Below are 55,451 nucleotides of genomic sequence, written 5' to 3' on the forward strand. Positions count from 1 at the left end.
TGATGCCGATTGAGAATCTGATCCGGTAATCGGGCTCGTAGGGGCGAGGCCTGCCTCGCCCGCTGCCTCTCGCAACACCAAAGCTCGTCGAAGCGGGCCGGGCATGTCGCCGCGTGATGGCCTTCGGCCATCCGGGCGAGGCCTGCCTCGCCCCTACGGGAACTTCGATCGCGAATACCGAAGCAGATCGTCAATCAGCATAAACCCGGGGCTACGACAGCGCAAAGTCCGCCTGCGCGGACTCCCACGCAGCGTTCCGCGCGAATCCCGATCTCCCCCTCATTCCGACGGTCCCGCCGGGCGAGGCAGGCCTCGCCCCTACGGGGCGCGTTCCCGCACCGAGCCGCAGAGTACCCTCTCCCGAAGTTGGGAGAGGGTGGCGACGCGGTAGCGGCGCCGGGTGAGGGCCCCCGCCGCCGCGACGATCCCGCCGAAGCACACCAGACCTCCCGCACTTCGCACTTCGCACTTCGGACTTCGCACTTCGCCACCCCACCCGGGCCCACCTCTTGCACCCGCGCGCAACCCGTCGCGAGACCATCAAACCGTCAGACGCGAGGTTCGGAACGTGGCGGAGATCGCGCATCGGCTGCAGGCCACGCTGGGCGGCGGCGGCGAGGTGAACGTGGGGAGGAGCGAGCGCATCGCCTCGGTGCTGGGCGGGGCCGCGCTGGCGGGGTTCGGCGCCCGGCGGCGCGGCCTGGGCGGCGCGCTGCTGGGGCTCGCGGGGGCGGCGCTCGTGCACCGCGGCCTCACCGGGCACTCGTTCCTCTACGGCGCGCTCGGGATGGACACCGCGGGCGAGGGGCTGCGCGGCCGGCTCGCGGAAGACGAGGAGGCGGCCGTGAGCGTGACGGCCTCCGTCACCGTCAACCGCCCGGCCGACGAGCTCTACGCCTTCTGGCGAGACTTCCGCAACGCCCCCCGCTACATGGACCGCATCTCCCGCGTGGAGGTCCTGGGCGAGGCGCGCTCGCGCTGGACCGCCACGGGGCCGATGGGGCGCTCGTGGGAGTGGGAGAGCGAGGTCACCGAAGACCGCCCGGGCGAGCTGATCGCCTGGGAGTCGCTCCCCGGCTCGGATCTGCCCAACCGCGGCTGGGTGCAGTTCCTCCCCGCCGGCGACGGGCGGACCGAGGTGCGCCACTTCGTGGAGTTCGATCCCCCCGCCGGCGTGGTGGGCCAGGCGGTCGCCCGCGTCTTCCACCAGGCGCCGGCCGAGATGGTGCGCGGCGACCTGCGGCGCTTCCGCGCGCTGATGGAGGCGGGCGAGATCGCCACCACCAGCGGCCAGCCCTCGGCGCGCGAGGAGTGGGAGGACGATGCCGGGCGGTGACCGGCACCTGCGCGTCGTCCGCCGCGGCCCCCCGCCCGGGCCCCTGGGCGAAGCGCCGCGCCGCGACTTCTCGCGCGCCGAGACGGTGGCCCTCCTCCAGGGCGGCTACTACGCGGCCACCGGCGTCTGGCCCTACCTCTCGCTCGAGTCGTTCGAGGCCGTCACCGGTCCCAAGGCCGAGGGGTGGCTGGTGAAGACCGTGGGCGGGCTGGTGGGGGTGATCGGCGGGGTGCTGGCGGCGGCCGGGGCGCGGCGGCGGGTGACGCCCGAGATCGCCTGGCTGGGCGCGGGGAGCGCGGCGGTGCTGGCCGGGATCGACGTGTGGTACGTGGCCCGGCGGCGCATCCCCCCCGTGTACCTGCTGGACGCCGCGGCCGAGGCGCTGCTCTCCGCCGGGTGGGCCAGCGCCGCGCGGGAACTGGAGGAAGACGGCGAGCCGGACGAGGCGGACGACGGGTGGCCGGCCGGGCCGCGGGGGCGCTCCGCGCGGGGGAGGAGGAGGGGAGGATGAAGGCGGTCTGCTGGCACGGGGTCGACGACGTGCGCGTCGACGACGTCCCCGACCCCGAGATCCTGAACCCGCGCGACGCCGTCGTCCGCGTCACCACCACCTGCATCTGCGGCTCGGACCTGCACCTGGTGGACGGCTACGTCCCCTCCATGCGCGACGGCGACATCCTCGGCCACGAGTTCATGGGCGAGGTGATGGAGGTGGGCTCGGAGGTGAAGAACGTCTCCGTCGGCGACCGGGTGGTGGTCCCCTTCAACATCGCCTGCGGGCGCTGCTGGTTCTGCGAGCAGGACCTCTGGTCGCTCTGCGACAACTCCAACCCGAACGCGGCGGCGCTGGAGAAGATGTACGGCTACGCGGGCGCCGGGCTCTTCGGCTACTCGCACCTGTACGGCGGCTACGCGGGCGGCCAGGCCGAGTACGCGCGCGTCCCCTTCGCCGACGTGGGGCCGCTCGTCATTCCCGAGCACCTGCCCGACGAGAAGGTGATCTTCCTCACCGACATCTTCCCCACCGGCTACATGGCGGCCGAGAACTGCGGGATCCGCGAGGGCGACACGATCGCGGTGTGGGGGTGCGGGCCGGTGGGGCAGTTCGCCATCCGCAGCGCCTTCCTGCTGGGCGCGGGGCGGGTGATCGCCATCGACCGCGAGGAGGCGCGGCTGAGGATGGCGCAGGCGGGCGGCGCCGAGGTGCTGAACTACGAGGAGGTGGGCGGGCTGCTCGACGTGACCGACGCCGTGCGCGACCTCACCGGCGGGCGCGGCCCCGACGCGTGCATCGACGCGGTGGGGATGGAGGCGCACGGGAAGGGGCTGGAGTGGTGGTACGACCGGGCCAGGCAGGCGCTGCGCCTGGAGACCGACCGCCCGATCGCGCTGCGCCAGGCGATCCAGGCGTGCCGCAAGGGCGGGACGGTGTCGATCCCGGGCGTCTACGGCGGCCTGCTCGACAAGGTGAACTTCGGCGCCGCGTTCGCGAAGGGGCTCACCTTCCGCATGGGCCAGACGCACGTGCACCGTTACCTGCGCCGGCTGCTGGAGCACGTGGAGCAGGGCGACATCGACCCCTCCCTCGTGATCACCCACTCGATGGGCCTGGACGACGCGCCGCACGGCTACAAGATCTTCAAGGAGAAGCAGGACGAGTGCGTGAAGGTGGTGCTGACGCCGTGAGGGAAGTGCCCAGTGCCCAGTGCCCAGGTGTCGCGGGCGGCTGAAGCCGCGGCAACAAAGGCAGCAAGCCTCGCAAACCCCGCGAGGCTTCAACGGCAAGACAACAGCGCGGCGGACCGAGCCTGGTTCGCCGCGCTTCGTACCGTTCTGTTGGGGCGAGGCCCTGCCTCGCCCGTGCCCGGCTCCACACCGATCCTCGCCGAAACGCGCGGGACCTCGCCCCCGCAGCCTCGCGCGGTTTGCGAGGCTTCCTGCTGTTGTTGCCGCGGCTTGAGCCGCCCGGACCAGACCAAAACCCTGGCGCGGCGCGTTAGATTGGAGTCCCGCGCCGAAGCCCGGCGGCGGACAACGCACTAACGCACTAACGCACTAACGCACTAACGCACTAACGCACTAACGCACTAACGCACTAACGCACTAACGCACTAACGCACTGAACGATGGCCGAATACACGTTCGTCGCCGACAAGACCGGCGAGCTGCGCATGGACGCGGCCGCCAAGGAGGAGCGCTACGGCGAGGTCGCGGCGCAGGTGGAGGCGTGCCTGGCCGGAGAGCCGGACCTGCTGGCGGCCATGGCGACGGTGGCGTGCCTCCTCCACAACGCCTTCCCGTACTACTTCTGGACCGGGTTCTACCGCCGCGTGGGACCCACGCGCCTGCTGGTGGGGCCGTACCAGGGGACGATGGGGTGCCTGGACATCGACTTCTCGCGCGGCGTCTGCGGCGCGGCGGCCACCCGGCGCGAGACGGTGGTGGTCGACGACGTCGCCGCCTTCCCCGGCCACATCGCCTGCGACGCGGCGTCGGCGTCGGAGATCGTCGTCCCCGTCTTCGACGCGGCCGGCGAGCTCGTGGCCGTGCTGGACGTGGACAGCACCCTCCCGGCGGCGTTCGACGAGGTGGACCGGCGCTGGCTGGAGCGGATCGTGGCGCTGCTCGCGAACAAGGAGCCGCGGCCGGTGGTCGGCGCGGGCTAGACGGTCAGCACCGTGAGGAGCAGGGTGGCCGCGACCCCGAAGATCACCACGAAGAAGTAGACGGAGAGGAGCGCCAGGTACTTCAGGCCGGTCAGGAGGTAGCCCTGGCCGTAGTTCTTCTTCATCGCCAGGAACAGGTAGACCAAGACCCAGGCGAAGAAGAGGCCGCCCAGCACCCTGCTCCTGAGGAGGAGCGCCGCCGCGAAGAGCAGGAAGGCGAAGGCGTGCACGTGCAGCGAGAAGACGAAGTGCTCCACGTACATCCGCCGCCTGCGCGCGTACAGCAGCCAGAGCATCGCCGCGAAGACGGGGAGCAGCGCGAACACCACCTTGGGCGCCGTCCGCAGCATGCCGGACGACAGCAGCCGGATCGACTCGCGCGGGGTGAGCGAGTTGATCCGGTCCGCCTGCTGCTGGAGGCGCCTCGCCAGCGGCTTCCACAGCCGGTTGGCCTTCACGGTGTCGAAGCTGAAGTTCACGTTCTCGTACCTGGGCGGCGCCGACGGGTCGGTCTGCAGGACGCGCAGCGAGTCCGCCGGCACCCTCGTCTCCATCTCCCGGATCATCGCGTCCGGGTCGGTCACGAACGAGAGGCCGATGAAGAAGAGGAGGCTGGCGATCAGGTAGAGGCGGAAGGGCGGGATGTAGCGCGCGATGCGCCCGGTCACGTACTCGCGGGTGAGATGCCCTGGGCGGAGGAAGAGCGCGCGGAGGGTGCGGGGGAGCGCGGCGTTGAGCGAGAACTGGTCCTCGACCGCCTCGGCCAGCAGGCGCCGGAGCGACACCACCCGCGGCGCGTTGCGCTGGCCGCAGTGCGGGCAGTAGTGGTCGCTCACCGGCGTGCCGCAGTTGGCGCACGCGCCGGGGGACGGCGCCGGGCGCCGCCAGCGCGGAAGGCTCCAGCTTCGGGGTGGCGCCTGCTCGGTCATCGGCCGGTGTGCCGGGCTTCAGCCGCGAGGTCCGCTTCCGCCTGCAAGGTGGCGTCGCGGCTCCCTACAGGCAATCATCCTGCCGCGACCCGCTGTCGGACGGGCGGGACCGCCTCCCGGTTCGTTGTCCTCCCTCTCCCCGCGCGCGTATCTTCCCCGCCGTCCCCTCCTCCCTCCCGACGCCGGCGCGCATGGCCACGGACCCCGAGCACGACGCCGAACCCTCTCCGCCCGGCGGGCCGCCGAAGCGCCTGCCGCGGCTGGTGCGGGCGGCGCTGCGCGTGCCGCTCTTCTACAAGATCCTGATCGCCAACGCGGTGCTGGTGCTGGTGGGGACCATCTTCGGCAGCACCGTGACGGCGGCGTACGTGCGCCGCTCGCCCGACCGCTCCACGCTGGACCTGGTGGGCGCGCTGGCGCTGGCGGGGATCGCGGTGACCCTGGCGGTGAACGCGCTGATCCTGCGGCTGGCGCTCCGGCCGCTCGACACGCTGGAGGGCACCGCCGCGCGGGTGCAGAAGGGCGAGCTGGACTGCCGCGCCCCCGAGAGTGCCGTGGCCGACCGCGAGCTGCTCCGGCTCACGCGCACCTTCAACGGCATGCTGGACGCCGTGGCCCGCTACCGCGAGCGGCTGCGCGACGTGGCGGCGCGCGCGCTGGGCGCGGCCGAGGAGGAGCGCAAGCGCATCGCCCGCGAGCTGCACGACGAGACGGCGCAGATGCTGGCCGCGCTGCTGATCCGCATCCGCGTGGTGCGCGCGGCGAAGGACCCCGAGGCGGTGGGCGCGCTGCTGGACGAGATGCGCGCCGAGGTGGGCGGCGCGCTGGAGGGGATCCGCCGCTTCGCGCGGGGGCTGCGCCCGCCCGCGCTCGACGAGCTGGGGCTGGTGCCCGCCATCGAGGGGCACGCGCGCACCCTGCGGGAGATCTCCGGCCTGCACATCACCGTGCACGCCGACGGCGAGGTGGACAGCGGCCTGCGCCCCGAGGCCGAGCTGGCCACCTACCGCATCGTGCAGGAGGCGCTCAGCAACGTGGTGCGCCACGCCCGCGCCACCCGCGCGGCCGTGCGCATCACGCGCGAGCCGGAGCGCCTGGTGGTGACGGTGGACGACGACGGCCGCGGCTTCGACCCCGAGAACGTGATGTCGACCGACGGCGGGGGCCTGGGCCTCTTCGGAATGAACGAGCGCGCCGCCTACCTGGGCGGCCGCGTGCGCGTGGAGAGCACCCCCGGCACCGGCACCCGGGTGCGCGCGGAGATCCCGCTGGGCCAGCCGGCCGAGGAGTAGCCGCACACGTTCGGGCGCGACACCCGGGCGGCGCCCCGACGACGATCCTTCCAGCGCGGGAGTCCCCGGCAGATTAGCCGCCGGGGACAAGCACGCCGTCGAGCGTCCGCGCGGGATGTGCCGGCCGCCGGTCGGGCCACGGCTCGTCGGCCCGGAGCACGTGGACCCCCACGGCGTACCGTCCCGCGGGAACGTCGCGGATCACGGCCTCGAAGCGGTGTGGAAGGAGGACGGTGCTGCCGCGGGACGCGGCTTCGGCGAGAAGGTACAGCACGACGTCTCCGGACCCGCGGAGTTCCGCCCGACCGACCCAGGCATACACACCGGGGCTCTCCGGTGCCGGCAGGACTCCGGTGACGCGGATTTCGCCTGGTCCCGCGAACGCCCGCAGCGACGTGTCCGGAGTGGGCTGGTCACCGTACAGCGGGACGGCCGCGAACTCCACAGGCAGCAGCCTTCCGCCGCCGGGCTGGCCCGCCTGCGCGGCGGTGTAGCGCTCCACCAGCGGAGGCACGTCGGTGGCGACCACCTCGGAGATGTTCCGGGCGAACCGCGCAGGGATCGCGTGTGCCGGTACGCTGGGATGGAGGCGCCACGCCAGGCGTACCACGCAAGGCACCACGCCGTCCTCGGGGAGGATGTAGTAGCCCGAGAGCGCAAAGCGGAGCCGGTACCCTCCGGCGCTGTCCGTCCGGGTGTGGTTCACCATGTATCCGGGCGGGCACTCGGCCACCACTTCGCCACCCCGCACCGGCACGCCGTCGGCCCAGGAGGCGGTACCGCGCAGGAGCGCGTACCCGGAGGCGCCCACCCCTAGCGGCGGCACCGGCCACGCGGTGTCCTGGACGGCCTCGCCTCGCGGCGAGGGCGAACGGTCCACTCGCGGGCCGGCGCAGGCTGCAGCGGTGCCGAGCGACACCGCTCCCAGGAGCCATTTCGCTGCTTGCATCCGGGCGGGCACCTCAGCAGGTGATCTGCGTCCCGCAGGTTGGATCGGTCGGCTCATCCGGCGGTATGGCGGGATCCTCCTCGGGCTGGAGATTCCGGAAAGTCGGAACTCCCCCCACGCCGTCCCGCTTCCGGTAGAGGTTGAACAGCCACAGCCGACGGAAGTTGTCGCTGAACGGGTCCACGGTGAAACCTCGAGCGTCCTGCGCCCACGAGCTCTGCGGCCGGGTGTCGAAGAACGTCATCAGCCTCTCGCCCGCCGAAGTGATCATTCGCACCTGGTACGGGAAACGGTCCTCCATGCACCAGATCAGGTGATCGATCCCGGTATACGGAGAAAAGCTTCCGCCGACCTGCAACGAGACCTCGCAGGTCTTGATCGCAATCGTCACGTCCGAGGGTGCTTTCTGGACGTTGTCGTTCGTCTCCCCCGTGGGATCGGTGATGTCCCACAGGAACGCATGAATTGCGCCCTGCACGACCGAACCGTCGTCGGTGCAGAGGGGGCCGGCGCAGTTCAGGTAATGGCGGTTCTCTTCCAGATCTCTCTTCCAGTTCGGCAGATCGCCCTCCCGAACCAGCACCGCGTACCAGTCCGCGAAAGCCTCCCCGAGCGCGCAGCCGAAGTTGGTCTTGTTCCCCGGAAAATGTTCCCTCGGACAGGAGTCTCTGTAGTACCGCATCAGACCGTCCCGCGCGGGGGATTGATACAGGTAGCGATCCTGCCAGAGGTGCCCGTACTCGTGCGCCGCGACCAGCACACCCATTTCACCCCAGATGTGATCCCAGGCCGGTTCGATGTGCAGTTCCCCTTGAATGTAGTCGTAGCGGGTCCCGTACGAGCTGACGGGGTACAGCCCGGCCCGGATGATCGCGGGCGGATCGGACCCGAACCGGCTCCGGTGCCCGCCCCAGGTCTTGTTCAGGTTCGTGAACAGGTGACTCTGCTGGTTGTCCGCGGTCACGGCGATGCTGCCTCCGCAGGCTCCGAAATATTGTCCGGCCGTGGTCCGATCGGGGTTCGACGTAATGTAGCTCTTGACCTCCGCCTTCCGGTTCTCGGTGTGCACCGTCAACTCCAACCGGCGCCCGCTGCTGGGCCCAAGGCAATCGATGGTCGGGCTCACTCCGCTCGCGTTCGTGTACCCGCCGCCACGCCCGACCTCGCTGCTGGTCGCCGTGTCGAACACCTTCCACGCCACCCACGCCTCGGCAAGGGGCCGCACGATCCCGGTCCCTTGATCGTTGTACGTGACCGTGACCGCCGCCGTGGCGTTGCCATCCGGTGGCGGAGGCGGCGGTGGAGAGAGCGTCACGCTGTCGGTGCTCGGACACAGTGTCATGACCACCTGCGTGGTGTCGCCAGACCAGATGCTGCAGGTGACGACGGTACCGCGGTGGCGAATGCGCGGCGGCTTCCGCTCCGAGCCCAGCGGCCCCCGCACCCGGCGCGTTCCCCCTGGAAACAGCGTGGGGTCGAACCGCTCGGTCACCCGCCCGCCGTGCTCGTCGATCCACAACCAGAGCTCGCGTCCGGCCCCGGTGCCTACCACCTGGCCGCCGTCCGTGGCCCGATCGTCGGAGCGCTGGGTCGCCACTGCCATGACACTGTAGTAGCCCGGCTCCGGAATGATGATCGTGGCGCGCTCACGGAACGTCTCCCCCACCGCGAAGCTCTTGCGCATCCCGAAGTGCGCGGGTGACTCCTCGCCGGCCGGAATCTCCACCACCTCCCAGCCGCTCCGCTCGGCGGCGGCCACCTCCGGCAGGATCAGCCGTACCTCGCCCTCGCGCGTTGCGAAGCGAGCGCTGCCGCGCACCGTGAAGTGGATCGGATGTCCAGGCCTGAGTGTGCCTTCCACATCCAGGTCGATCTCGAAGCGCGGATGGATCACCAGGTCGGGACCGGGGCTATCCACCACAGGCGTGGCATCGAGCTCCGGTCCGGCGGGCGGAGCAACTGGGGATGCCGCCTTATCCGTGCAGCCGACCAGCAGCACCGCTGCAAGAGCCAGGTAGCGTCGCCGGAAGGGCGGGCCAGTGTACCTCCACGGGGAAACGGGATGCACGGAAGCCTCTGGTCGAGGGGATTGTACGGGATAGAAATGGGAGGTGGCTGCGCTGCAGAAGGACCGCTCTCACCGATTGTCCCGAATGGAAGGAAACAAATGGTACCATAATCGAACGCAGAATGCAAGATCGCTGAGTGTGAAGAAGGTTCGGCACGTCATCCGCCGAGACAGCCGCCTCCGAGAAATCCCGTCCACACCGCGCAGATTGCGCCGCCGCTTTGAGCCCGCTTCCCCTCCCCGTTAGATTCCACGCTCGTTTCCGCCACGGGACCGCCCGCGGCGTGCTCCCCCGTCTCCCGTCCGGATGAGCCAGGCCACGCCTCCGCAGACCCCGCCCGCCGCGCCCCCGGCGAAGCCGAAGCTCACCTTCTGGCAGAAGGTGAAGGGCGGCGAGCTGCGCCGGCTCACGCCGCGGCTCCGGCCGCACGCCGGCGCGCTCGGCATCGCCACGGTGATGCTGCTGGCGGGCACGGCGGCGTCGCTGGTGTTCCCGGCGGTGGTGGGGCGCATCCTCGACGCGGCCGCCGTCTCCCCCGACGCGCGGCTGCTGAACCGGACGGCGCTCTTCCTCTTCGCGCTCTTCGCCCTCCAGGCGGTGCTCACCTTCGGGCAGACGTACCTGCTCTCCGCCGTGGGCGAGCGGGTGATCGCGGGGATCCGGCGCGACCTCTTCGGGCACCTGCTGACGCTGCCGCCCGCCTTCTTCGCCGACCGCCGCACGGGCGAGCTCACCAGCCGCCTCACCGCCGACGTGGGGATGATGCAGGCGGTGCTCTCCACCTACGTCTCCGAGCTGTTCCGGCTGGCGCTCACCCTGGCGGGGACGATCGTCATGCTGGTGCTCACCCAGGCGCAGCTGGCGCTGCTGACGCTGGCGGTGGTCCCGATCGTCGTCGGCACCGGCGCCTACTTCGGCAAGCTGCTGCGCAAGTCGTCGCTGGGGGTGATGGACCAGGTGGCCGAGGCCACGGCCATCGCCGAGGAGGCGTTCGCGCAGATCCGCGTGGTGCAGAGCTTCGTGGGCGAGGAGCACGAGCGCGGGCGCTACGGCCAGCGGATGGACCACGCGGTGGCCGTCGCGCTCAAGCGGGCGGTGACGCGCGGGCTGTTCTCCAGCGTCATCGGCTTCGCCACCTTCAGCGCCAGCGTGCTGGTGCTGTGGGTGGGCGGCAAGATGGTGCTGGCGGGCGAGCTGACGGCCGGCACGCTGGTGAGCTTCCTCCTCTACGCCGGCTACGCGGCCAGCTCGGTGGGCGGGATCGGGCAGCTCTGGAGCGCCTACCAGGAGGCCACCGGCGCCGCGGGGCGCGTCTTCGAGATCCTGAACGCCCGCCCGCGCCTGCGCGACCCCGACCGGCCCGTGCCGCTGCCCCAGCCGGTGCGCGGCGAGGTGGCGTTCGAAGAGGTCTGGTTCCGCTACGAGCGCCCGGCCGAGCTCCCCACGCTGCCGCCGCCGGGGAACCCGATGATGTGGTGGCTCCCGCCCAAGGAGGACGCCGCCCCGCCGCCCCTTGAGACGCCGCCCGACTGGACGCTGCGCGGCGTCAGCTTCCGCATCGCGCCGGGGGAGACGGTGGCGCTGGTTGGCCCCTCGGGCGCGGGGAAGACCACCATCGCGGGGCTGATCCCGCGCTTCTGGGACGCGCAGGGCGGGCGGGTGGCGCTGGACGGCGTCGACATCCGCGAGCTGCGGCTGGCGGAGCTGCGCGCGGCGGTGGGGCTGGTGCCGCAGGAGACGCTCCTCTTCAGCGGCAGCGTCCGCGAGAACATCGCCTACGGCCGCCCCGAGGCGAGCGACGCGGAGGTCGAGGCGGCGGCGCGGGCGGCGCACGCGCACGAGTTCGTGCAGCTCCTCCCCGACGGCTACGACACCCGGGTGGGCGAGCGGGGGGTGAAGCTCTCGGGCGGGCAGCGCCAGCGCGTGGCCCTGGCGCGCGCGATCCTGAAGGACCCCACGGTGCTGATCCTGGACGAGGCCACCAGCAGCCTGGACGCCGAGAGCGAGGCGCTGATCGAGGACGCGCTCAACCACCTGCTGAAGGGCCGCACCACGCTGATCATCGCCCACCGCCTCTCGACGGTGCGGCGGGCGAACCGGCTGCTGGTGCTGGACCGGGGGGAGGTCGTGGAGGAGGGCACCCACGCCGAGCTGCTGGCCCGCGGCGGCCTGTACGCGCGCCTCTACGCCCGCCAGTTCCGCGACGAGCCCGCGGACGCGGAAGCCGCCGAGGCCGAGACGCCCTCCGAGGCGGTGCGCGAGGAGCTGGCGATGGAGGGGCTGGTCTGACCGAAGTGCGAAAGTGCTGAGTGCGAAAGTGCGAAAGTAAACCGCGATCGATCACTCTCGCACTCTCGCACTCTCGCACTCTCGCACTCTCGCACTCTCGCACTCTCGCACTCTCGCACTCTCGCACTCTCGCACTCTCGCACTTTCGCACTTCGCACTTCGCACTTTCCCGTTGCGACGGTTGACGGCGTCGCTATAATCCGCCAGCACCGATTGCACCCACCTCCGAATCCGTGGAGAGCAGGATGGCTTCCGAAGGGAAGGTCGAAACGCTGGTGATCATCGGCTCCGGGCCGGCGGCCTGGACGGCGGCGCTCTACGCGGCGCGCGCCAACCTGGACCCGCTGGTGATCAAGGGCGAGCCGTCGGGGGTGATGATCCCCGGCGGGCAGCTCATGCTCACCACCGACATCGAGAACTACCCCGGCTTCCCGCAAGGGGTGAGCGGACAGGAGCTGATGGAGAAGATGGAGGCGCAGGCCGTCTGCTTCGGCGCGCGCACCATGATGGAGAACGTGGCCTCGGTGGACTTGTCCGCGCGCCCGTTCGTGCTGCGCCCCACCTGGTCTCCGGAGCTGCGCGCGAAGGCGGTGATCGTCGCCACGGGCGCCAGCGCCAACTGGCTGGGGCTGGAGAACGAGCAGCGCCTGGCGCAGACCGGCGGCGGCGTGTCGGCGTGCGCGGTGTGCGACGGCGCGCTCCCGGCCTTCCGCGAGCAGCGGCTGGTGGTCGTCGGCGGCGGCGACACGGCCATGGAAGAGGCCACCTACCTCACCAAGTTCGCCAGCGAGGTGGTGATCGTGCACCGCCGCGACGCCTTCCGCGCCTCGCAGGTGATGCAGGAGCGCGTGCTGGGGAACCCCAAGATCACCGTGCGCTGGAACTCGCAGGTGGTCGACGTGCTGGGCGACCGGTTCCTGACCGGCGTGCGCCTGCGCGACACGGTGACGGGCGCGGAGGAGGACTTCCCCTGCGGCGGCCTCTTCGTCGCCATCGGCCACACGCCCAACACGGCGTTCCTGGGCGGGCAGCTCGAGCTGACGCCCGGCGGCTACATCAAGCTGTGCAAGGCGTTCCGCACGGAGACGTCGGTGGAGGGGGTGTTCGCCGCCGGCGACGTGATGGACGACTACTTCCGCCAGGCGATCACGGCCGCGGGCACCGGGTGCATGGCGGCGCTGGAGGCGGAGCGCTGGCTGGCGCACCACGGCGTGGCCGAGGCCGAATCGCCCGTGCTGGAGACGGCCGAGAGCTCCGTCGGCACCGGCGAGGCGATGGAGCTCACGGCCTGAGAGCCACCCCGTACCGACGATCAGGGCCGCGTCCCGCCACCGGGAACGCGGCCCTTCGCGATCCTTCGCGGCATGGTTCGGTCTCCCCTTCGAGCACTGGACTCACGGATGACCAGGCGGGGTTCGCTGTATTCTGAGGCCCGATCGCCCGGGACCGGCAGCCGCACGAATGATCGCAGGGCCGAAGAATCTTCTCACCTCTCCACGTGGGTCGGGCGCGGTAGCGACACGGATGCCCGCTCGCTTCATCCACGCTGTTTATCCGGACCTGGGGTGATACAGAGCACAGAGGCGGCAGAATGCAAATCGTGCTGAAACCGCGTGAGCCGGTGACCGACACGGGAGAGGTGCCCGCGCGCGGCGAGCCTCGGGAGGTCACGATGCGGTTCCGGGACGCGGAAGGCGAATGGAGCGAGGGCGTGCTCGCGACGCCGGCCGGGCCCAACCGCTGGCGGATCGAGGAGTCCGCCGTCAGCACGGCTCGCGCGCGGGTGGGGAACGTCGTGGAGGTGGAGCCGCTGCCGTCCGGCGAGCTCCGGCTGGTGCGCGTCGTCCGGCGCTCGCCCTACCGCAGCTACCGCTGGCTGCTCTGGCGCGCGCTGCTGGACTCCGACGACTTCGCGGCGCTCTGCCGTCGGGTGGAAGAAGCGGGCGGCGTGTGGAGCCGGGTCTTCGGCGGCGTGGTGGTGATCGACGTGCCCAGGGACAGCCCGCTCGACGTGAAGGCGGAGATCGCCCGCCTCTCGGAGAAGTACCCCGGCCGGTCCGCGTCCGTCCCGGTGCCCGCGCCCGGGACCGACGCCGCCCCCCGCCGCCCGCGCTGGAAGTTCTGGAAGCGCTGAGCGGCGCGGCTACCCGTCTCCCGCCTCTCGCGAACGCAGCGCCTCGCGGACCTCCATCAGGATCTTCCCCAGCATGTTCTTCCCCGTTCCGTCCGCACCGCAGCCCCAGTAGTAGTCGCCGGGCGCGTTCTCGACGATCTCCTCATGGCCGGTGGAGAGGAGCAGGTCGCGCAGCGCGCGGTGGGTCTCGAACTTCCGCAGCACGGCGCGGCGCATCACGTCGTCCTTCACCTCCTCCCAGTCGGCGCGCAGCGGCCGGCCCCGGTCGCGCCCGAGATTCGCCGCGTCCTTCGGCGTGCGCGCGCGGCGGACGGCGTCGGCGTGCGGCGTCCCGGCGAACTTCTGCGCCTGGAAGTAGTGCTCCGCCGTGGGCCACTATTCGCCGTCCAGCTCCACCCCGTGCGGCGAGAAGTTCGAGAAGCACCCGTACGGCTCCTCGCGCGGGACGTAGAAGTAGATCGGCATCGTCGGATGATGGTCCCGGAGCGCACCGGAGTCCGTACCCCCAATGTTGTCATCCTGAGGGAGCGTCCGCGCGTAAACTTACTCCCGCGCAGATGGTTGGACGCGACCGAAGGATCTGCGGACAGGGAGTGAGCGTCAGCCGGGCTCACGCTCGAATCCAACCCGCAGATCCTTCGTCGCCGCCCGGAATCCGCTCATTCTGATGGTTCGGTGCGGCGGCTCCTCAGGATGACAAACGTTGTGTGAACACCAAGAAAAATCGCCCTCCCCCGTCTCCCGGGGAAGGGCGATCTCTCGCGCGCGGCGATCCCGCGGCCAGCGTCTACCGCGTCCCCGGCACCAGCGGCGGCTTGCGCGGGCGGGGCCGGGGGCGGTCCTGCTCGGACTGCGGCTCGCGGTCGCCGCCGCCGGTGAAGAACTCGCCGATGCCGCGCAGCGCCCGGCCCATCCACCCCCGCATCCCCTCCGGGTGCAGCGGGCAGGCGTCCAGCGGCTCCGTGCCGGGGATGAAGTACTCGGTGGCCACCTCCTCGCCGGGGCAGTTGGCCGTGGCCAGCTTCCCCGTGTGCCGGTCGATCTGCACCGCCAGCAGGTCGCCCGGGGCGGCCCAGGGCGCGGGGGGCGCGTGGCGCGTGTAGTGGTCGGCCACCACCCGCCCCCACACCGGCGCCGCCAGCCCGCCTCCCGAGGCGTCGGCCAGGATCGCCTGAGGCCGGTCGAAGCCCAGCCACACCCCCGCCACCAGGTCGGGCGTGGCGCCGATGAACCACACGTCGGCGCCCTCGTTGGTGGTCCCCGTCTTCCCCGCGGCGGGGACGGCGTACGGCAGCCCCGCCTCGCGCACGCCGCTCCCCGTGCCGCGGTCCACCACATCGCGCATCAGCGAGGTGGTCAGGAACGCCACGCCCGGCGAGAGCGCGTACCGCCGGGACACGCGGCTCTCCCACACCACGTTCCCCTCCGCGTCCTCCACGCGCCGGACGAGCCGCGGCTTCACCACCGCGCCGCCGGTGGCGAACGCCGAGTAGGCGGCCACCAGCTCCAGCGGCACCACCTCGGCGGCGCCCAGGAAGGTGGAGGGGTACGGGCGGATCGGCGTGGTGAGCCCCAGGTCCTTCGCCGTCGAGACCACCCGGCCGGCGCCCACGCGGTTGCCGAGCACCACGGTGGCGCGGTTGGAGGAGAGGCGCAGCGCCTCGCGCAGGTCCACGTTCTGGGCGTCGGAGACGTGGTCGGCCGGGCGGTAGGCGCCCAGCGAGTCGACCGCGTCGGGGCCCAGCAGCGGCGTGCTGATCGGGATCCCCTGCGCCAGCGCCGTGGCGTAGACGATCGGCTTGAACGCCGAGCCCGCCTGCCGCTTCGCCTGGGTGGCGCGGTCGAACTGGCTGAGCGCGTAGTCGCGCCCGCCCACCAGCGCCAGCACGTCGCCGCTCGAGGGGTCGATCGCCACGAACATCCCCTGCAGGCACTGGTCGGCGTCGGGCGTCCCGCCGGAGAAGCACGCGCGGTGGCGGAAGCGCCCGAAGCGGCCCGCCTCCACCGCGCGCACCTGCTTCACCAGCTCGCGCTCGGCGGTGGCCTGCAGCTGGGGGTCCAGCGTGGTGAACACGCGCAGCCCCTGCGTGTCGGCGTCCTCGCCGAAGCGCTCGCGCAGCTCGCGGCGCACGGCGGCCACGAAGTACGGCGCGCGCCCCCCGGCCTCGGGCGGCGGCGCCAGCCCCAGCGGCCGGGCCTTCGCCTCGCCCGCCTCGCCCGGGGTGATGACGCCGGCGTGCGCCATCAGCCCCAGCACCAGGTTGCGGCGCTCGACCACGGCGGCCGGGTTGCGGCGCGGGTCGTAGTAGCTGGGCGCGCGGGGGATGGCGGCCAGCGCCGCGGCCTCGGCGTTGGTGAGCCTGGCCGCCGGCTTGCCGAAGTAGCCGCGCGCCGCCGCCTCCACCCCGTAGAGGCCGGAGCCCAGGTAGATCTGGTTGAGGTACAGCTCCAGGATCTCGTCCTTGCTGAACGCGCGCTCGATGCGGCGCGCCAGCACCACCTCCCACAGCTTGCGGCGCAGCGTCTTGTCGCGCGGCAGCGCGTCGGGGAAGACGTTGCGGGCCAGCTGCATGGTGATGGTGCTGAACCCCTGCTGCCACGACCCGGCCTGGACGTCGCGCACCAGCGCGCCCGCCACGCGGCGGTAGTCCACGCCGTGGTGCCGGTAGAAGCGCTTGTCCTCCACCGCCAGGAAGGCGCCCGAGACGTGGGCGGGGACCTGGGCGAGGGGGACGACGATGCGCCGCTCGGGGGCCAGGTGCGCCACCACCTTCCCGCCGCGGTCCAGCACTTGGCTGGCCTGCGGGGGCGTGTACAGGCGCAGCGCCGCCACCGACGGGCACGCCGCCCCCGAGCAGCGCGGCCAGATCGCCGCCAGCCCGATCCCCCCGGCCGCGACGACGACCGCGAGGGCGATCAGCGTGGCGCGGAGGAAGCGGCGGAGCCTGGGGCGCGCGCTCGCGGAGCGGCGGCGGGTCCTGCGTCGCCTTGCAGCCATTCTTCCCGTGGAGCGGGGGGAGGAGGATGCGGGTGTGGGGGAGGTCTACCGGAACAATATAACCGATGTTCCGGCAGGTGCGGAGGTTACGTGTGGATCCGAGACCGAGGCAATACCCCTTGAGCCCCGCAAGCGATTGTCTAACAATAATTTGCACGTAGGGGCGAGGCATGCTCGCCCGTCCGGCGGCGAAGCCGCCGCGCCCTCACCCCCGCAGCATGCGCCCGCCGTCGACGACCAAGACGTCGCCGGTGACGAAGTCGGCGCGGAGGAGGTAGAGGAGCGCGGTGGTCACGTCCCCGGGCGAGCCGTTGCGCTTGAGCGGGGTGGTGCGCGCGAGGCCGGCGACCTCCTCCTCGCTCATGTCCTCGGGCGGGAGCACCGTCCCCGGCGCGATGCCGACCACGCGCACCTCGGGGGCGAGCGAGCGGGCGGCCACCTTCGTCAGGTGCACCAGTCCGGCCTTGGAGACGGCGTGCACCGCGTACGCTCCCCACGCCTGGAGCCCCGCCAGGTCGCACATGTTGACGACCACGCCGCGGCGCTCGCGCAGCGTGGGCGCCAGGCGCTGGATCAGGAAGAAGGGCGCCTTGAGGTTCACGGCGATGGTGTGGTCCCACACCTCCTCGCCCGCCTCCTCCAGCCGCTCCGCGGGGAAGACGGAGGCGCTGTTGACCAGCACGTCGATCCCCCCGAACGCGCCGACGGCCTCCCTGGCGATGCGCTCGATCTCCGCGAAGCGCGACAGGTCCCCCCCGATCGCCACCGCCTCTCCCCCGCCCCGCCGGATCTCCTCGCACAGTTCCTCGGCGGGACCCGCGGACGAGTTGTAGTGCACGACGATCCGCATCCCTTCCCGCGCGAGCGCCTCCGAGATCGCCCGCCCGATGCGCACCGCGCCGCCGGTGACGAGGGCTGTCTTTCCTTGCAGATCCATGGACCGGGAGGATGCAGGCGATGGAGGAAATCCCACCCCTCTCCCGCGTAGCGGGGGAGGGGAGCGCGCCCTCTGGCTGCGAGGAACGAGCAGCCGAGGGTCGCGCGGGGGAGGGGGCCTCCCGGCGGCGCAGCCGCCGGACGGGCGAGGCAGGCCTTAGGCAGGCCTCGCCCCTACGGTTTTCACGCGCTCCCTACTCGTCGTCCTGCTTGAAGATCTTCAGGTTGGTCGAGTGCCCGGGGTTGACGCGCGCCTTCGGATTCAGGTAGTGCACCGCGTTGTTGACGGCGATCGCGGCCTCGCCGTAGCCGGTGGCGATCAGCTCCAGCTTGCCGGGATAGTGCACCACGTCGCCCGCGGCGTAGACGCCGGGGAGGCTGGTCTCCATCAGCTGGCTCACCTTGATGGTGTTCTTCTCCAGCTCCAGCCCCCACTGGCCGATGGGGCCCAGGTCCGGCTTGAAGCCCAGCAGCGCCACCACCGCCTCCACGTCGAGCTCGGTGTCCTCGTTCGTCTCGTTGTTGTAGATCGTGGCGCGCGCCACGCAGCCGCCCTCCCCGTGGATCGAGCGCATCTCGTAGGGCGTCAGCACCCTCACCTCGCCCGCCCGGGCGGCCTCCCACATCTGCTCCACGCTGGCCCTGTGCGCGCGGAACTCGGGGCGGCGGTGGATCAGCGTCACCTCGCGGGCCACGCCCTTGAGCCCCAGCACCCAGTCCACCGCCGAGTCGCCGCCGCCCACCAGCAGCACCCGCTTGCCCCGGAAGTCCTCGGGCTGGCGCACGTGCGTGTGCACCCCGCCGCCCTCCGCGTAGTGCTCGTCCCACCCCGGGCACTCCAGCACCCGCGGGTTCAGCGCCCCCTTCCCGGCGGTGATGCACACCGTGCGGGTGAGGAAGTCGCCCCGGGGCGTCACCAGGCGGATGTGGCCGTCCTCGCGCACCAGCCGCTGCACCTCGGCGCCGAGGACCACCTCGGGGCCGAACTGGGTGCCCTGCTCGATCATGTTCTTCGCCAGGTCCTTGGCCAGGATCTTCGGCAGGCCGCCCACGTCGAAGATGTACTTCTCGGGGTAGAGCGCCATCAGCTGCCCCCCGAGCTGCGGGAGCGCGTCCACGATGCGGCACGAGACGCCGCGCAGCCCCGCGTAGAAGGCGGCGAACAGCCCCGTGGGCCCGCCGCCGATGATGGTGATGTCCGTGATGTTCGCCTCGCTCACGCGCGCCCTCTGCTGGAAGTGGGGTTCCGGGAAGCGGCCTAGCTTAAGGCCCCCGCGCCCCCGCGGCAACCGGCCGCCGTCCCGGAGCCCGCCACGTCCTGCTTGTAGTTGCGCGCGCGTGCGCGCGTAAAGGCCGCCCAGATCGCCTCCGATTCCGCACTCCGCACCTCGCGCTTCGCACCTCGCACCGGCCCCCGAAACCGCTCCCGATGCGCCCTTGCACCCTGCAAGGAATCGTGCAAGATCGCCCGCGAAAACCGGGGGCGCCGCCGTCCCACGCGCTGCCTAAGCCGTTTGGAACCAGCGACTTGCGTTTTCCGCCGTGCCCGGGTACACCCGTTGCCTTTTCCCCGGCCCGACAGCACGAGCGTGCTGGCTCACCCCCTCCGCCCAAACCACGGGAGCACACCATGCGGAAGATCCGGAACACCAAGGGCTTCACCCTGATCGAGCTGATGATCGTGGTCGTCATCATCGGCATCCTGGCGGCCCTCGCCATCCCCCGCTTCACCCAGGCCTCGGCCCGCGCCAAGGAGAAGGAGGCGGACGGCATCCTCAAGCAGGTCTACACGCTGCAGCAGACCTACTACGCCAACAACGGCACCTTCGCGCCGTCGGTGGCGGCCCTGCAGACGGTCGGCTTCGAGGCGCCCACCAACCTGAAGAACTTCACGTGGGCCGGGTCGGTGTCCCTGCCGCTCTGCCTGGCGGCCTCGGGCGCCGGCTACAACGGGCGCCAGATCGACGCCAACGGCGACATCACCAACTGCTGATCCAGTACCGCCTGACGCAGAGGGAGCCGGCCCCGGCCGGCTCCCTTCGCATCGGGACCCGCACCACCCCGCTCCACGCCACGAACCCTCACCCTCTCCGACGATGCCAGCCACCGCACGTGCCGCCGGACGCAGCGAGAGAGGCTTCACGCTGATCGAGGTGATGATCGTGGTGGTGATCATCGGCATCCTCGCGGCGGTCGCGATCCCCCGCTTCAACATGGCGGCGCACGACTCGAAGGAGAAGGAAGCCGACCTGCTGCTGAAGCAGGTGTTCACGCTCCAGCAGACGTACTTCTCCCACACCGGCGCCTACGCCAGCAGCGCCTCGCAGCTCCAGCTGGTGGGCTTCGATCCCGCGCCCCCGCTGAAGTACTACACCTTCTCCGGCTCCGTCGGACTCCCGCTCTGCCTGGCCTCGAACGGCGTGTGGGACAGCCGCCAGATCGACCTGAACGGCGACATCACGAACTGCTGATCACGCACCGTTGATCCTGAACCGCAGATCGCGCCGCACGGCGCGGGACGTGAACATTGAAGACGAGCACCGTGCGGGCCCTGCCCGTGAAACCGGAACCGGCCGAGCGGCCTTCGCAGCGCGGAGGCCGCCCGCCGCTTTCCGTGCATGAATCCCGGAAAATCGCCCCGGCGCACCCCCGCGACGCCGTGCTGCGCCGCCGCCGGCTGGCGGTGGCGGCGGCGCTGGCCGTGGGGCTCCTGCTGCGCCTGATGCAGTACGCCGTCGAGCGCTCGCTCTGGCTCGACGAGGCGCTCCTCTCCTCCAGCGTCCTCTACCGCGACTTCGCCGGGCTGCTCAGGCCCCTCGACTTCGGGCAGACGGCGCCGCTCGGCTTCCTCTTCCTGGAGAAGCTGGTCGTCACGCTGCTCGGCACCGGCGAGTACGCGCTGCGGCTGCTCCCGCTCCTGGCGGGCGTGGCGGGCGTGCTCCTGGTGCCCGCCGTGGCCCGGCGCTACGTGTCGAGGCCCGCGGCGCCGCTGGCGGTGGCCGTCTTCGCGCTGGCGCCCTTCCTGGTGTACTACTCGTCGGAGGTGAAGCAGTACGCCTTCGACGCGCTGGTCTCGCTGGTGGTGCTCCTGGCGGCCTGGGAGCTGGCCCGCGCCCCTCGGCCCGCGCGCGCCGCGCTCTTCCTGGCGCTGGCAGGCGTGGCGGGCGTCTGGCTCTCGCAGCCCGCCGTGTTCATGCTGGCCGGCACCACGCTGGCCCTGGCCCAGCACGCGTGGAAGGCGGGCGACCGCCGGCGGCTCTACGCGGCCGCGGCGGCCAGCCTGGCCTGGGGCGCGAGCTTCCTCTTCTCCTACGCGATGTCGCGCCGCACGCTGGCCGACCCCGAGTACATGCAGTCGTTCTGGAAGGGCGGCTTCTTCACCACCGAGGAGATCACCTGGCTCCCGCGGCAGTTCGCCCGCGCCTTCCGCGAGCCGCTGGGGATCATGGGGGCCGACGACTCGCTCCTGCTGAGCTACGCCGGGGCCGGCGCGGCGCTCCTGGCCTTCCTGGCGGGGTGCGCCTGGGCCGCGCGGCGGCGGAGCCTGCGCTTCAACCTGCTGGTGTTCCCGCTCGCGCTCACGCTGCTGGCCTCCTTCGTCCGGCTCTACCCGTTCGGCGGCTCGTACCTGTCGTCGGGGCGGGTGCTCATCTTCCTGATCCCCACCTTCGGCTTCCTGATGGCCGAGGGGGCGGTGGCCGCGCGCCGCCGGCTGGGGGGCACCGCGGGCCGCGCGGCGTTCGCGGGGCTGGCGGTGCTGATCCTGCTCCCCTCGGTGTCGTACGCGGCGCTCTCGGTGCCGCACGTGCGCGCCGAGGTGAAGCCGCTGCTCGACTACGCGGCCGAGCAGCGGCAGCCGGGCGACTTCATGTACGTCTACTACAACGGGCGCGCCGTCTTCCGCTACTACGCGCCGCGCTACGGGTGGACCGAAGCGAACAGCGTGGTGGGCACCTGCGCCCGCACCGAGCCCGTGCGCTACCTGGGCGACCTGGCGCAGCTGCGCGGGCGGCCGCGGGTGTGGGTGCTGTTCGTGGACGGAACGGGCGTGGGAGGTTACAATGAGCGCACCCTCATGCTGCGCTTCCTGGACCACATCGGCCGGCGGCTGGACGACCGGGTGGCGATCGGCACCTCGCTCTACCTGTACGACCTGCGGGAGGAGAACGTGAAGCCCGGACGCTTCCCCGAGCTGATCCCCACCTTCGTGGCCGAGCCGGCGGTGCAGTGCCGCGGGCCCTGGGGGACGAAGTGAGCGTGGCCGAGGCCGCCGCGGGCACCGCCTTCACCTACTCGGGCGAGGAGCTGGACGCCCTGGCCGAGGCGCGCAACTACTACGGGTGGATCACCGAGCGCTTCGCCCCCTATCTGGGCGACCGCATCGTCGAGGTGGGCGCCGGGATCGGCACCTACACCGAGCACCTGCTGCGGGCGCGGCCCGCCGCGCGGGTGACGGCCGTGGAGCCCGCCGACAACAACTACCCGCACCTGGCCCGGCGCTTCGCCCGGGAGCCGCGCGTGGAGGCCGTGCACGGCTACCTGGACGACGCCTTCCCCGCCGGCGCCGCCCGCAGCGTGGTGGCGGTCAACGTGATGGAGCACGTGGAGGACGACGCGGCGTTCCTGGCCGCGGCCAGGCGCGCGCTGGCGCCGGGGGGCCACGTCTGCCTCTTCGTCCCCGCGCTGCCGGCGCTCTTCGGCACGCTGGACGAGGCCTTCGAGCACTACCGCCGCTACACCCGGCCGGCGCTCCGGACGCTGTTCGTCCGCGCGGGGCTCAAGGTGGAGCGGCTCACGTACATGAACCTCCCCGGCACCGCCGCCTGGTGGCTCTCCGGCAAGGTGCTGCGCCGCCGCACGGTGAGCGCCCGCGACGCCCGCCTGTACGACCGCTGGGTGGTGCCGTGGGTGCGCGCCCTGGAGCGGCGCTGGAGCCCGCCTTTCGGCCAGAGCCTGCTGGCCGTCGCCCGCAAACCGCTGGAGGACTGAGGTGATGATGAGCGACTCCGGGCTGCTGCTCTCGGTGGTGGTCCCCGTCTACAACGAGGAGCGGCTGGTGCGCGCCTCCATCGAGCGCCTGCGCGCCGTGCCGGTGCGCATGGAGGTGATCTGCGTCGACGACGCCTCCACCGACGGCACCCGCGCGGTGCTGGAGGCGCTGCACCGCGAGGGGCTCGTCCACCACCTCCTGCTGCACCCCGAGAACCGGGGGAAGGGCTCGGCGGTGCGCACGGGGATCCAGCACGCCACGGGCGACGTGGTGGTGGTGCACGACGCCGACCTGGAGTACGACCCGTTCGACCTGCCGCGCCTGCTGGAGCCGATCGCCGACGGGCGCGCCGACGCGGTGTTCGGCAGCCGCTTCCTGGGCAGCCCCCGGCGCGTGCTCTACTTCTGGCACCGGGTGGGCAACGGGGTGCTGACGCTCCTCTCCAACATGATGACCGACCTGAACCTCACCGACATGGAGACGTGCTACAAGATGGTCCGCGCGGACCTCCTGAAGCGCCTCCCCCTGAAGACGAAGCGGTTCGGGATCGAGCCCGAGCTCACCGCGCGCCTGGCCCAGGCGCAGGCGCGCGTGTACGAGGTGCCGATCAGCTACGACGGCCGCACCTACGCCGAGGGGAAGAAGATCGGCTGGCGCGACGGGATCGCGGCGTTCTGGCACATCGCGCGGGCCAACTTCTTCCGCCCCCGGAGCGTCCCCTCCGCCCGCGACCTGCCGGCGGTGGGCGACGGCCCCTCGGTGTTCCGCCCCGTCCCTTTCGTGAGGGCCGCCGGCTGAGCGGCGGCGACTGAATTTCGAGGCAGCGCGCCTCACCAGAATTGTGCGGGCGGCGGAGCTCTCCCACGGGCTCCGCCGCCCGCCGCTTTTTCGTCTCCCGCGGAAATCCGCCCCGCGCGCGGGTTCCCGGCCTTCCTGCAGCCAGGGCCGAGCCTCGCCCGCTCCCGGCACCCGTCCTGCTCCACCCCGCCGCAGCCGTTTCCGGCCCGAACGCACGCAGCGAGGACGAGACCTGTCCCGCGGCGGGCGGAATCCGGGCACGCGCTTCCCCCCTGACCGGAGCAGGCGGATGAAGAAGCTCAAGCTGGAGATCGACGACCTGGCCGTGGAGTCGTTCGCGCCGGGCGAGGGGTCCGGACCGGGCGGCGGGACGGTGCACGGGCTGGAGCTGGGGCCCACGATCCCGAGCTGCCCCTCGTTCAACCTCTGCCCCACCGACGACTGCCCGACGCCGGGATGTCCGACGAGCGACACCACCCTCTGCCGCTGCTGACGAGGAGGCCCCGATGAAGAAGCTGAAGCTGGAGCTGGACGAGCTGGCCGTGGAGTCGTTCGCGCCCGGCACGGACGCCGAGGCGGAGGGCGGCACCGTCCACGGGCGGGAGATGGCGCCGACGCGGAGCTGCCCCTCGCTCGACATCTGCCCCACCGACCTCTGCCTGACGCCGGCGTGCCCGACGAGCTCGACCACCCTCTGCCGCTGCTGACCGGGAGGTCGGATGAAGAAGCTGAAGCTGGACCTGGACGGGCTGGCGGTCGACTCGTTCGCGACCCTGGCCGGGACCGCGCACCGGGGGACCGTGGACGGGCGCGAGCCGCGGCCGACGCTCGAGACCATCTGCGGCAGCACGTGGCTGGTGTCGAACCCCACCTGCCGCCCCTGCACCCCACGCTACCAGGAGGGCTGAGCGATGAAGAAGCTGAAGCTGGCGCTGGAAGACCTCGCCGTCGATTCCTTCTCGACCCTGTCCGAGACGGCCGGCCGCGGGACCGTGGACGGGCGCGAGGCGATCCCCACCATCCGCCCCGTCTGCGGCAGCACGCTCCTCGTGTCGGACCCGACGTGCTGCCCGTGCACGCCGCGCTACGAGGAGGGCTGAGCGATGCGGAAGCTCAAGCTGGAGCTGGAGGAGCTGGCGGTCGACACCTTCGCCACCCTCCCCGAGACGGCCGGGCGCGGCACCGTCGGCGCCCGGGAGGAGGTGCCGACGCTGCGCACCGTGTGCAGCCCTTCGCTGCTCGACTCGAACCCGACCTGCTGTCCGTGGAGGTGTGAAGGATGAAGAAGCTCACGCTGGAGATCGACGAGCTGGCGGTCGAGACCTTCGCGGCCGACGGGGACGCCGGGATGGACGCCGGCACCGTCGAGGGGCAGGAGCTCGCGCCGACCATTCTCAAGCTGTGCACCGCGATGACGGGCCTCTGCCCCTGCACCCCGCACGCGGCGGACTTCTGATAAACAGAGTCCGGCAAAGACTTGTCTCACGCAGAGTCAGCAGCGTCAGCGGAGGGTTTTCTCTGCTGACTCTGCTGACTCTGCGTGAGGCTATGTCTTGTTTTCTGTTTTCCGAACGACGTCATCCCGAGCGGCGCCGGCGCCGACTTTCACCCCGCGAGGATGCTCGGCGGCGCCCGAGGGATCTACTCACCCTGACGCGAGGCCGGATCGGTGCTGCGAGCCGGCCACAGGCAGGGGGGGTAGATTCTTCAGTCGCCGCCGGGGATTCGGTGCGAGGGACGGTTCGGCGCAGCGGCTCCTTCAGAATGACAGATCGTTGGGAGATCGAGACCAGTCAGTGCCCGGTGGAGCCGAAGCCTCCGGTGCCGCGGCCGCTCTCGCTCAGCTCGGCGGCCTCGGCGATCGTGGGGACCTCGAAGCGCGCGAAGACGAGTTGGGCGATGCGGGTGCCGCGCGGGACCGGCACCGGCTCCGCGCCCGAGTTCCAGACGATCACGCGCAGCTCGCCGCGGTAGTCGGGGTCGATGGTGGCGGGCGAGTTGGGGAGCATGATCCCGTGCCGGAGCGCCAGCCCCGAGCGCGGGCGCACCTGGCACTCCACGTCGGGCGGCAGCTCCATCTCCAGCCCCGTGTGCACCAGCCGCCGCTCGCCCGGCTGCAGCACGAAGTCAGGCTCGGCGCTGGCCACGTCGAAGCCCGCCGCGCCGGGCGTGGCGCGGGAGGGCAGCGGGAGGTCGGGGTTGCTCGGCAGGCGGCGGAAGCGGACTTCCATGGACGGCAGGGGACAGGGAACAGGGGACAGACGGCGACCGCAGGGATCGGGATGCGGGCAGGGGACAGCTCCGCACCGGGTGGTGCCTGCCGTCCCCTGTAACCTGTACCCTGTCCCCTTGCCGTCCTAGCTGGCCGACAGCACCTCGTCCAGCGGCGTCAGCGGCAGCCCGAAGGCCTCGGCCACGCCCGGGTAGACCACCTTGCCGTGGACGATGTTCAGGCCCAGCGCCAGCGCGCGGTCCGCCCGGCACGCCTCCTCCCACCCCACCCGGGACAGGTGGGCCGCGTAGGGGAAGGTGGCGTTGGTGAGCGCCAGCGTGGAGGTGCGCGGCACGCCGCCCGGCATGTTCGCCACGCCGTAGTGGATCACGCCGTCCACCTCGTAGATCGGGTTCTCGTGCGTGGTGGGGCGGATCGTTTCCACGCAGCCGCCCTGGTCCACCGCCACGTCCACGATCACCGAGCCCTTCTTCATCAGCCTGAGGTCCTCGCGCTTGACCAGCTTGGGCGCCTTGGCCCCGGGCAGGAGCACGGCGCCCACCAGCAGGTCGGCCCGCGCGAGGAGATCCAGCAGGTTGTGCCGGTTGGAGTAGATCACGTCCACGTTGGCCGGCATCACGTCCGACAGGTAGCGCAGCCGCTCCAGCGAGCGGTCCAGCACGCGCACGTGCGCACCCATCCCGGCCGCCATCTTCGCCGCGTTGGTGCCCACCACGCCCCCGCCGATGATCACCACCTCGGCCGGCGCCACGCCGGGGACGCCGCCCAGCAGCATCCCGCGGCCGCCGTGGGTGCGCTCCAGGTACTTGGCGCCCGCCTGGATCGCCATGCGCCCCGCCACCTCGCTCATCGGCGTCAGCAGCGGCAGCTCGCCGCTGGGCAGCTCCACCGTCTCGTAGGCGAGCGCCACGCAGCGGCTGTCGATGATGGCGCGGGTGAGCGTCTCGTCGGCGGCGAAGTGGAAGTAGGTGAAGAGGAGCTGCCCCTCGCGGATGCGCGGGTACTCCACCGGGATCGGCTCCTTCACCTTCATGATCATCTCGGCGCGCTCCCACACCTCCTCCACGTCCAGGAGCTGGGCGCCCACCGCCTCGTACTGCGCGTCCTCGAAGCCGCTCCCCAGCCCGGCGCCGCGCTCCACCAGCACCGTGTGGCCGGCGGCCGCGAACGCCTCGGCCCCGGCGGGCACCAGGGCGATGCGGTTCTCGTTGGTCTTGATCTCCTTGGGGACCCCGATGATCATCGTCGTCGAGCGTTCGCGGTGAGGAAGGCCGGCCCGCGGCCCAGGCGCTGGCGGGCGAGGGCGCACAATATGGCACCCCCGTCCGCGTTTGGCGAGACTGAGCCGGAATCGGTCCGCCGCCGGCGGCCGCGCCCTACCTCCGGGGCGGGAAGCGGCGCAGGAAGGCGGCGGCGAACGGCGAGCGCTCGACCTCGGCGGCGTCCAGCGGGTTGCCCCACCACAGCCCCTCGCCGTTGGCGAGCAGGATCAGCGTCAGCCGCTCGTCGGGGAGCTTGAGATACAGGGCCGAGTACGCCCGCTCCCACCACCCCGAGTGCCAGACGACGCGCCGCCCGTCCACCTCCTGGACGAACCAGCCGATCCCGTACGGCAGCGCCGCCCCGGACCGGGAGCGCCCCGGCCGCCACATCGCCGCCTTCGACGCGTCCGACAGCAGGCGCCCCTCGTCGAGCGCCAGGTCGAAGCGCGCCAGGTCGAGCACGGTGGAGACCACGCCGCCCGCGGCCCCGTCGCCCTGCGGCGGCGGGCCGGGCGAGCGGACGAAGGCGTCCGCGGAGTCCGCGTGGTACGGCTTCGCGAGCGCGGCCGCCAGGTCGGCGCGGAGCGGGAGCCCGCGGTGGACGCGGGCCGAGCGCGCCATCCCCGCGGGCGCGAAGACCTCCTCCGCCACCAGCTCCGAGAAGGGACGGCCGGTCGCCTCCATCATCGGCCGCGAGGCCCAGGAGTAGGCGACCGGGTTGTAGAAGAACCGCTCGCCCGCGGCGCCGTTCGCCGTCATCGACAGCAGGTGGCGCAGCGTCAGCGGCTCCGTGTCGCAGCGGAAGTCGGAGAAGAAGACGCGCGGCCCCTCGCGCCGGACGTCGGCGCAGAACCCGGTCCAGCCGCCGTACGACGTCAGCGGCCGGTCGAGGTCGAGCGCCCCCCGCTCCGCCAGCCGCAGCGCCACGACGGCGGAGACCGGCTTGGTGACCGACGCGATGTCGTACGGCGTGTCTTCCGTGGCGGGGACGCGCGCCTCCACGTCCGCCCAGCCGAAGCCGCGCGCCAGCACCACGCGCCCGTCGCGCACCACGGCCACGGAGAGCCCGGGGATGCGGTGCGCGCGCCGGAGCGAGTCGAGCTCGGCCGCGAAGGCGGCAAGGGGTGCGTCCGGCCGCGGTGCAGCCATGGGTGCCGTGCGGTGGAGGGACGGGCCGCACGCGGCGAGCAGCAGCGGAGCCGCGAGCCGGCAGGCGGAGGAGAAGCGGGGTCTGTTCATGGCCGCGGTCTACGCGGCCGGGGGAGGCGAGGTTGCAGGCCGCGCGGCTCCGCGACGAGCTGGGGAAGCCTCTCCCCGAGCCGGGAGAGGCTTCCCGTCGCCCTGATGCGGGACGGGCTCAGTCCGCGCACATGCACTGGCTGGACCCGCAGACGCGCCCCTGTCGATGCACGCCGGCGCTGTCGTGGTCGGCGGACGCGGCCGGAGCAGGCGCCGCGGCGGGCTCCGGCGCGCGGCCCATCGCCTTGAGCGTGGCGCCCGAGCCCAGCAGGACGCCGGAGAGCAGCGGCACCAGCCCGCGCCTGAGCCGCGCGAGCGCCTCGGCAGAGACGTGGACCCTGAGCCCGGCCACGGAGTCTCCCCGGATCTCGAAGCCGCCCTTGCGCGACGGCGCGGGCCGCCGCGGATCGCCGTTCGTCGCCACCATGCCCTCCTTGAGCCGCGCTCAGCCAGGTGAACACAGGCGCCGCGGACCTCCCGCGCGCCTCCGCCGGGGTCCGGGCGCCCGCACGACGCACGCCGCTTTCCTGGGAATCGATCGAGAAGACCTTTCGCGAGCTCATCCTATCCGCGCCGAAGCCGGTCTCCACGCCGAACCAGCCTGCGCAGGCAGGCTTCTCGCCGTTGTTGCCGCGGCTTCAGCCGCCTTCGAGCCATACCGGCACCCACGCACGAAAGCCCCTCCCCCGGCGAACCGGGAGAGGGGCTTCGTCCGTCGAGCCGCCGCGGCGCCGGGCGCCGTCAGTCGGCCGCCTGGCCGCGCTCGGCGAGCTCCTTGAGCGCCGCCTTGCGGGAGAGGCGCAGCCGCCCCTTCTCGTCGATGTGCAGGAGCTTCACGGGGATCTGGTCGCCCTTCTTGACCACGTCCTCGGTCTTGTCCACCCGGCCCTCCTGCAGCTCGGAGATGTGCACCAGCCCCTCGGTGCCGGGGGTGATCTCCACGAAGGCGCCGAACGCGGTGGTGCTCTTCACCGTGCCGTCGTAGATGCGGCCCACCTCGGGCTCCTCGGTGAGCCCCATGATCATCTTGCGCGCGCGCTCGCCGCCCTCGCCGCTCACGCTGGCGATGGTGACGGTGCCGTCGTCGTCGATGTTGATGGTGGCGCCCGTGGCGTCCTGGATGCCGCGGATCGTCTTCCCCTTGGGCCCGATCACCTCGCCGATCTTCGACGGGTTGATCTTGACGGTGATGATGCGCGGCGCGAACGGGGAGAGCTCCGCGCGCGGCTCGGGGAGCGCCTGCTCCATCAGCCCCAGGATGTGCATCCGCGCGCGGTGCGCCTTCTCGAGCGCCTCGCGCATGATCTCCAGGGTGAGCCCCTCGATCTTGATGTCCATCTGGATCGAGGTGACGCCGCCGCGGGTGCCGGCCACCTTGAAGTCCATGTCGCCCAGCGCGTCCTCGGCGCCCAGGATGTCGGTGAGCACCGCCACCCGGTCACCCTCCTTGATGAGCCCCATCGCCACGCCCGCCACGGCCGCGCGCATCGGCACGCCCGCGTCCATCAGCGCCAGCGACCCCGCGCACACCGAGGCCATCGACGAGCTGCCGTTCGACTCCAGGATGTCGCTCACCACGCGGATGGTGTAGGGGAACTCGTCCACCGGCGGCAGGAGCGGCTCCAGCGCCCGCTCGGCCAGCGCGCCGTGGCCGATCTCGCGGCGGCTGGTGCCGCGCATGGGGCGCACCTCGCCGGTGGCGTACGGCGGGAAGTTGTAGTGCAGCATGAAGCTCTTGTTCTGCTGCTGCGCGTAGTCGATGGTGTCGTACGCCTGCGCGTCGTCCTGCGTGCCCAGCGTGGCCGTGCCCAGCGCCTGCGTCTGGCCGCGGGTGAAGAGCGCCGAGCCGTGCGTGCGCGGCAGCACCCCCACCTCGATGTGGATCGGGCGCACCTCGTCGGGGCCGCGCCCGTCGGAGCGGACACCCTCGACCAGGATCATCTCGCGCATCTCGCGCTTCTCGATGTCCTTGACCACGCTGCCGGCGTCCTTCTCCGCGTTCTCGAACTCCTCCGCCAGCGCGGCCACCACGTCGGCCTTGAGCTCGGCGATGGCGTTGTTGCGCTCGCTCTTGTCGGCGATGCGCAGCGCCTGCCGGACGCGCTCCTCGGCCAGGGCGTCCACGCGCGCCCGGAAGGCGGGGTCGATCTCGCGCGGCGTCCACTCCATCGTGGGCGGGATCTCCACCTGCGCCATCAGCTCGCGCTGGATCCCGATCAGCTCCTTGATCCCGGCGTGCGCCACCACCAGCCCCTCGGCGATGTCCTCCTCGGGCACCTCCAGCGCGCCGCCCTCCACCATCATGATCGCGTCTTCCGAGCCGGCCACGATCACGTCGACGTCGCTGTACTCGAGCTGCTGGAAGGTGGGGTTCAGGACCCACTGCCCCTGGATGCGCCCCACGCGCACCGCGGCGATCGGCCCCGCGAAGGGGATGCGCGAGAGGGAGAGGGCCAGCGACGCGCCGGTGATCCCCAGCACGTCGGCGTCGTTCTCCTGGTCGGCCGACACCACGGTGACGAAGATCTGCGTCTCGTTGGCGAAGCCGTCGGGGAAGAGCGGCCTGAGCGGCCGGTCCACCAGGCGGGCGGAGAGGATCTCCTTGTCGGAGGGGCGCCCCTCGCGCTTGATGAAGCCGCCGGGGAACTTCCCCGCGGCGTAGGTCCGCTCGCGGTACTCGACCGTGAGGGGGAAGAAGGGAAGGTGCGTCGGCGTCTCCTGAGCCGTCGCGGTGCACAGCACCATGGTCTCCCCGTACATGATGGTGCACGACCCGTCCGCCAGACGGGCCATCTTCCCCGTCTCGAGGGTGAGGTTCCGCCCCGCGAACTGCCTCTCCAGCTTTGCCATTTTCCGGTTTCCGTTCTCTTGGTTGCCTGGGGAAGGCCGCGAAGACGGCCCGCGCTCCCCAGCGACGCGGACCGGTAGCTTTTCTGTCTCCGCTTTTGGTCTGCACAAGAACGCGCGAAGGCCGCACGGAGCATGCCCGTGCGGCCCTCGCGAGAGCCCTCTAGCCGTCGTCGATCCGACGCGGTCGCTGGCCGGCGCGCGAAAGCGCCATGCCCGCCGTCCGCACCGCCGAAGAGCCGGCTTCCATCCGTCGTCCGCCCCTGCCGCTCAGTGGCGCAGCCCCAGCTCGGTGATCAGCGCGCGGTACCCCTCGAGGTCGTTGCGGCGCAGGTAGTCGAGCAGGCGGCGGCGCTTGCCCACCATCTTGAGCAGGCCGCGGCGCGAGTGATGGTCCTTCTTGTGGGTGCGGAAGTGGTCGGTCAGGTCGTTGATGCGCGCCGTGAGCAGCGCGATCTGCACCTTGGTGGACCCCCGGTCGTTCTCGCCGAGCTGGTACTTCTTGATGATCTCGTCGCGGTTCTCGCGCGTCAGGGCCATCGATCGGACCTCCTGAAGAGTCTGATGCTGGTCAGGGAGTTGCCGATCCACGATGCTTCGTTTCGGAAACTTCGCCGGATCAACTTGCAAGCCGTGGATTCTAACACATCGTCCTCTTTCGCACAACCGCTGGAGCTCGCCCGGTAGCGGGGGAGGTTGAAATGGCCTTGTCGTACGCTACTCTTCTTCGCCCGCTTCCGGTCCGGCGGGTGTCGATTCGACCGCTCTTCGTTCGACGCACGGGTGCAGAGGCGTGAACAACCCATCCAGAGGAGACCTCCATGCAGATCACCGTCGAGACCCTCGTGAACGCCGATCTGAACCAGGTCTGGGATGCCTGGAACACCCCCGCCGACATCGAGCGGTGGAATGCCGCCCACGACGACTGGCACACCACCCGGAGCACCGTGGACCTCCGGGAGGGCGGGAAGTTCCTGGCGCGCATGGAGGCGAAGGACGGCAGTGAAGGCTTCGACTTCGAGGGCACCTATACTCGCGTGGTGCCGCGCGAGGCCATCGAGTACCGGATGAGCGACGGCCGCGAGGTCAGGGTCGAGTTCCTCGAAGCCGCCGGCGGCGTGAGGGTGAGGGAAACGTTCGACGCGGAGACGGAGAACTCACCCGAGCTCCAGCGCGCGGGCTGGCAGGCCATCCTGGACAACTTCGCCCGGTACGTAGAGGCGAAGGGCTGAGCGAACGCACGGCGGCAGCGATCCGGGAGATCGAGGGGAGACGAGGGGGAGCGTTCAGCCTGGAAGACAGCTCCGCCGCAGGCATCTACCACGGCTCGAAGCAGTCGTAGTTGCGCTGCGCCACGATCCTGCCGCCCTGGAGCTCGATGAACATCGCGGAATGGGCGCGCATGGTGGCGCCGGCCGGGAGCGAGCCGACGTCCACGGCCAGGACGCCGGTCCACAGCACCTCCACCGCCACCCGGTCGCCGCTCGCCACCTCGCCGCGCAGCTCGTAGCGCTGGCTGGCCACCACCTGCCTGCCGCGCGCGTTCGCCTCCAGCAGGGCGGCCAGGTCGCGGCGGGCACCGTGGGGGACGATGCGGTTCGGGAACTCCTCCTGCACCACGTCGGGCGCGAAGAACCCGGTGACGTCGGCGTTCTGCTCCAGCGCCTCGAAGTAGCGCCGCACGGTGGCGAGGTTCTCGTTCTCGGCCGACATGGTCCGTGACGTTGAAGGAGGATGCGCCGCGGGTGCCCTCGTCTACAGCCCGAGCATCCCGCGGCCGATACGCTCGTCCTCGCGCATGGCCTCGACCAGCGACTCGACGGAGTGGAAGGGGCGGATGTCGCGGATGCGCGCGGCGAAGTCCACCCGCACGCGGTCGCCGTACAGGTCGCCGCTCCAGTCGAGCAGGTACAGCTCCACCGTGGGCGCGAAGCCGGCGAAGGTGGGGCGCGGCCCCAGGTGCAGCAGCCCGGGGAGCCGCTCGCCCCGCACCCAGCCGTGCACGGCGTAGATCCCCTCCTTCGGCAGCATCTTGTCGGGGGCGCCCACGTCGATGTTGGCGGTGGGGAAGCCCAGCTCGCGCCCCTTGCGCTCGCCGCGCACCACGATCCCCTCCAGCGAGTACTGCCGCCCCAGCAGCGGCGCGGCGCCCGCCACGTCGCCCTCCGCCAGCAGCCTGCGGATGCGGCTGGACGAGACGGCGCCGCCCTCGATCTCGATCGCCTCCACCACGTCCACCCCGAAGCCCAGCTCCCGGCCGATCTCGACGAGCGTGTCCACCGTCCCTTCCCGCCCCTTCCCGAAGCCGTGGTCGTAGCCGATCACCAGCTCGTCCATCCCCACCCGGCCGATCAGGATCTCCTCGACGAAGCGGCGCGCCGGGTACTGCTGGAGGGTGCGGGTGAAGGGGACGAACACCACGTACTCCAGCCCCGACTCGGCCAGGATCTCCCGCTTCTCGCGCTGCGTGGTCAGCAGCGGCGGCGCGTCTTCCGGACGGACGATGCGCAGGGGATGCGGGTGGAAGGTGACCAGGATGCTCCGCCCGCCGGTGCGCCCGGCGCGCCGCCCGATCTCGGCGAGCACCTCGCGGTGGCCGCGGTGCACGCCGTCGAAGGTGCCCACGGTCACCACCGCCGGCCGCCCGTCGCGCGGGAGGGCGGGCGGGAGCGCGGGGTCGATGGCGTACGGCGCCGGCCAGAGGTAGCGGGGGTCGATCGGCATCAGGAAGGAGTCATGAAGACCTTGCGCGGGCGCACCACCCCGCCCGCCGCCTCGCCCACGGCCAGCAGCTCGCCGGCGGGGGAGGCGAGCGCGACGGTGCCCTCCGCCGCGTCCGCCTCGCCCGCGCGGACGGCGCGCCCGTGGCGGACGTCTTCCGCGGCGAGTTCGTCGATCGTGATGCGCGGCAGGTGCGCCACGGCTTCCAGCGGGGGGATCAGCGCCGCCCGGACGCGCTCCGCGTCGGCCAGCGCGTCCAGCGGCACCGCGCGCTCGACCGCGTGCGCGCCCACGCGGGTGCGGCGCAGCGCGCGCAGGTGGCCGCCCACGCCCAGCGTCTCGCCCACGTCGCGCGCGATGGCGCGGATGTAGGTCCCCGCGCCGCACTCCACCTCGAGCTCCGCGTCGGGCGGGTCGAAGGAGAGCAGCCGGATGGCGTAGACCGTCACCGTGGCGGGCCTGCGCTCCACGGCCTCGCCGCGGCGGGCGGCGGCGTACATCCGCTCCCCGCCCACCTTCTTGGCCGAGAAGAGCGGAGGAAGCTGCCGGATCGTCCCCACCTGCCCCTGGAGCGCCGTCTCGACCTGCCCGCGCGTCACCTCCCGCCACGCGTCGGACGACGAGATGGTCTCGCCGGTGAGGTCGTCGGTGTCGGTCGCCTCGCCCAGCCGCATCGCGGCGACGTACGTCTTCGGCAGGCCGGTGAGGTACTCCGCCAGCCGCGTGGCCGCGCCCACGCAGACCAGCAGCAGGCCCGAGGCGAAGGGGTCGAGCGTTCCCGTGTGCCCCACCTGCCGGATCTTGAGCGCCCGCCGCACCGCCGCCACCGCGTCGTGCGAGGTGGGCCCCACGGGCTTGTCCACGGGAAGGACGCCGTTCACGGGAGGACGCCTCCGAGCCCCCCTCCCCGGCCCTCCCCCCGCTGCGCGGCGGGAGGGGGAACGGCGGCGTGGCGACAGGTTCCGATGCCGGACGCGAGACAGGCGGCGGGGGCGAGCAGATTCCTCGGGCGCCGCCGGGCATCGTCACCAGGCCGGCGGCGGCGATGCGGCGCCCTCGGAATGGCAGACCTCGTGGGGAGAGAGATCAAGACGTTTCCGCCGTCGACGAGGTCCGAATGCAGGCTCCCCCTCGCCCGCGCGGCGGGAGAGGGGGACGGGAGAAGGCGGGCCGGGGCGGGCGCGGCGGTCACTCCTTCTCCGCGTCCGCGTCCCCGTCGCCGCCGTCCTGCGGGAGCGCCTCGCGCAGGAGCTGCTCGATGCGCTGGGCCTCCTCGAGCACGCGGTCCAGCTCGAAGTGCAGCTCGGGGACGCGGCGGATGTGCAGCCGCCGGCTGAGCTGGCCGCGGATGAAGGGCGCGGCGCTCCGGAGGCCGGCCAGGATCTCGGCCCGCTCCTTCTCGTCGCCCAGCGCGGTGAAGTAGACCTTGGCGTGGTCCAGCTCCGGCGAGGTCTGCACCGCCGTGATGGTGGCGAGGCCCACGCGCGGGTCGCGCACCTCGTCGCGCACCAGGAGCGAGATCTCCTGCTTGAGCTGCTCGTTGAGCCGGTCGGTCCGTCGGAACTGCGCCATCTTCAACCCCGGGGTACAGGGGACAGGGTACAGGGGACAGCCGGCAACGGCAACCGCACCCCTTCCCCGCCCCGCCATCGGCAAAAAGGAGGGGACGGGAGACGGAGATCGGGAGACGGCCGGCCACCAGAGCAGCTGCGGGCTGTCCCCTGTCCCCTGTTCCCCGTCCCCTCCGTCGGTTCAGTAGAACGTCGTGTACGAGTCGACGATCCGCGCCCGGCCCTCCTCCTCCACCAGCCGGTCGCACGAGGAGAGCACCGACTGCGCGTGCTTCCGGTCGCCCGAGACCACGCAGACCGCGATCTCGGCGCGCTGCAGCAGGTCCTGGTGCGCCGTCTCGGCCGCCGACACGTTGAAGCGCGCGTGCAGCCGGTCCTTGAGGCTCTTCACCACCTGGCGCTTGTCCTTGAGGGACTGGCACCCGGGGACGTGGAGCTCCCAGACGACGACGCCGACCACCACGCCCGGATCTCCGTCAGCCGGCGCTTCAGCGCTCCTCGCCGGGCGAGCCCGCGCCGGCCAGGGTGCGGGCCACCTCCTCCACCCGGTAGCACTCCAGGACGTCGCCCACCTTGACGTCGTTGAAGTTGTGGATGTTCAGCCCGCACTCGAAGCCCTCGCGCACCTCGCGCGCGTCGTCCTTGAAGCGCTTGAGGCTGGCCAGCTCGCCCTCGTAGATCTGCACGGCGTCGCGGATCACGCGGATGCGGCCGCGGCGGTCCAGCACGCCGTGGGTGACCATGCAGCCGGCCACCGTACCCACGCGCGGCACCTTGAAGAGCTGGCGCACCTCGGCGGTGCCCAGGAGCACCTCGCGCTGCTCGGGCGAGAGCAGCCCCTCCATCGCCGCGCGCACCTCCTCCACCGCCTCGTAGATGATGTTGTAGAGGCGGATGTCCACGTCCTCGCGCTCGGCCGTGGCCCGCGCCTCGGCGGTGGGGCGCACGTGGAAGCCGACCACGATGGCGGTCGTGGTGGAGGCCAGGAGCACGTCGCTCTCGTTGATGGCGCCCACCGCGCTGTGCACCACCTGCACCTTCACCTCGCTGGTGGAGAGCTGCTGCAGCGCGTCGGAGAGCGCCTGCACCGAGCCGTCCACGTCGCCCTTGATCACCAGGTTCAGCGTGGCGCCGCCCGCCTGCTGGGCCAGCAGCTTCGACAGGTCGGTGAGCTTGACGCCGCGGCTCCGGATGCGCATGCGCTTCTCGCGCTCCAGCCGCTGGCGCGTCTGCGCCACCTCGGCGGCACGGTCGGGCTCCATCGCCACCATCTGGTCGCCCGCGCCGGGCACGCCCGAGAGGCCGAGGATCTGCACGGGGATCGCCGGCCCGGCCTCGCGCACCGCGCGCCCGCGCTCGTCGAGCATGGCGCGCACCCGGCCGTGCTGCAGCCCCACCACCACGTGGTCGCCCACGCGCAGCGTGCCGCTGGTCACCAGCACCGTGGCCACCGGGCCCTTCCCCACGTCGAGCTGGGCCTCGATCACCGTGCCCACCGCCTCGCGGTCGGGGTTGGCGCGCAGCTCCAGCAGGTCGGCCTGCAGGAGCACCTTCTCCAGCAGGTCGTCCATCCCCATCCCCCGCTTGGCCGAGACCTCGGCGCTCATCACGTCGCCGCCGAAGTCCTCCAGCACCACGCCGTGCTGCAGCAGGTCCTGCTTCACCCGCATCGGGTTGGCGTCGGGGAGGTCCACCTTGTTGACCGCCACCACGATCGGGACGCCGGCGTTCCGGGCGTGGCTGATCGCCTCGATGGTCTGCGGCATCACCGAGTCGTCGGCGGCCACCACCAGGATCACCACGTCGGTGACCTCGGCGCCGCGGGCGCGCATGGCGGTGAACGCCGCGTGGCCCGGGGTGTCGAGGAAGGAGATGCTCCGCCCGTCGGGGAGCTCCACGTGGTAGGCGCCGATGTGCTGCGTGATGCCGCCCGCCTCGCCCGCGATCACGTTGGTCTTGCGGACGTAGTCGAGCAGGCTGGTCTTGCCGTGGTCCACGTGGCCCATCACGGTGACCACCGGCGGGCGCGGGCGCAGGTCGGCCTCCTCGTCCTCGGCGACCGCCTCCTCCATCAGCTCGGCGCCGTACTCCTCCTCGCGCACGGCCTTGAAGCCGAACTCGTCGAGGAGCAGCTCGATCTGGTCGAAGTCCAGGCGCTGGTTGATGGTGACCATCAGCCCCAGGTTCTTGAACGCGGAGCCGATGATCTGCGTGGCCGGCACGTCGATCAGCTCGGCCAGCTCGGCCACGGTGAGGAACTCGTTGACGCGCACCGTGCGCGCCTCCTCGGCGCGGCGCTGCACCTCGGCCTCGCGGCGCTCCTCGCGCAGCGCGGCCATGTCGCGGTGCTGCGCCCGCCGCTTCTTCCCCGTGCTCCCGCGGCCGCCCGACTCCATGGCGGCCATGGTCTTCCGGAAGGTCTCCTCCACCGCCTCCTGGTCGACCCACCCCTTCCCCTTCTTCTTCTTCTTGTCCTTCTTGCGCCCCCCCTCGCCGCCGGCCGGCTTGGCGGCGCCGCCGGCGGGCCGGGCGCCGCCGCCCTGCCCGGCGGCCGGGAACCCGGCGCGCGCGGGCGTCGGCGGGGTGAAGGCGCGCGCGGGGCGCGGCGGGAAGCCGTCGGCCCCCTCGCGCGCCGGGCGCGGCGGGGCGGCGGCGCCGCCGTCGCGGCGCGGCTCGCGCTCGCCGGGGCGCGCCGGGCGCACCGACGGCGGGGTGGGGCGCCCGCCCTCGGGGCGCGCCGGGACGGGCCCGCGCTCCACGCGGCCGCCCGGGGTGGGCGACGCCGACGCGGCGGGGCGCAGCGGCTCGGGGCGCGCCGGCTCGGGCCGCAGCACGCGGCGCGGGGCCGCGGGCTCGGCGGGGCGGGCCTCGGGCTCGGCGGCCGCGGCCTCGGCGGCGGGGCGCACCGGCTCCGCGGGCTCGGCCGCGGCGGGGGCGGCGGGCTCTTCCTCGACCACGGGCGGCGGCGGCGCGGCGGTGTCGACGATCACCGTGGCGCCGGTGGGCTCGCGCCCGCCGACGGTGACCAGCTCGGCCCCGCGCTCGGCCGCGGCCTCGGCGGCCTCGGCCTGCAGCGCCTCGGCGGCGTCGGCCGCGGGCGAGGCGGTCGAGTCGGCGGACTCCTCCACCTCCTCCTTCTTGCGGCGGCGGCGCTTCGGGGCGCTCGCCACGTCGGCGGCAGCCGCCTCGACGGCCTCGGCCACGTCCTTGTGCCCCAGGCGGCGCTCGCGCTCCACCCAGGTGCGCACGCGGGCCACGTGCTCGTCGGAGATGTCCGACATGTGGCTGCGCACCGGGATGTCCATCTCCCGCAGCAGGTGCACCAAGGCCTCTGCCGGGACGCTCAGCTCCTTGGCGACTTCGAAGACACGCATCAGTAAAGCAATCCTCCGTGTGCGTTCAGTGCTGCGGGGTCTCTTCCGCGAGCGCGGCCGCCAGCTCCAGGGCGCGCCGCGCGAAGCTCTCGTGGGTGATGCCGACGGCCGAGACGCCGGCCCTGCCGAGCGCCGCGCCCAGCCCCTCGCGCGTCAGGCAGGTGGCATGGGGCACGCCGCGCGCCTCCAGCAGCGGGACCAGCTTGTCTCTCTGCGTGGGGGAGGTGTCGGCCGCCAGGAGCGCGGCGGCCACTTCGCCGTCGCGGACCGCGCGCCGGGTGCCGTCGGTCCCGTAGACCAGCCCCCGCGCGCGGGCGGCCAGCCCCAGGAGGTCCAGGAGCGCGCGCTCCGGCGCGGGCGCCGGACGCGCGGGCTTCTCGCCGGATCGGTGCGAACCAGCCAAGCTCGGTCGCCCCTTACCCCTCTGTCAACCCCTCCGCCGGCCCGGCGCCGTCGGTCTGGGCGCTGGTATCCTCCGACGCCTCGCTGGCGCCGGCCATCGCCTGCGACGCCACCGGCTCGGCGGCGCCCTCCTCCTCCTCGACCGTCATCTCCTCGATCAGCGCCAGGATGCGGTCGGCCTCGGCGGGGCCGATGGCCGGGATGCGCAGCAGGTCCTCGCGGTCCAGGTCGATGATGTCGAAGAAGGTGTCGTACCCCGCCGCCTCCAGCGCCGCCAGCGTGGCCGGCGCCAGGTCCAGCTCCTTGAGCGGGAAGTCGGTGTTGTCGTACTCGGTCTCGCCGCCGCCGCCGAAGAGGGCGCGCTCGGCGCCGTGCTCCAGCCACTCGCGCGAGCCGTACAGGTCCAGCTGCCAGCCGATCAGCTGGCTGGCCAGGCGCACGTTCTGCCCGTTGCGGCCGATGGCCAGCGACAGCTGGTCCTCGTCGACGATGGCCGTCATGGTGCGCGCCTCGTAGTCGGAGATCACCTTGGCCACCCGCGCCGGGGCCAGCGCGCGCTTGGCGAAGATCTCCGGGTCGGGGTGCCAGGGGACGATGTCGATCCTTTCTCCGCCCAGCTCCTGCACCACCGCGCGCACGCGGCTCCCCTTGAGCCCCACGCAGGCGCCCACCGGGTCGATCGACTCGTCGCGCGAACTGACGGCCAGCTTGCTGCGGCCGCCCACCTCGCGGCTGACGGCGCGGATCTCCACGATCCCCTGCTGGATCTCGGGGACCTCCAGCTTGAAGAGCGCGGCCACGAAGAGCGGGTCGGCGCGAGAGAGGATCAGGCGCGGGCCCTTGGGCGTCTCCTCCACCTTCTTGAGCACGGCGCGGATCGTCTCGCCCTGGCGGAAGCGCTCGCGCGGGTTCTGCTCCTTCCAGGGGATGATGGCGTCGGCCTCGCGGGCGCGGTTGAGCAGCACCACCAGCTTGCCGCGCTCCACCTGCTGCACCTCGCCCGAGAGCAACTCGCCCACGCGGTGCTCGTACTCGTCGCGGATCTTCTGGCGCTCGCCCTCGCGCACGCGCTGCAGGATGCGCTGCTTGGCGGCCATCACCGCGTTGCGGCCGAACTGGGCGAACTCGACCGGCACCTCCATCACGTCGCCGACCTCGAAGTCGGGGTCGTCCCAGCGGGCCTCCTCCAGCGAGATCTCGCGCGAGGGGTCCTCGACCTCGGCGACGACTTCCTTGAGCACGGTGATGTCGATCTTCCCCGTGGCCTCGTCGATCTCGATCTCGGCCTCCACGTTGGGGCCGTAGCGCTTGGCGAGGGCCGCCAGGATGCCGTCCTTGATCAGGTCGTTGAGCTCGTCGCGAGAGATGGCCTTGTTGGCCGTCATCTCGCGGAAGGCCGCGAGAACCTGCGTCGCGTTGTTCATGTCCTCTTCCTGTGATGATCTGCGGGGAAGCGGCGCGCCGCGCTCACTTCCGGTCCCACCGGTACACCAGGTGCGCCTTCTCGACCTCGGCCAGCGGGAACTCGACCTCGTCGCCGCCGGCCAGGCGCAGCCGCACCCGCTCCTCGCCGTCGCCGCCGTCCACCCCCACCAGCTCGCCCTCCAGCCGCTTGGCCCGCCCGCCGAGCGCGCCCTTGCCGCGCACGGCCACCTCCTGCCCGGCGAAGCGCCTCCAGTCGCGCGTCCGGGTGAGCGGCCGCTCCACGCCGGGCGAGGAGACCTCGAGCACGTAGTTCTCGGAGAGGTCCTCGCGCCCGTCGAGCCCGGGCTGCAGGCGGCGGCTGACCGTGGTGCAGTCGTCCAGCGAGACCGACGCCTGGCCGGGGACCGAGTCGGGGCGGTCGATGTAGACGCGCAGGATCGGCCGGGCGCGGTTGCCGGCCACCTCCAGCTCCACCAGCTCGAAGCCCATCTCCTCGACGGCGCGCTCGATGTCGCGCGCCAGGCCGCCGCCCTCTGCGCCGCTCTCCGCCATCCCGGCCTCCCGTGCGTTCGGAGAAAAACAAAAAAAAGCGGGGGCACCGGCTCCCCACTTCCGAAACAGACGATCCGCCCGCGAGGCGCCCGTCGATCTCCGAACGGAAGCAAAATATAGGCCCTGGCTCGCGGAAGAGCAACCCTGAGAGGGACGAAGCCCACCGGCGCCGCCAGATCGGCGTGGACGAGGGGGGAGGAACCGTTCGGATGCACCCGCTAGACCAGCCCGATGCCGTAGCGGTCCAGCCATTCCGCGAGCTCCTCCGCTCCCTCCGGCGCCAGCAGCCCGCGCGTACCCACCTCCGCGGCGGCGTCCGCCGCACGGTCGAACAGCGCGACCGCGAAGCCGTCGTCGTCGTGGCGCGCGCGGTAGCGGATCCCGTCGGGCCGGTCGGGATGCTCGTGGAGCGCGAGCGCCCACCTCCGCGACACGTCGTACGGGCCCATGCAGACCGACGCCGTCGCCCCGAGGCGCGCCAGCCCCGCGCCGTGCAGCGCGACAAGGCGGAGGTCGCGCTCGACGCGGACGCGGGCGATGGCGCGGTCCGCGACGTCGACCGCTTCCACCAGCGGGCGGCCGGGCTCCCGGAGCAGCGTCTCGGCGAAGGCGACGAACGACGCCTCGCCCAGGTAGCAGACGCGGAACTCCCCGCCGGGCGCGTCCCACCGCCCGCGGGGCGGCCTGCCCGGCGGCGGGCCGAAGAAGACGGCTTCCCGCCCGACCCGGTGGATCCGGAACAGCTCCGTCCCCGCCGGTGAGACGTGCAGCGGGAGCGGGCGCCGGTCCAGGTCGCCCGGTGGCGGCGGAGGCGGTCCGGGCTCGCCGGCGCCGCGGGCCGCGGTCAAGCCAGGTGCTCTCCGTAGGTGGAGGCGGCCAGGACGGCGCCGTCGGCGTCGCCCTCGCGCAGCGCGTCGAGCGGGGTGCGGCCGCCCAGGACGTCGGCGGGGGCGAGCAGGACGGAGAGGCGGGTCCACGGCCCCCGCACCCCGAACGCCTGGAGCACGCGGGAGAGCCCGGCCAGGGTGCCGTCTTCGGTGAACTGGAAGGCGGGATACACGAACTCGCCGTTCGCCCTGGGCACCGCCAGCAGGGTGCCGCGCTGGCGGCGGGCGTGGACGGCGGCCGGGGTCACCCCGAGCTTCTCCGCCACCTGGCCCGCGGAAAGGCCTCCACCCGCGCGCTCGAGGAGCTCCACCTTCGCGCGCGCACCCCGCGCCCGGGCCGCGGCGAGCGGGTCCCGCGCCGGCGGGGCGATCGGTCCCACTTCGGCCAGGAGCCCGGCGAGCCCGCCCACGTCGTCGGCGGCCGCCAGCGCGTGCTTGATCGACTCGGCGGGAGCGGCTTCCACCAGGCGTTCGAGCAGCTGATGGTAGCGGCGCACGAAGGCGTCCGCCAGGTCGCTCCGCCCGGCCCGGGCTTCCCCCGCACGCGGGCTGCTTCGCAGGACGAGGTGCAGCCGTCCGCGGCGCGCCTTTCCCCGGGCCTTGCGGGTTTTTGCCGTCTCGGCGGCGGGCGTGTGCTTCGATTTCGGCATGGCGGCTCCGCGCAGGCGGTCGTTTGACACCATCAACATACCACTGCCTGACTCACGGAGTCAACGTCAGGGAGATGATGGTGGACCTGTAATCAATCCGCTGCGCGCTCCCGCCCGGCGTCCGCGCGCCCGGCGTCGGGCTCCTCGTCGCCCGAGGGCCAGTAGTAGCGCCGCATCTGCGCGGCGACGCCGTCGAGGTCGGGGAAGAGCTTGCGCTCGTCGATGGCGCAGAGGTCGAGCTGGTCGCGCACGTAGTTCACGCGGCCCGCCGGGATGATGTAGCGGGTGAGCGCGTCCACCAGCCCCTCCTGCCGCAGGATCTCGTCGAACGCGTGCGTCTTGTCGGTCGAGAAGGTGAAGGTGGCGGCCTGCGCGATGATGCGGTCGTCCAGCGCCGGCGGGTCGAGCATGCAGACGAAGCGGGCCGCGCGCGGCACCTCGTCGCCCAGGAGCTGGCGCAGGTCGCGGATGCCGCGCTCGCGGAGCATGGCGTCCAGGTCTTCCACCAGGAACGCCAGCGGCGGCAGGCCGAAGTGCTCGTGCACCTTCCGCCAGTTGAGCCGCCACACCACCCGGTCGCCCTCGCACTCGCCGCCCAGCGTGGCGAAGTGCGCGGCGATGAGCGGCGAGTAGCTCCAGTCCAGCAGCCGCGTGGGCAGCCCGTGGTGCTGCGCGGTCACCAGCAGCTCCCACTCGTTGGCGGGCTGGTGCTCCAGGAACGGGCGCGAGTAGCGGATGAAGTTGCGGAGGATGTGCTCCTCCAGGTGGCGCTTGCTGTGTGGCGGACGGGTCCCCCCCAGCCGGTCCAGGCTGGTGAGCAGCGGATAGCGCGCGTCGCCGGCGCCGCGGTACACCGAGGTGTCGCGGATGCGCCCGCTCACCGGGTCGTGCTCGTCGGGCGTCACCCGGTCCAGCAGCTCGCCCAGGCTCTCGATGCGGACTTCCTCGATGTCGTCGAAACGCGTCTCCATGCGCCCATCCGCGGCCGGTCCACGGCGCGGAGGATGGAAGAAGCGTTCCGGACGCTCCAGGTAGAGTACAGGAGAGAAGGTGCTCGATCCCGCCTGCTTCCAGGAAGATGCAAATCCTTTCACGGCGTGGAAGAAAATCTTCCACGCGATGGAAGGTGTCGGTCGGGCTAGAGATTGGTGACGGAGAACGCCGTGATTTTACCGGTTAAAATCACAGGCGGGCGGTATCCAGGATCATGCGGCATCCCGATGAGCGCGGATGACCGCAGCCATCGCCCGGAGGGCACGGTTCACCGACTCCGCGTCGGGGAATACATCGGCCACTTCGGGGTCGATCGGCACCAGGTTCACCCCTTCGGCGTAGCGGGCGGCGAACCTGCCCCGCACTCCGGCCCGAAGCTCCTCGGCGGTGAAGCCGTACTCCTCCCGCAGATCGTCCTCAGAGATCGATGCTTTGCTCATAGCTCCTCCTCTCGCGCGGCGTCATCAGTCTCGCGCTGATCAAGCGTACCGTATCACCACGGTATGTCAAGCTGACGATCAAGAACCGGCCCGCAGAGGACCGGCCGAAAAGCAGGAGACGCTCCTCGGTCTCCGAGTGATCCGGATCGGGCCGGTCGGTCGAGAGCGGATCGCCCAAAACCGTAGCGGCTTCTCCGAACGATACGCCGTGCTTCCGCAGGTTCTGCTCTGCTTTCTCCGAATCCCACTCGACGCGTAGTCCCATTTCGCCAATGTGAAAGCGGATCCATCTCCAAGCAAGAACAGCCCCACAAACCAGTTCGTTCAGTCAGCGCTCAGAAAAGAAAAGCCGGGAGCATCACACACTCAAAACCGACGTGTGATGATCCCGGACTCTGCTCGCCGCGCCGCCTCCTGCCGCTGGATGAGGCTACGCGGGAACGACGAAGGGTGTCGAATCGCGGATGCCGAGCACGCCCATCTGCCGCGCGGAGGAGCCGCCGCGGTGCGAGAAGAAGTCCGGCGGACCGCAGCGCGTGCAGTGCGCGGAGACGCTCACCTGCGCGGCGGACAGGCCCAGCGCCAGCGCGCGCTCCACGACGGCCGCGCGCAGGTCGATCGGCGTCTTCGACGGCGGGGGCTCGCGGTCGGGGTGGACGGCGGCGTGGACCTCGGGGCCGACCTCGTAGCACCGGCCGCAGATCGCGGGGCCGCAGTGCAGCCACAGGCGCTCCGGGGCCGACTGCCAGCTCTCCGCCACGCGGTTGACCCCGCGCTCCACGATCCCCGCCGCCACGCCGCGCCACCCCGCGTGCAGCAGCGCGACGACGGTGTGGTCGGGGTCGACCACGGAGACGGGGATGCAGTCCGCCACGCTGACGGCGAGCAGGACGCCGGGGCGGTCGGTGACGTGCCCGTCGAAGCCGTCCATCACCACGATCCCGGGCGCGCCGCGCTCGCGGTGGATCCACAGGTCGGCCGCGTGCACCTGCCGGGCGTGGGCCGCCACCTCCATCCCCGTCGCGGCGAGGAGGCTACGCCAGCGGCCGAGGACCTTCCCCACCGGCTGGGCGCCCGAGAGCCCCAGGTCGAACTCCCCGTCCTCCCCGCGCCCGGTGGTCCCCTGCACCAGCCAGGGGAAGCGCTCCTCCCACTCCGGGTGCACCCAGAGCGGCACGTCCCCCGCCGGCGGCCGCTCCGCGACCTCGCGGAACTCCGACGCGTCGGCGGCCGTGCTCAGACGCCCTCCGTTCCGGCCGCCGGCCCGCCGCCGCCGAAGACCCCCGGCGAGCCGACGTCGCCCGGCAGCACCTTCGGGCCCGCGGTGCCGCCCGCCAGCTCGTCCAGGCGGCGGCGCAGCTCCTCGACCTCGGCGCGGAGCGCGTCGAACTCCCGGCGGGGGACCACGTCCACGCGGTCGCGCACCTCCTCGAACGCCGCGGTCATGCGGTCCACGGCGGTGTTCACCACGTCGCGCGCCCGCTCGGGGCGCGCGTCGCTGCGGCTCATCGCCTCCTGGATCGTCTCCTCGATCGCCTCGCGGAACGCCGCCAGGATCCCGATCCCCGACCGGATCCCCTCGCCGATGCTCGGCGGCCGCGCCCGCGGCTGCTCTTCGGACATGGATGTCGTATCTCCGCGTATCTCCGAATCACCCGACACCGCAGGGGCGAGGCCTGCCTCGCCCCTGCGGAGGCCGGCCCCTGCGCTGGAGGCGAAGCCTCGCGCCGACGCCGGCTCTGCTCGGACTCGCGGGCCCGCCCCTGCGGGCTGCAAACGGTTCGCGAGGTGAATGCGGACCCCGCCGCGTCTACCCGCGCGAGTCCAGCCTCTCGATCTCGGCGCCCAGCGCGCGCAGGCGCTCGTCGATGCGCTCGTAGCCGCGCTCGATCTGGCCCACGTTGTAGATCTCGCTCTGCCCCTCGGCCCCCAGCGCGGCGATCAGCAGCGCCATCCCGGCGCGGATGTCGGGGCTCTCCACGATCCCGCCGCGCAGCCGCGAGGGGCCGATCACCAGCACGCGGTGCGGGTCGCAGAGCACCAGGCGCGCCCCCATCGCCACCAGCTTGTCGGCGAAGAACATCCGCGACTCGAACATCTTCTCGTGGATCAGGATCGTGCCCTGGCACTGCGTGGCAGTCACCAGCGCGATCGAGGTGAGGTCGGCCGGGAAGGCGGGCCAGGGGCCGTCGTCGACCTTGGGGATGTGCCCGCCCAGGTCGGCGTGGATCTGCATCTCCTGGTCGCCGGGGATGAAGAGGTCCTGCCCGCGCACCTCGACGCGCACCCCCAGCCGCTCGAAGCCGATCAGCGTGGAGTCCAGGTGCTCGGGAGCGGCGTCCTCGATGGTGATCTCGCCGCGGGTGACGGCCGCCAGCCCGATGAACGAGCCCACCTCGATGTGGTCGGAGGTGATGCGGAAGCGCTCGCCGCGCAGCTTCTCGCGCCCCTCGATCACCAGCGTCCCCGTGCCGATCCCGTCGATCGGGCACCCCATCCCCACCAGCATCCGGCAGAGGTCCTGCACGTGCGGCTCGGCGGCCGCGTTGCGGATCACCGTGGTCCCGCGCGCCAGCGCCGCCGCCATCACCGCGTTCTCGGTGGCGGTCACGCTGGGCTCGTCCAGGAACATGTTGGCGCCGGTGAGCCCGTCGCCCTTGATGCGGAAGCCGTTCGCGTCGTGCTCGAAGCGGGCGCCCAGCTTCTGGAAGGCCAGGAAGTGCGTGTCCACCCGCCGCCGCCCGATCACGTCGCCGCCCGGCGGGGGGAGCTCCATCCCCCCGGCGCGCCCCAGCATCGGCCCGGCCAGCAGGATGGAGGCGCGGATGCGGGCCGCGTGCGCGGCGTCGAGCTGCCGGTGCCCCACCTCCTTCGCGTGCACCCGCACCACGTGCCCCTTCCCACCCCGCCCGTCCTCGAAGTCGGCCTCGGCCCCCAGCGCCTGCAGGAGGTCCAGCAGGGTGTAGACGTCCTTGATGCGGGGGACGTTCTCGAGGAAGACCTCCTCGTCGGTCAGCAGCGTGGCGGCCAGCATGGGCAGGGCCGCGTTCTTGTTCCCGGCGGGGCGGATGCGCCCCTCGAGGCGCTTTCCGCCCGTGACGGCGAACGTGGGCAACTCGGGTCTCCGGACTGGGAAGTAAAGACGCGCGGCCTCGCTGGTGGGGAGGCCGTGCGCCGGTTCTGGGAGGCGGCCGCGGGAGCGCAACATTCATGCGCGGCTCCGCCGGCCCGTCCCGCGCCGGCGCAGCGGGGCGTGCAACCTGGCAGGCCGCGGGGCCGCCGTCAAACGCGCCCCGCGCCGGCCGCGGCGAACGCAGGCGACGCCTTGCCTTTGCTTGACATGTTTTCCGGGGCGGGCGTACCTTGCGCCCCGCGCCCCGTCCACCCCCGGGACGGGCCGGCCCCGAGGCCCTTCCGCGGCCTCCTTCGCCCGAGGCGCCCCCAGTGCAGCTCCTGATCGCCGTCATCAACCAGGAAGAGAAGCTGGAGGAGGTGCTGGCCGGCTTCCTGGAGCTGGGCGTCACCGGCGCCACGGTGGTCGCCAGCGAGGGGATGGGCCGCCTCCTGCGCGACGAGGTGCCGATCTTCGCCGCGCTCGAGGCGATCGGCGGAGACCGGAGCCGGCCGCGCAACCAGACGCTCTTCAGCGTGATCGACGACGACGAGAAGGTGGAGCGGGCGGTGGCGCTCCTCACCGAGGTCTGCGACTTCGGCCGCCCCGGGCGGGGGATCGTCTTCACCGTCCCCGTGAACCGCGCCGTGGGCCTCTCGCGCGAGATCGGGGACGGGTGAGCGGGGAGTGGAGCGCGCGGCTCCGGCTGCGCGTCGAGCAGTTCGCCCCCGCGCTGGGCGACGTCGAGGCCAACCTCGCCCGCGTCGCCGCCGCGCAGGCCGACGCCGGGCGCGACGGCGTGGGCCTGCTCGTCACTCCCGAGCTGTCGCTGACCGGCTACGACGTGCGCGACCGGGTGCACGCGCTGGCGGTCCCCGAGGCGCCGCGCCCCTTCCCCGCCCTGGCGGAGGGGCCCGACGTCGTGGTCGGGGCGATCGAGCAGGACGCGGCGTTCGTCCCGTACAACGCGGCGCTGCACCTGCGCGGCGGGGGCGTGCTGCACCGGCACCGCAAGGTCTATCTCCCGACGTACGGGATGTTCGACGAGGGGCGGTACTTCGGGCGCGGCGGCCGGGCGCGGGCCTACCCCGCGGGGGGCGGCTGGACCGTGGGGCTCCTGGTCTGCGAGGACCTCTGGCACCCCGCGCTCGCCTACCTGCTGGCCGCCGCGGGGGCGCACCTGATCGTCGTGCAGGCCGCCGCGGCGGGGCGCGGGGCGCTGGCGGGCGGGGAGACGGGCGGGCGCTTCGCCTCGTGGGGCTCGTGGGAGCACCTGGCGCGGGCCGCGGCGGCCGCGTACGGCGTCTACGTCGCCCTCGCCAACCGCGTGGGCGTGGAGGGCCCCTGCGTCTTCGCCGGCGGCTCGCTGATCGTCGCCCCCGGCGGCGCCGTGCTGGCGCGGGGCGACGACCTGGCCGAGGACCGGCCCACGGCGGACCTCTCGCTCGACACCGTCGCCGCCGCCCGCCGCCCGTACTCGCACGCGCGCGACGACGACCCGCGGCTGGTGCTGCGCGAGCTGGAGCGCCTGGTGGCGGAGGGCGCGTGAGCGGCGCCGACCAGGCCCGGGAGACGCGGATCGCCGAGGTGGTCGGCGCCGTCGCCCGGCAGGCGCTGGCGGACCGGGGCGCGGCGCGGATCGCCCTGCTGGACGACGGGAGCCCCGAAGCCGGGCTCGCCGCGCGGCTGCTGGAGGGCGCGCTCGGCGCGGGCGCCGTCGCGCGCGTCGCCGTTCCGTCCGAGGACGTGGAACCCGTCTTGCACGCGCTGGGCGCGGTTTCCCCGCCCCGCGTGGAAGAGGAGCTGCGGCGGATGCGGGCGCGGCTGCTGGACGGCGCGCTCCCCGCGCACCCGGCGAACAAGACCGCGCTCCTCCTGGGCGGCGCCCTCCCCCCGGAGCCGCTCTTCCCGCTGGGCGACCTGTGGGCCGGCGAGGTGGCCGCGCTGGCCGGCGGGTGGTCCGCCCCGGAGCCGGTGCGGCGGATCGCCAAAGCCGCGGGCGGGGTCGAGGCGCTGGACGCGGCGCTCGCGCGGCTGGTGGACGGGCGCGACCCGGCGGCGCTGGACGCGCTCCCCGCGGCCGCGGCCGACGAAGTGCGCCGGGCGCTGGCGGCGGGGCGCGCCTCGCGCCTCTTCCCGCGGCTGGTGCCCAAGCTGGGGGCGCGGACGCTCGGCGTGGACCTGTTCGAATGACCGTCACCTCACCCGCGAGGATCGCCGCTTGATCTCGGCCCTTCCCGCCGCCGTCCGGCCCGGCCTGGCCGCCCTGCTCGCGCAGGCCCGGCAGGACACGGTCTTCGTCGTGCAGCAGAAGCCCGACTGGCAGACCTGGATCGAGGCGCTGGCGGCCGTCGCGACCATCGTGGTCGCCATCGGCCTGCTGACGGTCGGCGTCGGCGTGATCTTCGCGGCGCTCAAGCTCAGGCAGCTGACCAGGAAGGTCGAGGAGCAGGCGAAGAAGCTCAGGGTGGACCTGGCGCCCGCCATCCAGAACGTGACGGCCGTCAGCGAGAACGTGAACCACCTGAGCCGGACCGTGCGCGCCGACGCCGACCGGCTGAGCGCCACGGTGGCCTCGGCCAACGACGCGCTCCGCCGCGCCGCCGTCGAGGCCGAGCGGCGGGTGGGCGAGTTCAACGCGCTGATCGGCGTGGTGCAGGAGGAGGCCGAAGACCTCTTCATCGGCGGCGCCGCGGCGGTGCGCGGGCTCAAGGCCGGCGCGGAGGCGTTCCGCCGCTACCAGGCCGGCGAGCTCCCCCCGGGCGAGGAGTACGAGGAGGACCTCGGGGAGGAGGACGAGTTCGAGGAAGACGACGAGGACGCGGACGAGCTGGAGATCCGCGTCACGCGCCGCGACGGAGGGCGCGACGACTGACCGCGCGAAGCGCGAGAGATGGAGCCACGCATGCCACGACAGGACACCACCGACTTCCTCACCGCCTTCGCCGTGGGCACGGCGCTGGGCATCGGCGCCACGCTGCTGCTGCGCCCCCAGCCCCGGTCGGCCAAGGAGCGGCTGCTGCGCGAGCTGAAGCCCCACCGCAAGAAGGTGAAGAAGAGCGCCGCCCGGGCGCGCGGCGAGCTGCGCGAGGCCGCCGGGGCGGGCGCCGACGTCACCGGCGAGGTGATCGAGGCGGGGCGCGAGCTGCTGGCCGAGTTCCGCGAGGAGGTGCGCCGCATCATGGACGAGGCGCGCGAGGAGATGCGCGAGGCGAAGGAGCGCGAGCGGCAGGAGCGCGCGGGGCGGAGGAAGACGCGGGCCGCGGCCGGGCGCGAGGACGGCGAGAAGGCGGGCAACGGCCGGTCCGGGACGCGGGCGAAGGAGCGCGGCGGGCAGTGACGCGGGTGCTGCTGGGGCTGGCGCTGGCGCTGCTGGCGGTGGCGCTCCTCCCGGACCCGGCGTGGGCCTGGGGTCCGGGGACGCACGCGTACCTGAGCTCGCAGGTGCTCCAGTCGCTGCACCTCCTCCCCGAGGCGGTGCGCGCGGTGCTGGCCGCGCACCCGTTCGACTACATCTACGGCTCGCTGGCGGCCGACATCTCCCTGGCCAAGAAGTACGTCCCCGAGGGCCGCCACTGCCACCACTGGCACATCGGCGAGGAGATCCACGCGGCGGCCGACTCGCGGCGGCTGCAGGCCGTGGGGCTGGGCTACCTCAGCCACCTGGCCGCCGACACCATCGCGCACAACTTCTTCGTCCCCCGCCAGCTCCTGCTCACCTCGTCCACCAAGGGGCTCGGGCACTCGTACTGGGAGGCCCGCATGGACATGGCGGTGGGCGAAGAGTACATGCGGCTCGCCCGCCGCGCCGTCACCGACCACGACCACTCGCAGGCCGACGCGCTCTTCGACCGGGTGCTCTCGGCCACGCTTTTCTCGTTCCGCACCAATCGGCGGATATTCCGGGGGATGATCCGCTTCCAGGACAACGAGCGCTGGCACTCCATCTTCGGGACCATCGTCACCCGCTCGCGCTGGGAGCTGGAGGACGGCGCGGTCGAGACGTACGCGGTGCGCTCGTTCGACTACATCGTCGACTACCTCATCCGCCGCGGCGAGGGCATCGCGGCCGCGCTGGACCCGATCGGCGAGCGCAACCTGGACCTCTCCAAGAAGGTGCGCCGCATGGCCCTGCGCGACGGCGCCTCCGAGCGCCCCGAGCTCCTGGCCGAGATGGCCGACGAGTTCTTCCCCCTCCCCGACGTCCCCTTCGGCTACCTGAACCTCCAGCAGAGCGGCAACGGCAAGGGCGCCGCCTGAATCCGCCCCGCACCAACCTTAGCTGTCACGATGCGTCCACAAATTGGACACTTCTTGACTCCCGGGCGCCGCGCGCTTATTCTGGGCCTTCGCACGCCGCTCACCTTCTACCTGGACCGAGAATTGACACCCATCGCCGCCGCGGAGAGCTTTCGGGGAGACCCCGGCCCCAACCAGGAGCGCGACATGCCCCTGCCGATCCCCCCCGAGTTCGAGCGCGCCGTGCTGGAGCGCGTCCGCTCCGGCCGCTACGCCTCCACCGAGGAAGTGCTGCAGGCGTGCCTGGAAGGTCTGGAGATGCTGGAGGAGGCGGATGAAGATCTCCGGCGCGAGCTCCAGGCCGGCAAGGAGGAACTGGAGCGTGGAGAGCGGCTGTCGCGAGAAGAGGTGCTGGCGCGGCTGCGTGAGGCCCGAACGCGCCCAGAGCTTCGCCGCTTTGTCGAAGAGCAGGTAGAGTCGGGCCGGTTCAACTCCACCCGCGACGTGGTGGAAGCCGGACTGGTTCTGCTGCAGCAGGAGCAGCCACGGTTTGATGAAGAACTCGAGGCGCTCCGACGCGAGATCGATCTGGGAATCGAGAGCGCTGAACGCGACGAGCTCATCCCGGGAGACGAGGTCGTCGCCCGCATTCGTGCCAGGTTCGGAGGGGCGGCCCGCTGAGAAACTGGCACTTCACCGCCAAGGCGTTCCGGGATTTCGAATCCGCTGCCACTTACCTCGAACAGCATGCGGTCAGTGCAACCGGAGCCGCGCACCTCGCGGATTCCATCATTGCCGCGTGCGACCTCCTCGGAGAGTCGCCGCTGATCGGCACGCCTCGCCCCGAGCTCCGCCGCGGCTTACGAAGCTTTGCGGTGAACCCGTATACCTTGTTTTATCGTGTGATTCGAGGTGAGGTGGAGATCGTGCGAGTCCTCCACCAGCGGCAGGATATCGCGAGGGAGTTCGGGAAGAAGCGCTAATCCGCCAGGCTCATCCGCCCGCCCCGAACCGTCCCGTGCGCAGGAAGCGCAGGGTGAGGTCGCGCACGTCGCGGCGGTTCATGATGAAGGAGTGGGCGGCGGGGACCACCACGTGGTCGCGCTCGCCGGCGAGGTGCGTCTCGTCGACGCTCACCTTACCGTCGTGCGCGCCGGCGATCACGCCCACGTCGACGCCGCGGGGCGCGGGGAGGGTGCGGACGGTGCTCCCCGGCGCCGTGCGCAGCTCCTCGATCGGCGGCATCAGCCAGGCGGCGTAGCGGGCGTAGCGGTCCGCGGCGGCGGCGCCCTGGTTGGGCGGGGCCAGCATGACCACGCGGCCGGCGCGCGCGGGCGGCTCGTGCGCCAGCGCCCAGCGGACGATCACGTTCCCCAGGCTGTGGCCCACGAAGTGGACCTTCGGCGCGCGGCCGAGCTCCCCGGACACGTCGCGGGCGAGCCGGGCGCCCAGCGCGGGCACCGGGTCCGAGTAGCTGGAGTAGCCCCAGTTGAGCACGCGGTAGCCCTCCGCCTCCAGCGAGCGCCCCAGCAGCCACATCGACGCGCGCGAGCGTCCCATCCCGTGCACCAGCACCACCAGCTCGCGCCGGTCGTCCGGCCCCGCCGGCTCGCCCGTCAGGTCCGACGCGACGTACCCCGCCGTGGCGCCCGTCACCCCCAGCGCCACGCAGGCGCCGACGGCGAGCCGGCGCAGCAGCGGCCGGATCGTCGTTACGTCAGAGTCTCTCCCGCCGACGGGTTTCTTCATCATCCAACGAAGCATCTGCGCACTCCAGGGGCGAAAACGCCTCGCCCCAAACACCCACCCGCGCGGATGGTTCCCCGATCACCCGGAGTCGCCCCCGCGAGCGGTTGAAGCCTCGCCCGCGTTGAGCCTGCACCTGCGTGGAAGCTGGTCGGCGAGGCTTTCCGCAGTTGTTGCCGCAGCTTCAGCCGCCTTTCGCCCCCTCAGTCGTACTCCGGCTGCAGGTTGGCGTACTTGAGCACCACCGTCTTCCGCCCCACCCCGTCGAAGTCGATCGCCGCCTTCACGTCCGTCCCGAAGCCGCTGAGCTCCGCCACCGTCCCCGCCCCGAACTGCGGGTGCCGCACCCGCGCGCCCTTCCGCAGCGAGGGCGTCTCCTGCGAGTCGGAGTAGTCCACCTGGTAGGTCGGGTCCTCCGGCTCCGGCCTGGGCGCCGCGAAGCCCAGCCGCTGGCGCCGGGTGCCGAACGCGCCGGCGGGCGACTTCCACGGCTGCGCGTAGCTCGGCGCGCGCTCGTAGGTGCGCTCCGTGTGCCGCACGTCCAGCAGGTCCTTCGGCACCGATTCCAGGAACGACGACGGCACCGAGTCCATCCACTGCCCCCCGCGGCGGCGGCGCCGCGCGTACGCCAGGTACAGCTTCCGCTCCGCCCGCGTCACCCCCACGTAGAAGAGCCGCCGCTCCTCTTCCAGCTGCTCGCGCTCGTCCATCGCCCGGATGAGCGGGAAGAGCCCCTCCTCCAGCCCGGTGATGTAGACCACCGGGAACTCCAGCCCCTTCGCGTTGTGCAGCGTCATCAGCGACACCGCGTCGGCGTTCGGGTCGTGCTGGTCGATGTCCGCAATCAGCGCCACGTGCGCCAGGAACAGGTCGATGGCGCGCGGCGCCGCCTGCCCCGCCTCCTCCAGCTCCCGCATCAGCTCCGGGTCCTCCTCCACCAGGCGCGCCTCCAGCTCCGCCGCGCCCGCGATCAGCTCCTCCACGTTGTCGATGCGGTCCTTCCCCTCGGGCCCCTCCTGCTTGAGCGACTCGATCAGCCCCGATTCGACGACGATCGACCGCAGCACCTCCGCCAGCGGCAGCCGGTCCGCCACCGCCGCGTGCTTGGCGACCAGCCCGGCAAGCTCCGCCAGCGCCAGCGACGCCCGCCCGCGGATCTCCTCGATCTCCCCGGTGCGCTCGGCCGCCGCCAGCAGCGGCAGGCCGCGCTTCGACGCCCACTCCGCCAGGCGGGCCACCGACGTGTCGCCGATCCCGCGCTTGGGCACGTTCACGATGCGCAGGAACGCCTCGTCCGACGCCGGGTTCGCCACCAGGCGCAGGTAGGCCAGCGCGTCCTTGATCTCGCGCCGCTCGTAGAAGCGCGTCCCCCCGATCACCCGGTACGCCAGCCGCTCGCGCCTGAGACCTTCCTCGAGGGCCCGCGACTGCGCGTTGGTGCGGTAGAGCACCACGAAGTCGCGGAGCTTCAGCCGGCGGTCGTCGCCGCGACGCAGCTGGATCTCCTCCGCCACCCAGCGCGCCTCGTCCAGCTCGTCGGCCGCCTCCACCAGCGTGAGCGGCTCGCCCGCCGGGTTGTCGGTGCGCAGAGTCTTCCCCTTGCGCTTGACGTTCTCCGCGATCACCCGGTTGGCCGCGTCAAGGATGCGCTGCGTGGAGCGGTAGTTCTGCTCCAGCCGCACCACCCGCGCGGCCGGGAAGTCCTTCTCGAAGTCCAGGATGTTGCGGATGTCCGCCCCCCGCCACCCGTAGATCGACTGGTCGTCGTCGCCCACCACGAAGAGGTTGGCGTGCTCCTCCGCCAGGAGCTTGAGGAACACGTACTGCGCGCGGTTGGTGTCCTGGTACTCGTCCACCAGGATGAACTGGAAGCGCTCGCGGTAGCGCCCGAGCACCCGCTCGTCGCCGCGCAGCAGCTCCACCGGCTTGACCAGGAGGTCGTCGAAGTCGAAGGCGTTCGCGTCGCGCAGCGCCTTCTGGTAGAGCGGGTAGACCTCCGCCACCCGCTGCTGGAAGATGTCGAACGCCGTCCGCGCGTACTCGTCGGGCGAGACCAGCTCGTTCTTGGCCGACGAGATGGCGTGGTGAATCGCCTTGGGGGCCCAGCGCTTCACGTCCAGCCGCAGCTCGTCCCGCACGATGCGGCGGGTGAGGCTCTCCGTGTCCTCCGCGTCGTACACCTGGAAGCCGGGCGTCCACCCCAGGCGGGTGGCGTCGCGCCGGAGCATCCGCGCGCCGATGGCGTGGAAGGTCCCGATCCACATCCCCGCCGGCTCCTTCCCCAGGAGGTGGCGCACCCGCTCGCGCATCTCCCCGGCCGCCTTGTTGGTGAAGGTGAGCGCCAGGATCGCCTGCGGGTCCACCCCCATCTC

Annotated in this window: 57 protein-coding genes and 1 pseudogene (1 of these 58 running past the window's edge); 27 read left to right on the forward strand and 31 right to left on the reverse strand. The window is 72.3% G+C overall.

Annotated elements, in window-relative coordinates; genetic code table 11:
• Window positions 1-568: 568 nt before the first annotated feature.
• From VF746_06675 to VF746_06690, 4 genes are all read left to right on the forward strand, one after another.
• Window positions 569-1,336, forward strand: a complete 768-nt coding sequence (locus VF746_06675) for an SRPBCC family protein (GenBank protein ID HEX8692083.1) — start codon at window positions 569-571, stop codon at window positions 1,334-1,336.
• Window positions 1,323-1,847: a hypothetical protein gene (locus VF746_06680; GenBank protein HEX8692084.1), complete on the forward strand. Its 525-nt coding sequence runs from the start codon at window positions 1,323-1,325 to the stop codon at window positions 1,845-1,847. Before VF746_06675 ends, VF746_06680 begins: the two co-directional genes overlap by 14 nt.
• On the forward strand, window positions 1,844-3,022 hold the full coding sequence (locus VF746_06685) for a zinc-dependent alcohol dehydrogenase (GenBank protein HEX8692085.1): 1,179 nt from the start codon (window positions 1,844-1,846) through the stop codon (window positions 3,020-3,022). Before VF746_06680 ends, VF746_06685 begins: the two co-directional genes overlap by 4 nt.
• Before the next feature lie 440 nt (window positions 3,023-3,462).
• Window positions 3,463-4,002, forward strand: coding sequence for a GAF domain-containing protein (locus VF746_06690; GenBank protein HEX8692086.1), 540 nt, complete (start codon window positions 3,463-3,465; stop codon window positions 4,000-4,002).
• On the opposite strand, the gene VF746_06695 is transcribed toward VF746_06690, so the two are convergent.
• Complete coding sequence (locus VF746_06695) at window positions 3,999-4,931, reverse strand: DUF3667 domain-containing protein (GenBank protein ID HEX8692087.1); 933 nt, start codon at window positions 4,929-4,931, stop codon at window positions 3,999-4,001. The genes VF746_06690 and VF746_06695 overlap by 4 nt on opposite strands.
• A gap of 191 nt (window positions 4,932-5,122) precedes the next feature.
• Between VF746_06695 and VF746_06700 the strand changes: the two genes are divergently transcribed.
• Complete coding sequence (locus tag VF746_06700; protein HEX8692088.1) at window positions 5,123-6,223, forward strand: ATP-binding protein; 1,101 nt, start codon at window positions 5,123-5,125, stop codon at window positions 6,221-6,223.
• A 73-nt stretch (window positions 6,224-6,296) separates the two neighbouring features.
• Here the strand turns inward: VF746_06700 and VF746_06705 are convergent, their stop codons facing one another.
• Together VF746_06705 and VF746_06710 are read right to left on the reverse strand one after the other, a co-directional pair.
• Window positions 6,297-6,932, reverse strand: coding sequence for a hypothetical protein (locus VF746_06705; GenBank protein ID HEX8692089.1), 636 nt, complete (start codon window positions 6,930-6,932; stop codon window positions 6,297-6,299).
• A gap of 253 nt (window positions 6,933-7,185) precedes the next feature.
• A complete protein-coding gene (locus tag VF746_06710) occupies window positions 7,186-9,171 on the reverse strand; it encodes a hypothetical protein (protein ID HEX8692090.1) in 1,986 nt (661 codons plus the stop codon).
• Window positions 9,172-9,547: 376 nt separating this feature from the next.
• On the opposite strand from VF746_06710, the gene VF746_06715 reads away from it, so the two are divergent.
• The 3 genes from VF746_06715 (at window position 9,548) to VF746_06725 (ending at window position 13,664) form a co-directional block, all read left to right on the forward strand.
• Entirely contained in the window at window positions 9,548-11,530 is a 1,983-nt protein-coding gene (locus VF746_06715; GenBank protein ID HEX8692091.1) for an ABC transporter transmembrane domain-containing protein, read from the forward strand.
• A gap of 245 nt (window positions 11,531-11,775) precedes the next feature.
• The gene (gene trxB / locus VF746_06720; protein ID HEX8692092.1) at window positions 11,776-12,822 is read left to right on the forward strand and encodes a thioredoxin-disulfide reductase; all 1,047 of its coding nucleotides are present in this window, start codon (window positions 11,776-11,778) and stop codon (window positions 12,820-12,822) included.
• A gap of 380 nt (window positions 12,823-13,202) precedes the next feature.
• Complete coding sequence (locus VF746_06725) at window positions 13,203-13,664, forward strand: hypothetical protein (GenBank protein ID HEX8692093.1); 462 nt, start codon at window positions 13,203-13,205, stop codon at window positions 13,662-13,664.
• Between the two features lie 9 nt (window positions 13,665-13,673).
• Here the strand turns inward: VF746_06725 and VF746_06730 are convergent.
• From VF746_06730 to VF746_06745, 4 genes and pseudogenes are all read right to left on the reverse strand, one after another.
• Window positions 13,674-14,027, reverse strand: a pseudogene (locus VF746_06730) (NADAR family protein).
• A gap of 424 nt (window positions 14,028-14,451) precedes the next feature.
• Window positions 14,452-16,662, reverse strand: a complete 2,211-nt coding sequence (locus VF746_06735; GenBank protein ID HEX8692094.1) for a PBP1A family penicillin-binding protein — start codon at window positions 16,660-16,662, stop codon at window positions 14,452-14,454.
• Between the two features lie 205 nt (window positions 16,663-16,867).
• Entirely contained in the window at window positions 16,868-17,599 is a 732-nt protein-coding gene (locus VF746_06740) for an SDR family oxidoreductase (GenBank protein ID HEX8692095.1), read from the reverse strand.
• Between the two features lie 193 nt (window positions 17,600-17,792).
• Window positions 17,793-18,818 carry an NAD(P)/FAD-dependent oxidoreductase gene (locus tag VF746_06745; protein ID HEX8692096.1) on the reverse strand — a complete coding sequence of 342 codons (1,026 nt, stop codon included), beginning with the start codon at window positions 18,816-18,818 and terminating at the stop codon, window positions 17,793-17,795.
• Between the two features lie 410 nt (window positions 18,819-19,228).
• On the opposite strand from VF746_06745, the gene VF746_06750 reads away from it, so the two are divergent.
• The 11 genes from VF746_06750 (at window position 19,229) to VF746_06800 (ending at window position 24,842) form a co-directional block, all read left to right on the forward strand.
• Window positions 19,229-19,591 carry a type II secretion system protein gene (locus VF746_06750; protein HEX8692097.1) on the forward strand — a complete coding sequence of 121 codons (363 nt, stop codon included), beginning with the start codon at window positions 19,229-19,231 and terminating at the stop codon, window positions 19,589-19,591.
• 103 nt (window positions 19,592-19,694) lie between these two features.
• Window positions 19,695-20,069 (forward strand): prepilin-type N-terminal cleavage/methylation domain-containing protein, encoded by a 375-nt coding sequence (locus VF746_06755; protein ID HEX8692098.1) that lies wholly within the window; start codon window positions 19,695-19,697, stop codon window positions 20,067-20,069.
• Window positions 20,070-20,212: 143 nt separating this feature from the next.
• Entirely contained in the window at window positions 20,213-21,853 is a 1,641-nt protein-coding gene (locus VF746_06760) for a glycosyltransferase family 39 protein (protein HEX8692099.1), read from the forward strand.
• Window positions 21,854-21,855: 2 nt separating this feature from the next.
• On the forward strand, window positions 21,856-22,587 hold the full coding sequence (locus VF746_06765) for a methyltransferase domain-containing protein (GenBank protein ID HEX8692100.1): 732 nt from the start codon (window positions 21,856-21,858) through the stop codon (window positions 22,585-22,587).
• Window positions 22,588-22,591: 4 nt separating this feature from the next.
• A complete protein-coding gene (locus tag VF746_06770) occupies window positions 22,592-23,386 on the forward strand; it encodes a glycosyltransferase family 2 protein (GenBank protein ID HEX8692101.1) in 795 nt (264 codons plus the stop codon).
• A gap of 289 nt (window positions 23,387-23,675) precedes the next feature.
• Window positions 23,676-23,879: a hypothetical protein gene (locus VF746_06775; GenBank protein ID HEX8692102.1), complete on the forward strand. Its 204-nt coding sequence runs from the start codon at window positions 23,676-23,678 to the stop codon at window positions 23,877-23,879.
• Between the two features lie 13 nt (window positions 23,880-23,892).
• Window positions 23,893-24,093 carry a hypothetical protein gene (locus tag VF746_06780; protein HEX8692103.1) on the forward strand — a complete coding sequence of 67 codons (201 nt, stop codon included), beginning with the start codon at window positions 23,893-23,895 and terminating at the stop codon, window positions 24,091-24,093.
• A gap of 12 nt (window positions 24,094-24,105) precedes the next feature.
• Entirely contained in the window at window positions 24,106-24,294 is a 189-nt protein-coding gene (locus VF746_06785; protein ID HEX8692104.1) for a hypothetical protein, read from the forward strand.
• A 3-nt stretch (window positions 24,295-24,297) separates the two neighbouring features.
• Window positions 24,298-24,486, forward strand: a complete 189-nt coding sequence (locus tag VF746_06790) for a hypothetical protein (protein ID HEX8692105.1) — start codon at window positions 24,298-24,300, stop codon at window positions 24,484-24,486.
• A gap of 3 nt (window positions 24,487-24,489) precedes the next feature.
• Window positions 24,490-24,669 (forward strand): hypothetical protein, encoded by a 180-nt coding sequence (locus VF746_06795; GenBank protein ID HEX8692106.1) that lies wholly within the window; start codon window positions 24,490-24,492, stop codon window positions 24,667-24,669.
• Entirely contained in the window at window positions 24,666-24,842 is a 177-nt protein-coding gene (locus VF746_06800) for a hypothetical protein (protein HEX8692107.1), read from the forward strand. Before VF746_06795 ends, VF746_06800 begins: the two co-directional genes overlap by 4 nt.
• A 337-nt stretch (window positions 24,843-25,179) precedes the next feature.
• Here VF746_06800 and dut read toward each other — a convergent pair whose 3' ends face one another.
• The 6 genes from dut to rpsO all read right to left on the reverse strand — a co-directional run bounded on the left by dut (window position 25,180) and on the right by rpsO (window position 31,507).
• The gene (gene dut, locus VF746_06805) at window positions 25,180-25,617 is read right to left on the reverse strand and encodes a dUTP diphosphatase (protein HEX8692108.1); all 438 of its coding nucleotides are present in this window, start codon (window positions 25,615-25,617) and stop codon (window positions 25,180-25,182) included.
• Window positions 25,618-25,743: 126 nt separating this feature from the next.
• Window positions 25,744-26,862: an alanine dehydrogenase gene (gene ald, locus VF746_06810; GenBank protein HEX8692109.1), complete on the reverse strand. Its 1,119-nt coding sequence runs from the start codon at window positions 26,860-26,862 to the stop codon at window positions 25,744-25,746.
• A 133-nt stretch (window positions 26,863-26,995) separates the two neighbouring features.
• Complete coding sequence (locus VF746_06815; protein ID HEX8692110.1) at window positions 26,996-28,030, reverse strand: serine hydrolase domain-containing protein; 1,035 nt, start codon at window positions 28,028-28,030, stop codon at window positions 26,996-26,998.
• Between the two features lie 208 nt (window positions 28,031-28,238).
• Window positions 28,239-28,547, reverse strand: a complete 309-nt coding sequence (locus VF746_06820) for a hypothetical protein (GenBank protein ID HEX8692111.1) — start codon at window positions 28,545-28,547, stop codon at window positions 28,239-28,241.
• A 314-nt stretch (window positions 28,548-28,861) separates the two neighbouring features.
• Window positions 28,862-30,970 carry a polyribonucleotide nucleotidyltransferase gene (locus tag VF746_06825; protein ID HEX8692112.1) on the reverse strand — a complete coding sequence of 703 codons (2,109 nt, stop codon included), beginning with the start codon at window positions 30,968-30,970 and terminating at the stop codon, window positions 28,862-28,864.
• A gap of 267 nt (window positions 30,971-31,237) precedes the next feature.
• Window positions 31,238-31,507, reverse strand: a complete 270-nt coding sequence (rpsO, locus tag VF746_06830; protein ID HEX8692113.1) for a 30S ribosomal protein S15 — start codon at window positions 31,505-31,507, stop codon at window positions 31,238-31,240.
• Window positions 31,508-31,788: 281 nt separating this feature from the next.
• Here rpsO and VF746_06835 point away from each other — a divergent pair, with 281 nt between their 5' ends.
• A complete protein-coding gene (locus tag VF746_06835; GenBank protein HEX8692114.1) occupies window positions 31,789-32,199 on the forward strand; it encodes an SRPBCC family protein in 411 nt (136 codons plus the stop codon).
• Between the two features lie 85 nt (window positions 32,200-32,284).
• Here the strand turns inward: VF746_06835 and VF746_06840 are convergent, their stop codons facing one another.
• The 16 genes from VF746_06840 to murA form a co-directional block, all read right to left on the reverse strand.
• Window positions 32,285-32,680: a nuclear transport factor 2 family protein gene (locus VF746_06840; GenBank protein ID HEX8692115.1), complete on the reverse strand. Its 396-nt coding sequence runs from the start codon at window positions 32,678-32,680 to the stop codon at window positions 32,285-32,287.
• A gap of 42 nt (window positions 32,681-32,722) precedes the next feature.
• Window positions 32,723-33,691 (reverse strand): bifunctional riboflavin kinase/FAD synthetase, encoded by a 969-nt coding sequence (locus VF746_06845; protein ID HEX8692116.1) that lies wholly within the window; start codon window positions 33,689-33,691, stop codon window positions 32,723-32,725.
• Window positions 33,691-34,569, reverse strand: a complete 879-nt coding sequence (gene truB / locus VF746_06850; protein ID HEX8692117.1) for a tRNA pseudouridine(55) synthase TruB — start codon at window positions 34,567-34,569, stop codon at window positions 33,691-33,693. Before truB ends, VF746_06845 begins: the two co-directional genes overlap by 1 nt.
• A 307-nt stretch (window positions 34,570-34,876) precedes the next feature.
• Window positions 34,877-35,260, reverse strand: coding sequence for a 30S ribosome-binding factor RbfA (rbfA, locus tag VF746_06855; GenBank protein ID HEX8692118.1), 384 nt, complete (start codon window positions 35,258-35,260; stop codon window positions 34,877-34,879).
• 180 nt (window positions 35,261-35,440) lie between these two features.
• Entirely contained in the window at window positions 35,441-35,722 is a 282-nt protein-coding gene (locus tag VF746_06860; protein HEX8692119.1) for a DUF503 domain-containing protein, read from the reverse strand.
• Window positions 35,723-35,747: 25 nt separating this feature from the next.
• Window positions 35,748-38,633 carry a translation initiation factor IF-2 gene (infB, locus tag VF746_06865; protein ID HEX8692120.1) on the reverse strand — a complete coding sequence of 962 codons (2,886 nt, stop codon included), beginning with the start codon at window positions 38,631-38,633 and terminating at the stop codon, window positions 35,748-35,750.
• 25 nt (window positions 38,634-38,658) lie between these two features.
• Window positions 38,659-39,036, reverse strand: a complete 378-nt coding sequence (locus VF746_06870; protein ID HEX8692121.1) for a ribosomal L7Ae/L30e/S12e/Gadd45 family protein — start codon at window positions 39,034-39,036, stop codon at window positions 38,659-38,661.
• A gap of 13 nt (window positions 39,037-39,049) precedes the next feature.
• Window positions 39,050-40,459, reverse strand: a complete 1,410-nt coding sequence (gene nusA / locus VF746_06875; GenBank protein HEX8692122.1) for a transcription termination factor NusA — start codon at window positions 40,457-40,459, stop codon at window positions 39,050-39,052.
• Between the two features lie 43 nt (window positions 40,460-40,502).
• Window positions 40,503-41,012, reverse strand: a complete 510-nt coding sequence (gene rimP / locus VF746_06880; protein HEX8692123.1) for a ribosome maturation factor RimP — start codon at window positions 41,010-41,012, stop codon at window positions 40,503-40,505.
• Window positions 41,013-41,230: 218 nt separating this feature from the next.
• Window positions 41,231-41,860, reverse strand: a complete 630-nt coding sequence (locus VF746_06885; protein ID HEX8692124.1) for an RES family NAD+ phosphorylase — start codon at window positions 41,858-41,860, stop codon at window positions 41,231-41,233.
• Window positions 41,857-42,549 carry a hypothetical protein gene (locus VF746_06890; protein ID HEX8692125.1) on the reverse strand — a complete coding sequence of 231 codons (693 nt, stop codon included), beginning with the start codon at window positions 42,547-42,549 and terminating at the stop codon, window positions 41,857-41,859. Before VF746_06890 ends, VF746_06885 begins: the two co-directional genes overlap by 4 nt.
• A gap of 92 nt (window positions 42,550-42,641) precedes the next feature.
• Window positions 42,642-43,520 (reverse strand): FRG domain-containing protein, encoded by an 879-nt coding sequence (locus VF746_06895; GenBank protein ID HEX8692126.1) that lies wholly within the window; start codon window positions 43,518-43,520, stop codon window positions 42,642-42,644.
• 234 nt (window positions 43,521-43,754) lie between these two features.
• Window positions 43,755-43,982, reverse strand: coding sequence for a hypothetical protein (locus tag VF746_06900; protein HEX8692127.1), 228 nt, complete (start codon window positions 43,980-43,982; stop codon window positions 43,755-43,757).
• 430 nt (window positions 43,983-44,412) lie between these two features.
• Entirely contained in the window at window positions 44,413-45,159 is a 747-nt protein-coding gene (locus tag VF746_06905) for a polyphenol oxidase family protein (GenBank protein HEX8692128.1), read from the reverse strand.
• A 59-nt stretch (window positions 45,160-45,218) separates the two neighbouring features.
• Window positions 45,219-45,605 (reverse strand): hypothetical protein, encoded by a 387-nt coding sequence (locus VF746_06910; GenBank protein HEX8692129.1) that lies wholly within the window; start codon window positions 45,603-45,605, stop codon window positions 45,219-45,221.
• A 187-nt stretch (window positions 45,606-45,792) separates the two neighbouring features.
• Window positions 45,793-47,097: a UDP-N-acetylglucosamine 1-carboxyvinyltransferase gene (murA, locus tag VF746_06915; GenBank protein ID HEX8692130.1), complete on the reverse strand. Its 1,305-nt coding sequence runs from the start codon at window positions 47,095-47,097 to the stop codon at window positions 45,793-45,795.
• Between the two features lie 329 nt (window positions 47,098-47,426).
• On the opposite strand from murA, the gene VF746_06920 reads away from it, so the two are divergent.
• The 7 genes from VF746_06920 (at window position 47,427) to VF746_06950 (ending at window position 52,014) form a co-directional block, all read left to right on the forward strand.
• Window positions 47,427-47,774 carry a P-II family nitrogen regulator gene (locus VF746_06920; protein ID HEX8692131.1) on the forward strand — a complete coding sequence of 116 codons (348 nt, stop codon included), beginning with the start codon at window positions 47,427-47,429 and terminating at the stop codon, window positions 47,772-47,774.
• Entirely contained in the window at window positions 47,771-48,643 is an 873-nt protein-coding gene (locus tag VF746_06925) for a nitrilase-related carbon-nitrogen hydrolase (GenBank protein ID HEX8692132.1), read from the forward strand. The genes VF746_06920 and VF746_06925 overlap by 4 nt, the downstream gene beginning before the upstream one ends.
• Window positions 48,640-49,287, forward strand: coding sequence for a hypothetical protein (locus tag VF746_06930; protein HEX8692133.1), 648 nt, complete (start codon window positions 48,640-48,642; stop codon window positions 49,285-49,287). The genes VF746_06925 and VF746_06930 overlap by 4 nt, the downstream gene beginning before the upstream one ends.
• 28 nt (window positions 49,288-49,315) lie before the next feature.
• Window positions 49,316-49,969, forward strand: coding sequence for a DUF948 domain-containing protein (locus VF746_06935; GenBank protein ID HEX8692134.1), 654 nt, complete (start codon window positions 49,316-49,318; stop codon window positions 49,967-49,969).
• A 30-nt stretch (window positions 49,970-49,999) separates the two neighbouring features.
• Window positions 50,000-50,434 carry a hypothetical protein gene (locus VF746_06940; GenBank protein ID HEX8692135.1) on the forward strand — a complete coding sequence of 145 codons (435 nt, stop codon included), beginning with the start codon at window positions 50,000-50,002 and terminating at the stop codon, window positions 50,432-50,434.
• Window positions 50,431-51,354 (forward strand): zinc dependent phospholipase C family protein, encoded by a 924-nt coding sequence (locus VF746_06945; GenBank protein HEX8692136.1) that lies wholly within the window; start codon window positions 50,431-50,433, stop codon window positions 51,352-51,354. The genes VF746_06940 and VF746_06945 overlap by 4 nt, the downstream gene beginning before the upstream one ends.
• A gap of 186 nt (window positions 51,355-51,540) precedes the next feature.
• Window positions 51,541-52,014, forward strand: a complete 474-nt coding sequence (locus tag VF746_06950; protein ID HEX8692137.1) for a type II toxin-antitoxin system ParD family antitoxin — start codon at window positions 51,541-51,543, stop codon at window positions 52,012-52,014.
• A 312-nt stretch (window positions 52,015-52,326) separates the two neighbouring features.
• Here the strand turns inward: VF746_06950 and VF746_06955 are convergent, their stop codons facing one another.
• Window positions 52,327-53,085, reverse strand: a complete 759-nt coding sequence (locus tag VF746_06955; protein HEX8692138.1) for an alpha/beta fold hydrolase — start codon at window positions 53,083-53,085, stop codon at window positions 52,327-52,329.
• A 197-nt stretch (window positions 53,086-53,282) separates the two neighbouring features.
• Window positions 53,283-55,451: the 3' portion of a UvrD-helicase domain-containing protein gene (locus VF746_06960; GenBank protein HEX8692139.1), read on the reverse strand. Its footprint extends 138 nt past the window's final position; the window shows 2,169 of its 2,307 coding nt (coding positions 139-2,307); its start codon lies beyond the right edge, outside the window — the gene reads right to left on this strand; the stop codon is at window positions 53,283-53,285.

The sequence above is a fragment of the Longimicrobium sp. genome (genome assembly GCA_036389795.1).
Classification (GTDB): domain Bacteria; phylum Gemmatimonadota; class Gemmatimonadetes; order Longimicrobiales; family Longimicrobiaceae; genus Longimicrobium.

Coding starts and splice junctions, on each gene's coding strand:
- VF746_06680 (HEX8692084.1), top strand. CDS start 1,323: ATGCCGGGCGGTGACCGGCACCTGCGCGTCGTCCGCCGCGGCCCCCCG.
- VF746_06685 (HEX8692085.1), top strand. CDS start 1,844: ATGAAGGCGGTCTGCTGGCACGGGGTCGACGACGTGCGCGTCGACGAC.
- VF746_06690 (HEX8692086.1), top strand. CDS start 3,463: ATGGCCGAATACACGTTCGTCGCCGACAAGACCGGCGAGCTGCGCATG.
- VF746_06695 (HEX8692087.1), bottom strand. CDS start 4,931: ATGACCGAGCAGGCGCCACCCCGAAGCTGGAGCCTTCCGCGCTGGCGG.
- VF746_06700 (HEX8692088.1), top strand. CDS start 5,123: ATGGCCACGGACCCCGAGCACGACGCCGAACCCTCTCCGCCCGGCGGG.
- VF746_06705 (HEX8692089.1), bottom strand. CDS start 6,932: ATGGTGAACCACACCCGGACGGACAGCGCCGGAGGGTACCGGCTCCGC.
- VF746_06715 (HEX8692091.1), top strand. CDS start 9,548: ATGAGCCAGGCCACGCCTCCGCAGACCCCGCCCGCCGCGCCCCCGGCG.
- trxB (HEX8692092.1), top strand. CDS start 11,776: ATGGCTTCCGAAGGGAAGGTCGAAACGCTGGTGATCATCGGCTCCGGG.
- VF746_06725 (HEX8692093.1), top strand. CDS start 13,203: ATGCGGTTCCGGGACGCGGAAGGCGAATGGAGCGAGGGCGTGCTCGCG.
- VF746_06735 (HEX8692094.1), bottom strand. CDS start 16,662: ATGGCTGCAAGGCGACGCAGGACCCGCCGCCGCTCCGCGAGCGCGCGC.
- VF746_06740 (HEX8692095.1), bottom strand. CDS start 17,599: ATGGATCTGCAAGGAAAGACAGCCCTCGTCACCGGCGGCGCGGTGCGC.
- VF746_06750 (HEX8692097.1), top strand. CDS start 19,229: ATGCGGAAGATCCGGAACACCAAGGGCTTCACCCTGATCGAGCTGATG.
- VF746_06755 (HEX8692098.1), top strand. CDS start 19,695: ATGCCAGCCACCGCACGTGCCGCCGGACGCAGCGAGAGAGGCTTCACG.
- VF746_06770 (HEX8692101.1), top strand. CDS start 22,592: ATGATGAGCGACTCCGGGCTGCTGCTCTCGGTGGTGGTCCCCGTCTAC.
- VF746_06775 (HEX8692102.1), top strand. CDS start 23,676: ATGAAGAAGCTCAAGCTGGAGATCGACGACCTGGCCGTGGAGTCGTTC.
- VF746_06780 (HEX8692103.1), top strand. CDS start 23,893: ATGAAGAAGCTGAAGCTGGAGCTGGACGAGCTGGCCGTGGAGTCGTTC.
- VF746_06785 (HEX8692104.1), top strand. CDS start 24,106: ATGAAGAAGCTGAAGCTGGACCTGGACGGGCTGGCGGTCGACTCGTTC.
- VF746_06790 (HEX8692105.1), top strand. CDS start 24,298: ATGAAGAAGCTGAAGCTGGCGCTGGAAGACCTCGCCGTCGATTCCTTC.
- VF746_06795 (HEX8692106.1), top strand. CDS start 24,490: ATGCGGAAGCTCAAGCTGGAGCTGGAGGAGCTGGCGGTCGACACCTTC.
- VF746_06800 (HEX8692107.1), top strand. CDS start 24,666: ATGAAGAAGCTCACGCTGGAGATCGACGAGCTGGCGGTCGAGACCTTC.
- dut (HEX8692108.1), bottom strand. CDS start 25,617: ATGGAAGTCCGCTTCCGCCGCCTGCCGAGCAACCCCGACCTCCCGCTG.
- ald (HEX8692109.1), bottom strand. CDS start 26,862: ATGATCATCGGGGTCCCCAAGGAGATCAAGACCAACGAGAACCGCATC.
- VF746_06815 (HEX8692110.1), bottom strand. CDS start 28,030: ATGGCTGCACCGCGGCCGGACGCACCCCTTGCCGCCTTCGCGGCCGAG.
- VF746_06820 (HEX8692111.1), bottom strand. CDS start 28,547: ATGGTGGCGACGAACGGCGATCCGCGGCGGCCCGCGCCGTCGCGCAAG.
- VF746_06825 (HEX8692112.1), bottom strand. CDS start 30,970: ATGGCAAAGCTGGAGAGGCAGTTCGCGGGGCGGAACCTCACCCTCGAG.
- rpsO (HEX8692113.1), bottom strand. CDS start 31,507: ATGGCCCTGACGCGCGAGAACCGCGACGAGATCATCAAGAAGTACCAG.
- VF746_06835 (HEX8692114.1), top strand. CDS start 31,789: ATGCAGATCACCGTCGAGACCCTCGTGAACGCCGATCTGAACCAGGTC.
- VF746_06840 (HEX8692115.1), bottom strand. CDS start 32,680: ATGTCGGCCGAGAACGAGAACCTCGCCACCGTGCGGCGCTACTTCGAG.
- VF746_06845 (HEX8692116.1), bottom strand. CDS start 33,691: ATGCCGATCGACCCCCGCTACCTCTGGCCGGCGCCGTACGCCATCGAC.
- rbfA (HEX8692118.1), bottom strand. CDS start 35,260: ATGGCGCAGTTCCGACGGACCGACCGGCTCAACGAGCAGCTCAAGCAG.
- infB (HEX8692120.1), bottom strand. CDS start 38,633: ATGCGTGTCTTCGAAGTCGCCAAGGAGCTGAGCGTCCCGGCAGAGGCC.
- nusA (HEX8692122.1), bottom strand. CDS start 40,459: ATGAACAACGCGACGCAGGTTCTCGCGGCCTTCCGCGAGATGACGGCC.
- rimP (HEX8692123.1), bottom strand. CDS start 41,012: ATGGCGGAGAGCGGCGCAGAGGGCGGCGGCCTGGCGCGCGACATCGAG.
- VF746_06890 (HEX8692125.1), bottom strand. CDS start 42,549: ATGCCGAAATCGAAGCACACGCCCGCCGCCGAGACGGCAAAAACCCGC.
- VF746_06895 (HEX8692126.1), bottom strand. CDS start 43,520: ATGGAGACGCGTTTCGACGACATCGAGGAAGTCCGCATCGAGAGCCTG.
- VF746_06900 (HEX8692127.1), bottom strand. CDS start 43,982: ATGAGCAAAGCATCGATCTCTGAGGACGATCTGCGGGAGGAGTACGGC.
- VF746_06910 (HEX8692129.1), bottom strand. CDS start 45,605: ATGTCCGAAGAGCAGCCGCGGGCGCGGCCGCCGAGCATCGGCGAGGGG.
- VF746_06940 (HEX8692135.1), top strand. CDS start 50,000: ATGCCACGACAGGACACCACCGACTTCCTCACCGCCTTCGCCGTGGGC.
- VF746_06950 (HEX8692137.1), top strand. CDS start 51,541: ATGCCCCTGCCGATCCCCCCCGAGTTCGAGCGCGCCGTGCTGGAGCGC.
- VF746_06955 (HEX8692138.1), bottom strand. CDS start 53,085: ATGATGAAGAAACCCGTCGGCGGGAGAGACTCTGACGTAACGACGATC.